The following is a 57,671-nucleotide window of genomic DNA, read 5'->3' on the forward strand; positions in this document are numbered from 1 at the left end:
CCACCCCCCTCCAAGAACGACCCTGGGGCGACGGCAGCCACACCCCCCTGCACTGCCCACCGGCAGCCCGCACCGACCCCGCCCTGGCCACCGAAGTCGACAACCGCCTCACCGCCTGGGCCGACCGCATCGGCCTGCACGCCGGCCACCTCGACGAATTCCACGCCACCGGCTTCGGCCGCCTCATCACCCTCGCCCACCCCGAATGCGACGACCCCGACCTACTGCTCCTGTCCGCCCAGATGAACGCCGCCTGGTGGGCCAGCGACGACTACTACGCCGACGAAACCGACCTCGGCGCCATCCCCGAAGCCCTCCCCGGCCGCCTCGCCCTCGTCTCCTCCGCCCTGGACCCCCCACCCCCCGCCGGACGATTCACCCCACCCCTGAACGACGCCGTCGTCTCCGACCCCGTCCTCATCTCCCTGCGCTCAGCCCTCGCCCACGTCACCCGCCACGCCAGCGCCGCCCAAGTCATGCGAGTCCGCCACACCACCCACCAGATGTACGTCTCCTGGAACGCCTACAACGCCTGGCGCCACGCCGGCACCACCCCCGAAACCTGGCGCTACCTCGCCGCCCGCCAACACGACAGCTTCTACACCTCCATGATCCTCATCGACATCGTCGGCGGCTACGAACTCCCCCCCGAACTCTTCGCCGACCCCCTCTTCCACCGCGCCCTCACCCAAGCCGGCACCGCCGCCGTCCTCGTCAACGACCTCACCTCCGCCGCCCGCGAAGCCGGCGACGACCCCGACTGCAACCTCGTCCTCCTGCTCGCCGCCGAACGCCGATGCAGCCTGCACGAAGCCACCGAAGAAGTCGTCGCCCTCCACAACGACATCATCGACGGATTCGAACAAACCCGGGCGGCACTGGCCGCCGTACCATCACCAGAACTGCAACGCTTCATCCTCGGAGCCCGAGCCTGGCTCGGAGGATGCCTGGAATGGCACGACACCTCATCACGCTACAAATGAGCGGTGACTACTACGCCGAGCTGCGCAAGCCGCTGGACCCGAAGCGGTTCGTCGCCGATTTACGCGGCGAGATGGAACGTGAGCTGGCGGCGTTGAACGACGGCCTGCCGCGTCTGGGCTGGCGGCCTACCAGGCGATGCTGGAGATCGGCAAGGCCCAGAGAACGATCTTCATATGTCGTTACCTGCGCGATCGTGATCTTCAGCGGCAGATCGAGGAGGGCCTGAACGTCGTCGAGGCCTGGAACCGTGCCAACGCCGTAATCGCCTACGGCAAGTCCGGAGAGATCTCCACCAACCACAAGGAGGAGGTCGAGATGACCGTGGCGTGCCTGCGGATTCTGCAAGCAGGCCTCGTGTACGTGAACACCCTGATGCTTCAGCACGTTCTGGCCGAGCCTGAGTGGGAGCAGCTGCTGGGCCCGGCCGACCGGCGCGGCTTGACCGCGCTGTTCTGGGAGCACATCCGCCCTTATGGGGAGATCAATCTCGACCTTGGTCGCCGCCTTGCTATCGGCGAGAGTCTGGCGGCGGGGTGATCACCGCCTATGCCTTCTCTCCACGCGCGGTGTCAGGGGCTCTACAGTCGAATCCAGGGAAAGCCGGTGATCAGGGAGGGGTAAACGGGTGATCGAGCTGGCCAGCGTGATCAGGGATCTGAGAGCGGAGCTGGAGCAGGCGATAGTTGCCGCCGACGGCGCGGCACTGCGGTTTGAACTTGGACCGATCGAACTGGAGGTGACGATCGCCCTCGCGCACGAAACCAGTACCGGGGGCAACTCGATACCCGAGCTACGAACGCAGGCTTCTATCCCGAGCGCTTCGCGCCTTACGGACGCGAACCAAACGGCAGACCATCTTCACCATGGACTTGGCGCAGCCTCATTCGGGACGCTGACCAGTTACCCCGTCGCGGCGTACCCGAACAGCTCAACTTTAGAGAATACTGATTCTCTAAAGTGACTCCTGACATGGGTTTAGAGAACACGCTCCGGAGGGTCCGCAGGGCCCGGATTCCGGTTTAGAGAATAGGGCGCGGCCTTCTTCAAGCCGACGGGGACGACGCCCGGCGCCGGTCCCGGACCGGTTCGCCGCGGTGCTCGACGACTACACCGGCCAGCTGGCCGAGGTGCCGCTGTCACAGGCGACCCGGCGCACCTAAGCCTCCAAGGTGCGCCAGTTCCTCATCTGGCTCGACACCTACGCGGCGACCGGCGACGGCGATCCGCTGGGCGAATAGCCGCCGCGGGACTGGGCGGTACGCGACTACCGCACCCACCTGCAGGCCGTGGCCAAACGCGAGCCGGCCACGGTGAACAACGCTCTGGCGGCCCTCGACGACTTCTACACCCGCCGCGGCCTGGGACCGGCCGACGTCAAGCGCGCTGAGCTGCCCGAAACGGCACCGCGGGCGCTGGAGCCCCGCGACCGGGTGGTGTTCCTGCGCGGCACCGGAGGCCGCAGGCTCAGCCGGCCTCGCCGACGGCGGCCTCCATCAGTCCGCGTTCCTGCGTTCCGCGCAGGACGACGCCGACCGGTACGACCGCCGCGACCAAGCCGATCAGCACACAGGCCCCGAACAGGCCGCCGAGCGCGGCCCACGGCACCACCGCCGGGGTGGCGCCGACCAGCCGGCTCAGCGCTGCCCAGGCGCCGCCGATGCTGATGGCGACCGCCAGCGCGCCGACCACCGCGCCGGCGGCGAGGCACATCAGCGTCTCGACGGCCACGACCCGGAGCACCTGGCCTTTGGTGGCGCCGACCAGCCGCAGCAGGACCAGTTCCCGCTTGCGGTCCGACACCGTCATCACCAGCGTGTTGGCCAGAGCGATCGCCGCGTACAACACGGACAGGCCCAGGATCATCTCCATGCCGGTCCACGACGCCTTCTCGTTGGCGTCCATCGCCTGGGTGGCCACCTGATCGGGGACCCGCACCTGCGCGCCGGCCCCGGCAACGGCGGATCGCAGCCCGGCCAGCACCTTGCCCAAGTCCGCGCCGGGAGCCACCTTGACCTGGACCCGGGACGCCATGGCCGACCCGGCCAGCGAGGAGTCCACATAGGCCTGCGCCGCAGAGGAGCCGCTGTGCTTCAGGACCGCGGCCACCATCAAGGTCCGGGCCGTCCCGTCGGGCAGCCAGACCGACACGGTCCGGCCCGCCTTCGGCGAGCCCGGCCAGGACGAGCCGACGACGATGGAGTCCGGGCCCAGGCCGGCCAGCGAGCCGCTCGCCACCGGGAGCCGGGTGACGACAGGCAGCGCCGCGGCGTCCACGGCCGAGGTGTGCACACCGGTCATCATGTTCTCGCCATGGCCCTCGGACTGCTCGGTGTAGACCACGATCGGGGTCACCACCAGCGCCGTGGTGTCCGGCACCGAGCGGATCCGCTGCACCACGGCCTGGCTCAGACCCGGCGTCCCCGCCGGGGAGACCACGTAGTCGCTGCCAGCGAGCTCCTCCCGGGTCGCGGTGACCTGGCCGGCGTTGATCGTGGCGACGGTGCCGAGCAGGCTGCCGGCCAGCGCGATGATGATGACCACCGGGGTCGTGGTGGCGGCGGTGCGGCCGAACGCGGTGGCCGCGGTCTGCCGCGCGATCTCCCAGGTCGCCCCGTCCGTTCCCGGCCGGGACCCGTCCGCCGCCGCACGGCGCCGCACCAGCAGGGCGTGCACCGCGCTCGGCACGGCCGTCAGCAGCCCGGTCACCGGCTTGGCGAGCACCCCGCCCAGCACCGCGAACGCCCCCACGTTGATCAGCACCAGCGCCAGGGCGGCGGCCGCGTCCGCCCCCGATTCCGGCCGGATGAACGCCGTGGTGCCCTCGGCGATGAGACCGCCGATCAGCACCGCGCCGCCGACCAGCCAGCGGAAGATCAGCACCGGCACTTGCCGGCGCTCGCTGGCGGCCTCGCGCAGCGCGTCGGCCGGGCTGACCACGCCGGCCCGGACGGCGGAGACCAGGACCCCGACCAGCGCCGTCGTCATCCCGGTCAGCGCCGCGACGAGCAGCCCCCACCAGATGACCGACACCGTGAAGCCGGCCGGGACCAGGTCGTGGTCGACCAGCCACCGGCCGCACAGCGGACCGGTGGCCACACTCACGGCGCAGCCGATGACCGACGCGAACAGCCCGACCAGCAACGCCTCGAACCTGACCAGCCGGCGCATCTGCCGGCGGGTCGCGCCGACCATCCGCAGCAGCGCCAGCTCCCGGCGCCGCTGCGCGATCGACAGGGCGAAGGTGCCGGCGACCACGAAGATCGCGACGAATCCGGCGACCCCGGCCGCCAGGCCCAGCGGATCCTCGACCTTCTGCAGCTGGCCGGCCACCGCCACGTGGTGCGGATCGGCGGCGGACCGGTCGGGCCCGGACAGGATCGTCACGGCGGACAGACCCGAGGACCACGGCGTGAGCGCCTGCCGGACGGCGGCCTCCGGCGCGTACACCCCGAGCGCGTCGACGTCCGGCGACAGCGCCGCGGCCTCGGCGTCGCTGAAGAACACCGCGTGCTCGAACGGCGCCGAGTCGGTCACCCCGGTGACGGTCACCGTGCGCGGACCGGCAGCCGTCGTCAGCGGGACCGACCGGCCGACCAGCGCCGGATCACCGCCGCCGACCACCACCTCGCCCGGGCCGGCCGGCGCCCGCCCGGCCAGCAGCCGGTAGCCGCCGGGCTCCGCCGCCGACCAGCCGCGCCCCACCTGGTCGGCCGGGCCGCCGGCGAGCTGCGCGTAGAAGGTGTGGTCCGCGACGACCCGCCCGGTGGCCGCGGCCGCGGCCACCAGGTCGGCCGGCAGGGTGTGCGGGTGCCCGAGGTGGAAGCTCTCGTCGTGCCCGCCGGCGCCGGCGAACTCCATCGCCGTGGCCGGCAGTACCACCACCGGCACCCCCGAGTAGCGCTGCCGCTGCTCGTCGGGCACGGTGCCGGTGGCGTGGATGACCAGGATCGCGGTCGCCATCAGCGCCACCCCGCAGGTCAGCGCGACCAGCGTGCCGACGAAGGAGACCCACCGGACGCGCACCGTGGACAGTGCGATGCTCAGCATGTCGGCGTCTCCAGGCTCGTCATCCGGGCCGCGATCTGGTCCACCGTCGGCTGCTCCAGCACGCTGACGATGCGGCCGTCGGTCAGGAACACCACCTGGTCGGCGTAGCCGGCGGCGGCCGGATCGTGGGTGACCATGACCACCGCCCGGCTGGTGTCGTCGGCCATCGCCCGCAGCAGCCGGAGCACCTCGCGCCCGTTCTTGCTGTCCAGGGCGCCGGTCGGCTCGTCGGCCAGCAGCACCGCCGGCCGGGTGATCAGGGCCCGGGCGATCGCCACCCGCTGCTGCTGCCCGCCGGACAGCTGGCTGGGCCGGTGCCCCTCACGTCCGGACAGGCCGACCGCGGCCAGAGCCTCACGCACCTCGGACTCGCCCACCCGCCGGCCAGCCAGCCGCAGCGGCAAGGCGACGTTCTGCGCCGCGGTCAGCGAGGGCAGCAGGTTGAACGACTGGAAGACGAAGCCGATCTTCTCCCGCCGCAGCACGGTCAGGGCCTTGTCGCCGAGCTTGGCCAGCTCGACGCCGCCCACCACGACCTGCCCGGAGTCCACCTGCTCCAGGCCGGCTGCGCATCTGAGGAACGTCGACTTGCCCGAGCCCGAGGGGCCCATGACGGCCGTGAACGTGCCCCGTCTGAAGGTCGCGCTCACCTCGCACAGCGCGGCCACCGGCTCGGGGCCGGTACGGAAGGTACGCGACACGGCCCGGAACTCGACGGCGTACTCCAGCGAACTCATGAATCAAAGCCCATCATCTCGGTCGACGACGCGATCGATGACCCCTGGGCCCCCTTCGACAGTGAGGCAGGCCTCACCCCGGGACCCGGGGCAGGTCGGTCCCCGGTCGCGTCGTCGAGCAGCGCCAGGATCCCCTTGGCCGAATCCACCAGGTACATGTGGCCGCCGTTCATCTCCGCCAGCCGCAAGGGCGCAACCGGTGCCTGTCGCGAACTTCAGCGCGGTCATGACGAGGATCACGTCCGGCAGCCGGCCGTCCGACACCAGCGCTGGAATGATTCCGAACGCGCTGGCCAGGTAGGTAGGCGAAACTAGGCGAAACCTGGAAAGAAGTTCATGTCCTGGTCGGCCTGTCAGCTGAACTGCAGCGAGCCGTGGCCGTGGACCACCCGGTTCAAATAGCCGTAGTACTGGACGTACTGGTCGCCCATGTCCGAGGTCGAAGATGCAATCGCACACCAGATATGCCTGATCGCACAGAATCCCCCGATCAAAGGTTGGCCCTGGAAGGCTCCACGCTATCAAAGGTCTGCGATGTTGAGGCACCGCCTCCAGGCGTTCGATTCACTCAGGGCGGGGACGGCAACTGGCATGGAATCAAACGATCGTTTGATGCACGATGGAGCCGACCGGGTGCGGTGTCTGGTTCAGGCCGACTCACCCGTGCAACAAAGCGTGCATCGACAAACTTCGGTCGATTGCTTTGATGCACGCCTTTGATGCACACTCGGAGGTGTGGCGCCGACGAAGAATCCTGCGAAGACCACACAACGTCAGATCGATCACAGCCGGTTCGGGTACGCCCGGGTCTCCACCCGCGGCCAGACGCTGGAGGTTCAGCTGTCCGCGCTGGAGGCAGCCGGCGTGGCGCCGGCCAACGCCTACGCCGAGAAGAAGTCCGGCAAGGCCGGCAGCGCCCGGCCGCAGTGGGAGGACGTGCGATCCCGGCTTCGCCCCGGAGACACCCTCGTGGTCAGCAAGCTCGACCGCATGGGCCGCGACATGCGCGAGATCATGGAGACCGCGTGGTCGCTGCAAGACCTCGGCGCGAAGCTGGAGATCCTGTCCGGACCGCTGGCCGGAGTCTACGACCCCAGAGGCATGGGCAAAATCTTCTTCGCCACGCTCGCCGGCTTCGCCGAGATGGAACGCGAAATGACGATCGAGCGGACCAACGACGGGCTCGCGCAGGCGGCAGCCGAGGGGCGGCACGGCGGACGGAGGCCGGTCATCTCCAAAGACATGATGCGCATCGCCCTCGGCCGACGCGCCGACGGTGAGTCCGTCACCAGCATCGCCAAAGGGCTGACGTACAAGACCGCGAGCGGCGAGGAGCGGACGGTGTCCCGCCGCGCCCTCTACAACGCGTTCAAAGCCCACGACGCCGAGCGAGCCGAGGCCGCGTAGCCGCGGCGTGGCACGTTTCGCTCGTATTCGGGTCTCACCCCTCCGACACCCTCTTCACCCAAGCAGGAATCGGACCCCTCCCCGCCGGACCCCCCTACCCGCAGATCCAAGCCGAACTGGCACACGCCACCGCAGTCCTGGTCGTCGGCGAGCCACCCGTAGGCTTCGCCCGCATCGAACTCCTCGACGACACACCCCACCTGGAACAACTGTCCGTACACCCCACCGCGACACGGCAAGGACTGGGCACCGCACTGATCCAGGCATGCTGCCACTGGGCCACCCAACACGGGTACGACCAAATCACCCTGACCACATTCGCCGAAGTCCCCTTCAACGCACCCACGTATCAGCGCCTGGGATTCACACCCATCCCACAAAACCAACTACCGCCGCACCTGGCCGCACGACGCCGCCACGAAACCGAAACCGGCCTCGACGCCCTCAGACCCCGCATCGCGATGCGACACCGCATCTAACCCTTGACCCCCACACCACCACGCAGCCAGATCATGTCGACATCCTCCACAACCGGACCGTCCGGCCGCCACAACGGCAACGGCACCACCCCCGGCTCCACCAACTCCAACCCCGCGAACAAACCAGAAGTCGGATCGTAGCCATGTCGTTCTGTGAGCCAAGGAGTTGGATGATCCTTTTGTCTTCCTAAGACCGCTTGGCCTCCGACTTGGCTGACCACCATCGGTCGCATGCGAAATCACCACCGCACCCCCCGGCGACAACTCCCGCACGAACCGCGCCACAATCCCCGGCGCATCCTCGTCCTCACCCACGAAATGCAACAACGCCACCATCAACACCGCCACCGGACGGCCGAAATCCAGAACCCCGCGCACCCGCTCATGCGCCAACAACGCCTCCGGCTCCCGCACATCAGCCCGCACCACCGCCGTCCGCTCCGGATCCGCCCCCGCCAGCAACGCCGTCGAATGCGCCACCACGATCGGGTCATAATCCACGTGCACCACCCGCGCCCCCGGATTGACGGCGCGCGCCGTCTCGCCGGTGCTGCCCGGGCCGGGGATGCCGGTGCCGATGTCCAGGAACTGGTCGATGCCGGATTCGGCGAGGTAGCGGACGGTGCGGCCGAGGAAGGCCCGGTTGGCGCGGGCCATCGCGCGCAGTTCCGGCAGGGCCGACAGCGCCACCTCGGCGGCTTCGCGGTCGGCCGGGAAGTGGTCCTTGCCGCCCAGCAGGTAGTCGTAGATGCGCGCCGGATGCGGGCGGGAGGTCTCGATCTGCGGCGGCGCCCACTGCGGGGCCAGCGCGTCCCGGCCCAGTGACGATCCGAGCTCCTCGGTCATGCCCACCCCACACTCCTCACCCCAGCCGCAGCGGTGCGGACCAGGGTAGCCGACGATCGGTGGGTCCTGACATCAGGACGCCGCCGTCGGCGGCGGCACGTACGGCTTGCGCCGCACCACCAGCAACGCCACGTCGTCGTCCAGGCGATTGCCGGCGTGCGTGGCCAGCCCGGTGAGGATCTGCGCCGTCAGGTCGGCCGGGCTGGTCGGCGGGCGGCCGGTCAGGAACCCCGCCAGGTCGAAGAACTCGCCCGCGTTGTCCCGGGCCTCGGTGGTGCCGTCGGTGTACAGCAGCAGGGTGTCGCCGGGCGCGAACCCCGCCCAGGCCGGAGCCGCCGCCGCCGGCGGATCGGCCAGATCGAACAGGCCCAGCGGCGGGCCCGGGGGCACCGGCGCCAGCACGTCGACGCGGCCGTCGCGCATCAGCAGCGGCGGCGGGTGGCCGCAGTTCACCACCTGCACCGTCGGCCGTGTCGGGTCGACCGACAGCAGCACCGCGGTGACGAACTCCTCGTCCCGCACCGGGCGGCGGGCCAGCATGGCGTGCATCCGGTCGGCGACCCGCGACAGGTCCGGCTCGGTGTGCGCGGCTTCCCGGAACACCCCCAGCACGTCGGCGGCCGCCTCCACCGCCGGCAGGCCCTTGCCTCGCACGTCGCCGATCAGCAGCCGGTCCCCGAACCGGGTCGACAAGGCCTCGTACAGGTCGCCGCCGATCCGCGCCTCGGCGGCCGCGGCCCGGTACGCCACCGCCGTGCGGACCTGGTCCAGCTCCGGCGGCACATCCCGCAGCACCACGTGCTGCGCCGCCTCCGCGACACTGCGGACGTTCGCCAGCATCCGCGACTGGCGGCCCACCAGGCCCACGCTCACACAGCTGACGACCGTCACCGCCAGGATCGCGCCGAGCGAGGCCACCTCCACGTCCCCGGCCAGGTCGTGCGCGTAGATGTACGAGGCGCCGCTGACCAGCGCCGCCACCAGCGCCGCGGTGATCGTCTGCCACAACGACCGCGTCAACAACGCCGCCAGCGCCGGGGCCACCGACAACGTCGAGGAGAACGTCACATCGCGGGGCGTCACCGTATCCACCAGCATGATCACCGCGATGAACACGTACGGCACCAGCCGCTGCGGCCACGACGGACGCCTCGGCGCCACCGCCACCGGCGGCAGAACGCGCCTGGGCGGCGGAGGACCAAGCCAAGCCATGCGTCACGGATCCCAGGGTCGAAAGGCGGCGGGCGGATGTGCGATCAACGGAACACGCCCCGGCCGATGGCGGCACCCGGGGCTGCGCCGAACGCGCGAACAGACGGCGGACGGACCTCACGCCGATCTCATGGATCTCACACGGTCAGGTCCACCACCACCGGGGCGTGATCGGACGCCCCCTTGCCCTTGCGCTCTTCGCGGTCCACGAACGCGTCCGACACCGCGCCGGCGAACGCCGGATTGGCGAACACCAGATCGATGCGCATGCCGTTGTTCTTCGGGAACGCCAACTGCCGATAATCCCAGTATGTGAAAGGCTTGTCATACTTCAAGGCGCGGGGGAGAACCTCAACCAGTCCGTGACCCTCCAGATCCGCCAACTTCGCCCGCTCCCCCGGCGTCACATGAGTCGACCCCGCGAACAACGAGATATCCCACACATCAGCATCCGTCGGCGCGATGTTGAAATCCCCCAACACCGCATAAGGCATCTCACCAGCCGCCGGCCCCGCAACAGCCGCCGCCAACGAGTCCAACCAACTCAGCTTGTAGTCATAGTGCACATGCCCGACCTCACGGCCGTTCGGAACATAAACACTGGTCACCCGCACCGGACCACACGTCGCCGTGATCGCCCGCGGCTCCAGCACCCCCTCGAACTCCGGCAGCCCCGGCCACCCCCGCTCCACATCCGCCAACCCCACCCGCGACAGGATCGCCACCCCGTTCCAACGCCCCGTCCCCCACGTCGCCGCCTCATACCCCAACGCCGCCACCTGCTCCGCAGGGAACTGTGCATCAGTCGACTTCAGCTCCTGCAGACACAACACATCCGGCTTGGCCGACCCCAACCACCCGACCAAACGCTCCACCCGCGCCGTCACCGAATTCACATTCCACGTCGCCACCCGCAGCACCATGGTCGCCAGCCTATGCGGTCACACCCCGAACCTCGCACCCCGCACCGCCGCCACCGCCTCCTCCGGACCCTCCACCTCCACCACCGCATGCCCCTGCCGCCCGGACAAGAACACCACCAACTCCCCCGGCTCCCCCGTCACCGTCGCCACCGGCGCCCCCTTCCGCACCACCACCGACTGCCCATCCGGCCGCCGCACCACCAACCCCACCGGCGACCGCCGCCCGACCAACTTCGCCATCCCCCCGACCCTCCGCCACAACGCCTCCACCACCCCGGACTCCAACCGCCGCGGCTCCCAACCACCCCTAGCCCGCCGCACATCCTCACAATGCACGAAGAACTCCACCAAATTCGCCAACTCATCCACCCCGGGGATGGAGAACACCGACTTCCGCGGCGGCCCCGCCACCACCAAACCCAGCAACTCATCCCACGGCAACGCCGCATACTCCGCCTGCACCCGCGCCAACCGCGGCGCCAACGACTTGATCACAATCCCCGCCGCATCAGCCCGCCGCTCCCGCGCCACCACATGCGCCGCGAGATCCCGCGCCGTCCACCCCTCACACAACGTCGGCGCGTCCGGACCCGCATCACGCAGGGCTTCGATCAGGGCAGCACGCTCCACACGGGCGAAATGAGTCATGAGGCCAGGGTAGACACACATCGCTCAGGTATGAACACCCCTGCTGCTGACAGCACACCGCCACGCACCACCACCCGGCACACATCACCACCGCGACACACCGCCACCCCGGCACAAGACACCGCTCACCCGCCTCACCCACCCTCCGGCCCACCTCAACACACCCCCACAGCCAAAAACGTGCAAGATAGTGACATGGGCACCAATACCTCCGTCGCATCCGTCTTCAAGCCCCTGCTCACGGTTGCACTCGGCGAGAACCCGGCCGTCCGCTTCGAATTCTGGGACGGCAGCTCGCTCACACCGGAGGGCGGGCACAGCGGCACCGTCGTCATCCGCGCCAAAGAAGCCCTCACCAACCTCGTGTGGGCACCCGGAGAACTCGGGCTGGCCCGCTCCTACGTCGCCGGACACCTCGACTTCCAAGGCGACATCTTCAACGTCCTGCGGGCCATGCGACAAACCGCCCCCCGCGACGCCCGGCTCGGCGCCGACGCCGCCGTACAAGCACTCAACGCCGCCCGGCGGCTCGGCGCCCTCGGATGGAAACCCGAACCGCCCGCCGAAGAAGCACACCAACACGGACGGCGCCACACCAAACGGCGCGACTCCGAAGCCATCACCCACCACTACGACGTCGGCAACGACTTCTACGAACTGGTGCTCGGCCCCTCCCTGACCTACTCCTGCGCCCGCTTCGTCAGCCCCGACGACGACGGCGCCCAAGGCCCCAACCCCGCCGTCACCCTCGAAGACGCCCAAGCCGCCAAACACGACCTCGTCTGCCGCAAACTCGGCCTGGACCGGCGCCCCCGCCAAGACCTGCTCGACGTCGGCTGCGGCTGGGGCTCCATGGCCATCCACGCCGCCACCCACTACGAGGCGCGCGTCGTCGGCATCACCATCAGCGCCGCCCAGGCCGACCTCGCCCGCAAGCGCGTCGCCCAGGCCGGCGTCAGCGACCGCGTCGAGATCCGGCTCCAGGACTACCGCGACCTCGGCGGCGAGCGGTTCGACGCCATCTCCTCCATCGGCATGTTCGAACACGTCGGCGCCGAACGCACCGCCGAGTACTTCGACACCCTCCGCAGCCTCCTGCGCCCCCAGGGCCGCCTGCTCAACCACGCCATCTCCAGCCCCGGCGGCTCCCGCATCAGCGCCCGCAGCTTCATCGGCCGCTACGTCTTCCCCGACGGCGAACTCCTCGACGTCGGCACCACCGCCCTGGCCATGCAGAAGTCCGGCTTCGAACTCCGCGACGTCGAAGCCCTCCGCGAGCACTACGCCCTGACCCTGCGCGCCTGGGTCGCGAACCTGCAGGCGAACTGGGACGAGGCCGTCAAGCTCGTCGGCATCGGACGCGCACGCGTGTGGCTGCTCTACATGGCAGCGTCCGCACTCGGGTTCGAAGACGGCGGGATCGGGATCCATCAGGTGCTGGGCGTGGTGCCCGAGGAGGGTGGAGCAGCCGCCATGCCCGGGAACCGGCGCAGCTGGACATAAGCACGACAAGCAGCTCTCCGCTGGAGAACGCCGACAGCGAAGGGGCCCGCAGGAACCTGTCCTGCGAGCCCCTTCCCGCGTCTCAGCGTTCGCGGACTACTCCGCCGACGCCGGCGGAGGCGGCGTGTCCCCCGGCTGGAGGTGCGGAATCGGGCTCGTCGGCTCGACGCCCATCTTCCCGGAGCGGAAGTCCAGCAGCGCCTGCCGGATCTCGTCCTCGGTGTTCATCACGAACGGGCCGTAGTGCACCACCGGCTCGCGGATCGGCTCACCGCCCAGAACGATCACGTCCATCGTCGGGTGCCGCGAGTCCTGCTGCTTGTCGGCGGCGATGACGATCGAGTCGCCGGCGCCGAAGACCGCGGTCTGCGCGGAGTGCACGGGACGGTTCTCCGCACCGACGGTGCCCCGGCCGTTGAGCACGTACACCAGCGCGTTGAAATCCTTGCGCCACGGCAGCTCGACGCGGGCGCCCGGGGTGATCGACAAGTGGGCCAGCGTGATCGGGGTGTGGGTGACGCCCGGCCCCTCGACGCCGTCGATCCCGCCGGCGATGACGCGGATCAGCGCGCCGCCGTCCGGGGACGAGGCCAGACCGACCTGGCCGGAGCGGATGTCCTGGTACCGCGGCGGCGACCACTTCTTCGCCTTCGGCAGGTTCACCCACAGCTGGATCCCGTGGAACCAGCCGCCGCTCTGCACCAGCTTCTCCGGCGGCGTCTCGATGTGCAGCAGCCCCGAGCCCGCGGTCATCCACTGCGTGTCGCCGTCGGTGATCACACCACCGCCGCCATGGGAGTCCTGGTGGATGAACATGCCGTCGATGATGTACGTCACGGTCTCGAAACCCCGGTGCGGATGCCACGGAGTGCCCTTCGGCTCCCCGGCGGCGTACTCCACCTCACCCATCTGATCCATCATGATGAACGGATCCAGGTACTCGGTCCGGATCCCGGCGAACGCCCGGTTCACCGGGAAACCCTCCCCTTCGAACCCCGACGGCGCGGTCGTCACCGCCAGCACCGGACGCGCCGCAGCGCCCTCGCCGGGCGCCGCCACACGGGGCAGGGCCAGCGGGTTCTCAACAGTCACAGCAGGCACGACGTCCTCCTCGGTTCCGGGGTCACGGCTTCTTGTTCCCCTCCAACGGTAGTTGAAATTTGAATATTCCACCTCTCGAGGAGCGGGCTCTCTTTAGGAGAGTGCCGCCGAAGGCGGCTCCGTTGTGGAGGTGAGCGGGTCGGGACTGTTGTATGGAGAAGGAGTTAGGGGCCCGTTATCTGTTTGAAGTCACGCACCTTCCCGCAGGTACAGGTCACGCAGCAGCCCGATCTCGCCGCCGTGATGAGCGACCTCGTCCAGGGCGTGCAATGCGAGCTTGAGATAGGTCTGACCGGAGACCTCGTCGGGGCCCAGGCCCATCGGTGCCAGCAGGCGATCGTCGCCGAGTGCCGCGATGCGGGAAACGAAGCGCTCCCAGTCCTCGGCGAGCGCCTGGATGCCCTCTTCGGCGGTGCCCGGCCACACATGGCGGTCGCCGAGGTCAGGGACGTCCTCGAAGAAGTAGATGACGTAGCCGCGCAGGCAGAGGGCCCCGATGTGCCAGATGCGCCAGGCGATCGTCGTGACGGGGGCCGGCACCTCCGGGGTCGACTCCGGGAACAACGTGGCGACCCGGAAGACTCCGTCGTCACCGGGCTCGATGGTGATGCAGTCATCGACCGGCTCCCAGCGGTACTCGGCGTCAGTCAGACCCTCGAGACGCTTGATGAGCCGGAACCGCACGTCTTCGATGGTCGCGAGCACGTCGCGGGTGACGGGGTCGGAAACGGTCGCTTCAGCCATGTCAGCTCCAGGGCTCAGTGGGTTCCAGGGAGATGCACGGATGCAGCAGTCCCCCGCCACAGATATCAGGGGTTGTCCATGCGGCGCACCGAGACCACGTGTTCGCCTGCCGAGCAAAGGGCCTGTTATTAATTCTTCAGCAGCCCGTCCACTTCCCCACCGATCTCCCGCGATCGCTCCGCCGACTTCTCCAACGCGGCCCGCAACATGTCCTGCCACCGCGTCTCCTGCAACAATGCAAACCCTTCCGCCGTCGTCCCCCCAGGCGTCAGCACCGGCTTGTACACGTCCGCCGGCGTCGCGTTGAGCCGCTCGACGAGCTCGGCCGTCCCCGTCAGCAGCCCCAGCGCGATGGTGCATGCCTGCGCGGAGCTGAACCCCGCGGCCATCGCGAACTCCGCCAGCGCGTCGGCGAAGTAGGCGACGAGCGCCGTCCCTCCCCCGACCACCGCGCTCGCCGCGTCCAGGGCGTCCTCGTCGGCCACCTTCACCACGCTGCCGACGCCCGCCAGGATCTTGTCGGCGAGCGCCACGCCCTGCGTGGTGACCGCGGGGTCCGGTGCCAGGACCGTGACGGCCTTGCCCACCTGCGCCGCGATGTTCGTCATGCCTCTGATCACCTGGCGGCTGCGCAGCCCGCCGGTGAGCGCGCCGAGCCGTACGCCGGCCATCAGCGACACCACCGTCACGCCGGCGACGGCGTGCGGGTCCTGGCCGGCGGCGAAGCCGGGGAACGCCTGCGGCGGCAGCGTGAGCAGTGTCAGGTCCCCCGGTGCCGGCTCGTACGCGGCGGCGGCCTCCGCGCGCAGCCGCTCCCGGGCGCGCTCGCGGCCCTCGGGCGTGGCGTCCACGAAGTGGAGTTCCACGTCCGGCACACCGCGCTTGATGCCGGATCCGATGACCATGCCCAGGCGCCCTGCGCCGACGATGACGACTCGTTGCACGTGTTCCATGCAACGCCAGCCAGGGCCGGCGCGCCGGGTGGGGCGGACCGAACCGGTGACGGCGTGACATTTACGGCATAGTCCGGCCTCGCTACTCTTCCCCCGAATCGGCTTCCTCGGGAAGGTGAGGGAACACCTTGATTCGCGAGCCATCAGCGGTGTGCTTCCGGCGTCCGCTCGCCGTCGTGACCTCCGCGGCCTTCGCTCTGGCGGCCACCGTCCTGACCGCGGCCCAGGCGCATGCGTTCGTCCCCGTCAGCAACATCTACCCCGACGTCCGCGACCCCGGCTGGGCCGCCGGCGACCGGAGCGCGGCGAGCACCTCGCAGTGGGGCCGGTCCATCGTCCTGCACGTCTCCGGCGCCGACGACATGGCGTGGGGCTCGATCGACGACGGCCAGGCCGGCGACGAGGTCTGGATGGACCGCTCCTACGACGGCGGCGCGACCTGGGGCTCCGACGCCAAGATCGGGGACACGAGCATCCCGGCGGGCCGGACCGGGTGGCGCACCATGATGGACAACTTCGACGACGCGGCCACCGGGCGCCACGGCGTGCTCCGCGCCTGCGGCAAGGCCGGGGACCGCCCCGAGATCGCCTGCACCCCCTGGCTGACGGCCTCCTCCCCCGCGCTGGACCGCTACCCGGACGGCCGCGACCCGGCCCTGGCGAGCGCCGACCGGAGCGCGGCGAGCGCCTCGCAGTGGTCCCGCAGCATTCTGCTGCACGTCTCCGATCCCGACGACATGGCGTGGGCGTCGATCGGCAACGGTCAGCCCGGCGACGAGGTGTGGCTGGATCGTTCGTTCGACGACGGCGCGACCTGGGGTTCGGGTTCGAAGCTCGGCGACACCACGGTCCCGGCCGGGCAGACCGGGTGGCGCACGATGATGGACGACTTCCACGACCGCCTGACCGAACAAGTCGGTGTGCTCCGCGCGTGCGGCAAGGCCGGCGACCGGCCGGAGATCGCCTGCACGGGGTGGGTGAGTCCGGCGCTGGGCGGCAGGGCGAACGGCGCGGCGGCGCTGATGCAGTACTGGAGCCCGCGCTCGGGTCTGTGGTCGGGTAGCTTCGGCTGGACCGACGCCAACGCGCTGACCACGATGATCGACTATGCGCAGAGGAGCGGGGACCACGGCTACGATTACGTCATCGGCCAGGTCTGGCGCCACAACCTGCGCAACGACGGCAGCCAGGTCAGCACGGACTTCGACACGTACGGCTTCAACGACGACGTCGGCTGGTGGGGTCTGGCGTGGCTGCGGGCGTACGACTACACCGGCGAGCAGTCCTACCTGCGGATGGCACAGACCGACGCGGACATCATGGCGAGCCACTGGGACGCGACCTGCGGCGGTGGGGTGTGGTGGAACACCAACACCGGTTCGGCCGGCTACAAGAACGCCATCACCAACGAGCTGTTCCTGAAGCTGGAGGCGGCGCTCTACAACCACACGAGGGACGCCGCGAACCTGAACTGGGCGAACGCGGAGTGGAACTGGTTCGCCGCCAGCGGCATGATCAACAGTTCGCACCTGGTCGACGACGGCCTCACCCAGGACGGCAGCTGCCGGAACAACGACGGCGGCACCTTCACCTACAACCAGGGTGTCATCCTCGACGGGCTGGCGCAGCTCTCGATCGCGCGCGGCGGTGACAGTGGTCTGCTCGGGACCGCGAAGTCGATCGCGCAGGCTGCCACCATGCGCCTGGTGACCAGCGGCGGCGTGCTGAGCGAACCGGTCGGCGACACGAACTGCACCGCGGACGACTCGGGGTTCAAGGGCATCTTCGTACGGAACCTGTTCGAGTACGCGCGCGACGCGAACGACGCGGGCTTCAACGGGTTCATGGCGACGCAGGCCGCGTCGCTGCTGGCGCACGACACGTTCGGGTTCGACCAGAACGGGATGGCGTGGCAGGGGACGGGCCAGACGCAGGCGACGAGCTTCGCGTGCACGGCGTCGGCTCAGGACGCGCTGAACGCGGGAACGTAGCGCCGGCTGCCGGTCCCGGGTGCGGGCCGGCCGTCACCCGGGGACGACGGCTCACATCTCCGCGGCCGCCGGAACGACCTCGCGTCCGATCAGCTCCAGCCGCTCGGTCTCCCACACCCGCGGGATCGAGACGTGCACCTCGGCGACGCCCAGTGCGGCCAGCCCGCGCAGCTGTTCCAGGAACGCCGGAATGTTCTCCCCCTTGTCGCCGGGGTCGAGCCGCGTCATCACGGTCTTCTCGACGTCGTCGTAGTCGCGCCCCTCGGCCTCGCAGTGGCCGCGCAGCACGGCGAGCTTGCGTCCGAGCTCGGGCGTGGCGAACAGGTTGCAGGCGCGGGCGTAGCGCGCGACCAGCCGCAGGGTCTTGCGTTCCCCGCCGCCGCCGATCAGGATCGGCGGCGTCCGCAGCGGCTGCGGGGAGTTCAGGGTGCGGGTCAGGTGGTAGTGCCGCCCCTCGTAGGGGCCTTCGTCGGCGCTCCACATCTGGCGGCAGATCTGCAGCGTCTCCTCCAGGCGTTCGAAGCGTTCGGCGGTGCCGGGGAACGGCAGTCCGAGACCGGCGGCCTCCTCGAAGTTCCAGCCGGCCCCGATGCCGAGCCATGCCCGGCCCTGGGACAGGACGTCGAGCGTGGAGACGAGTTTGGCCAGCATGCCGGGCTCGCGGTAGGTGGCCGCGGTGACCCAGGCCAGCAGCTGGACCTTGGACGTGCGCGCCGCCAGGTAGCCCAGGGTGGTGTAGGCCTCGAGCATGGCGTACTCCGGCGGGCCGACCACGCCGATCTGCCAGACGTGGTCCATCACGCTGAGGCGGGCGAGGCCGGCCTCCTCGGCGGCGGTCGCGATCCGCGTCAGGTCGTCGGCCAGGCCGGCGGGGCCGGAGGGGTAGGTGAAGTCCGGGATGTGCAGGCCGATTTCCATCGTCGCTCCTCGCTTGGCGGCAATCCCTCATGACGCTACCCGGCACCCGGCGATCGCGACATCGGGACCCGGGCGGACGACGGTCCTTGACATCTCAAGATCCGCACGTCACATTCCCTGACGCAGCGTCAGATATCTGGTTTCCGGGCCCGGCTCCCCCGCGATCACCCGTCTTCCGTGCACCGTGCCGAAGGAGCCGTCATGCCCGAGTACGCGCCGAGCACCCCTTCCCGCCGCGCCGTCCTGGCCGGCGCCGGCGCCGCCGCCCTCGCGGTGGGCGCCGCGCGCGCCGAGGCCGCTTCGGCCGCCGCTTCCCCGGTCCCCGTGCTGGGCGACTACGACGTGGTCGTGGTCGGGTCCGGCGCCTCCGGGATGACGGCGGCGCTGACCGCCGCGAAGCGCGGGCTGCGCACGGTGGTGGTGGAGAAGGCGCCGACGTTCGGCGGGTCGGCGGCGCGCAGCGGGGCCGGGGTGTGGATCCCGAACAACCCGGTGATCCTGGCCGCCGGGGTGCCGGACACGCCGGCGCTGGCGGCGCAGTACCTGGCCGCGGTGGTGGGGCCGGAGGTGCCGGCCGCGCGGCAGAACGCGTTCCTGGCCAACGGCCCGCAGATGATCGCGTTCGTGATGGCCAACAGCCCTCTGCGGTTCCGGTTCATGTCCGGCTACTCGGACTACTATCCGGAGCTGCCCGGCGGCATGCCGAACGGACGGTCCATCGAACCGGACCAGCTGGACGGCACCATCCTCGGCGCCGAGCTGGCGAACCTGAACCCGTCGTACCTGGCGGTCCCGGCGGGCATGGTGGTGTTCAGCGCGGACTACAAGTGGCTGAACCTCGCCGCGGTGAACGCGAAGGGCGCCGATGTGGCCGCGACGTGCCTGGCGCGCGGAACGGCGGCGACGCTGGCTGGGCAGAAGCCGCTGACGATGGGGCAGTCGCTGGCGGCGGGGCTGCGGGCGGGGTTGCAGCAGGCGAATGTGCCGGTGTTGCTGAACACTCCTCTGACCGACATCTACATGGCGAACGGTCGCGCGGCCGGGGTCTACGTGACGTCCAACGGGAGCCCGGGCTTGATCACGGCCTCCCGCGGCGTGATCGTCGGCTCCGGCGGCTTCGAGCACAATCTGGCGATGCGCGCGCAGTACCAGCAGGCGCCGATCGGCCAGTGGAGCGTCGGCGCGAAGGAGAACACCGGCGACGGGATCCTGGCCGGGCAGCGGGCCGGGGCGGCCCTCGGGCTGCTCGACGACGCGTGGTGGGGCCCGGCGATCCCGATCCCGGGCACGCCGTACTTCTGCCTGGCCGAGCGCACGCTCCCCGGCGGCCTGATGGTGAACCAGGCGGGCAAGCGGTTCGTGGACGAGGCCGCGCCGTACAGCGACGTGGTGCACGTGATGTACGCGAAGAACGCGTCGGCCCCCGACATCCCGGCGTGGCTGATCGTCGACCAGAACTACCGGAACCGGTATCTGTTCCGCGACATCGCGCCGACCCTGCCGTTCCCGGACTCGTGGTACCAGAACGGTTCGGTCTACAAGGCGTGGACGCTGGCCGATCTGGCCGGTCAGATCGGCGTGCCGTCCCAGGCGCTGGTCAACTCGGTGACGCGGTTCAACGAGGAGGCGTGGGCCGGCAAGGACAGCGACTTCCAGCGCGGCGACAGCGTGTACGACCACTACTACACCGACCCGGCGGTGCTCCCGAACTCGTGCCTGGGGGTGTTGTGGGAGGCGCCGTTCTACGCGCTGCGGATCGTGCCGGGAGATCTGGGGACGAAGGGCGGCATCCAGACGGACGAGCGGGCCCGGGCCCTGCGGCCGGACGGCAGTGTGATCCCGGGCCTGTACGCGGCGGGCAACGCTTCGGTGGCGGTGATGGGGCACAGCTACGCCGGTGCCGGATCGACGATCGGACCGGCGATGACGTTCGGGTACGTGGCGGCGAACGACATCGCCGATCACCCGTAGTCGGCGACCCGTGTGGGGACGCCGGCGGCGGCACCTCCGCGCCTCATGGCCATGACATCGCGGAGGTCCCGCCGCCGGACACGAGGCGTCAGGCGCCGGTCGCGCCTTCGTCGAAGTCGGTGGACAGGGACAGCTCCCGCCACGCGGCGAACTCCTGGTCCACCTGCGTGCGCGCTTCGCCGACCAACCGGACGGCGTCGCTGCCGAGCAGCAGGTGGCCGGGCGGGTTCGGGGCGTCGAGGACGGCCAGCAGGGCCCTGCCGGCCTGGGCGGGGTCGCCGGGCTGCCGGCCGCTGCCGGCCTGCCGACGCTCGCGCATGGGGCCGAAGACCTCGTCGTAGTCGGGGATGCTGCGCTGCACGCGGGCCATCGAGCGGCCGGCCCAGTCGGTCCGGAAGCCTCCGGGCTCGATGCTCGTCACGCGGATCCCGAAGGACTCCACCTCCTGGCGCAGGCTGTCGGCGATGCCTTCGACCGCGTACTTGCTGCCGTGGTAGAGAGACAGGCCGCTGAAGGCACGCAGGCCGCCCATCGAGGTGATGAAGAAGATGTGCCCGCTGCGGCGGGCGCGCATCGAGGGCAGCACGGCCTTGGTGACGGCGACGACGCCGAACACGTTGACCTCGAACTGTGCCCGCATGTCGGCCATGGACACCTCCTCCAGCGGGCCCTCGACGCCGTAGCCGGCGTTGTTCACCAGCACGTCGATCGGCCCGACGGTCTGCGCGACCTCTGCGACCACGGCGTCGACCCGGTCGTGGTCGGTCACGTCGAGGACGCGGCCGTGGGCGCGGCCCGGGGCGATCTCCTCGAACTCCTTGATCTGGCCGGGGTCGCGCAGCGTGCCCACGACGGTGTGGCCGGCCGCCAGCGCTTCGGTGGCTATGGCACGGCCCAGACCGGTGCTGACACCGGTGATGAGGAAGATTTTCGACATGGCAAGTTCCTTATAGATCAGTGCTGGGGTCGGCTCGCGTCCGGGAGCAGGCCGCGCAACGCGGTGGCGACCAGGGTGCGGGCGTGCTCGTCGGTGAGTTCACGATGACCGGTGAGGCGCCGGAAGATCAACGGCCCGAACAGGATGTCGATGACGTCGTCCACCACGATGCCGGCATCGGCCTCGCCGCGGTCCACGGCCCGCTGCCACAGCTCGGTGACGGCCCGGCGACGCCCGGCCAGGAAGTACTCGCGGAAGTAGGCCGCACCGGCCGGATCGTCGACGCACGCGGCCGTCAACTGGGCGAACACCTCGCCGAGTGGGCTGGCGTAGAACGCGCTGACCCGGACGACCTGCTCGGTGAGGTCGCCGACGGCCGTCCCGGTGTCCGGCAGCGGCAGGGCCCGCGCCATCAGCTCGCCGAAGGCTTTGGCGGCCACCGCGGCACGCGAGGGCCAGTGCTTGTAGATGGTGGCTTTGCTGACGCCGGAGCGGGCGGCGATCGCGTCGACGGTCGCGGCGGGATAGCCGCCCTCGGTGAGCAGTTCTTTCGTAGCGGTCAGGACGGCTTGGTGGACGCGCTGGCTGCGTGGTCCGGTGGGGTGCGGCACGATGCCGTCGGCGGTGTCGGTGTCGTCAGCGCTGCCGGGGCCGTCGGGGCCCTCTGTCGATCGCATCACGTCACACGTGCCGGGTCAGGGCTTCGAACGTCTCGTCGGCGAGCTCCGAAACCCGACCGCGTGATCGTCCGGTCGCCGAGAGCGGAGACGCCACCGGCTCCGGCGGGAGAGGTGTTCATCGGACCTCCTCGATCTGAAGTGAACTATACGTTCAGTTTAGATGAGGGGACGTCGTTCCTCAACTCCCGGCGGTCTCAACTCCCGGTGTGCGGGTCGCCGCGGCGGCGATGGCGACCCGCCTGAGGTCGCCGAACCACCGCAGCGTCTACATCCGGCTCAACGCGATCTGCGCGACGGCGGCGGCGATCTGCTCGCTCTGGTGGCCTTTGGCGCCCGTGAGGTCGACTTCGAGGGCGTCGTCGCCGACCGCGATGTCGAGCATGGCGCCGTACCAGACCGCCTTGTGGCCGGGGAAGTCGACGAATTTTCCGTAGGTATCCTTCACCAGGGCGGCGCCGCCGGACTTCCGCATGACGCTGACGCCGAGGGTCAGGCCGCTGGCCTTCGTCACGCCGTACAGGCAGGTGTCCTCGTCGCCGTAGGTCTTGTGCTCCATGCTGATCAGCTGGACCCCCACGGTCTGCTGGATCTCCTGCGGGGTGACCAGCTTGCAGGACCCGGTGGCGGCCGGGAAGGTCGCCGGCGCGGCTGCGGGCGCCGACGTGGCGGCCGCCGCTGCGGAGGTGGCTGGCGAAGAAGTGGCGGGCACAGAGGACGCCGAGGTCGGTTGCTGGGAAGCGGAAGCAGCTGGGCTCGTAGAGCTCGTCGAGCTGCCACACGCGCTAAGAGCCGCCACACAGGCAGCAGCCGTACTAAGCACTACGAACGGATTCGGTATTCGCATGCTCTCATCGAACTCGCCGCGTCCGGCACAGTCTTGAGTACCGGCTACTCAAGGACGCTGAAGAAGATCTCGGCGGCAGTGTCGGATCGCGTCGGATCGCGTCGAGTCCGTTCGCACGTCACCGCACTCTGCGTCCCGGTCGTCACCCTGATGCCACGCAAGGCTCCGCAGGAACTTGGTGTGACGGGCGGGTAGACAGGCCCTCGTAGGTATGCGAATGTCGAGTCGTTCCTGACGCGCACGGACGACGCAGGCAAGGAAGCTTGCGAAGGAGGGACCGTGTCCAGCCAGTGGGAATCCACGATGCTGCTGCGAGTGCCCGGGCAGGCGTACATCAGAAGTGACCGTCTCAGCAGTGGCCGGCAGGCCCAGGATCTGATCGAGTGCGCCTCCTGCCGTCGAAGCGCCGACTGGCTCATCGCCGTCGCGGATGACGCCGTCTCGGACGACGCCGTCGAGGTCGCGTGCCGCTGCGGATGCCAGTGGCAGCTCGCCGTCGCGCTGGGCAGCGTCGTCGGGCTCGCCGAGCACCAGCCGATCGAGCCCCGGTGGCAGTGCCTGGACGACGCTCGCCTCGCGCTCGGGTTCGGCCGGCAACGTGAGAGGACCGACGCCGGCGGCACCCGCCGTCGCCGCCGGCCCTCCATGATCGTGCCGCGCTGAGGCGGGACGCCGTCAGCCGGTACCGGCGGCGGCCAACCGCAGCCGCCCATCGGCGTCCGTCGCCGCCATCGCCAGGGACGACTGCAGGCGGCGCACCGCCTCCAAGTGGTCGCCGGTCCAGATGATCCGCACTCCGGTGGCCGTGGCGTTGCCGTCCTCGTCCTGCAAGTCGTGCCGGACCGCCTCGACCAGGCGGCCGGTGCTCTGCCGGTCGGCCGGCGCCGGCTCGGGCACCGGACCACGGTCGTCCAGGCCGTCGGCGAGGCTCTGGTACCACCGCTGCACCCGCTCGGCCATGATCAGCAGCTCCCGCTGGGCCGCCGCACGGTCCTGCGACGGCCGGTCGTCCACCGAACGCCGCCACAGCTCCAGCACCGCGTCGGCGGCCAGACGCAGCCCCACGACACCGGTGACCAGCGTCGTGAGCTCACCCAGCGGGACGGTCTTGGGGCCGCGCTCGGCCAGGTAGGTCCGGAAGGCGTCGTCGAGCCGGCGGGCGGCGGCCGCGGCCTGGCGGCTCTCCGGCGGCACCTCGGTCGCGCTACGGCCGAACGTGCAGCACGAGACCGCGAAGTCCACCGCGCCGACGAGGTAGCGCGCGCTGTCGGTGTAGGCCTCGGCCAGCGCCTTGCTCACCGCGGCCGCCGCGCCGCGGGGCCAGAAGAACAGGCCCACGACCAGGCTCACCGCGCAGCCCAGGGCGATGTCCTCGATGCGGAACAGGATCACCGACAGTCCGGCCGGCTGGGCGATGTTGAACAGGATCACGAGGGTCACGGTGAAGGCCGCCTGCCCGGCGGCGAACGAGATCGCCGACGGGATGATGCCCGCCAGCAGCACCGCGAACGGGAGCAGCGCCCACAGCAGGGCCCTGTCCTGACCGGTGATCTCCAGCAGGCCGGCGCCGAGGATCGAGCCCGCGATCGTGCCGCCGAGCGCCCGGAACGCGTTCTGTCCGGTGTTGAGGGCGTTGGAGCGCAGCACGGACAGGGTGCCGAGCATCACCCAGAACGCGTGCTGGACCCCGGTCACGTTCGCCACCACCACGGCGATGCCGAGGCCGACGGCGCCGCGGATGCTGTTGTGCAGCCAGACCGAGTGCCGTTCGACGTGGGCCGCGGCCCGTTCGCGGGCGCTGGCGAACGCGCCGGCGGACGAGCCGGGGTCGCGGCCCAGCAGCCGGTCCGGCCAGCTGCGGCGGTCGGCGCTGCGGGCCAGGTCGACGGCGTCGGCGAGCTGCAGCACGACGAACGCCACTTCCTGGGCGCGGAAGGACACGTCCAGGGTGCCGAGGAAACAGGCCACCTCGGCGTCGACGGTACCGTCGTGCTCGTGCCCGCGGTGACCGGCACGTCCCCCGTGATCGTGCCCGGCGAGCCCGGCTCCGCCGACGACCGGCAGCAAGCTGACAGCGCCGTCCTCCAGTTTCGCCAGCGACTGCCGCAGGTCCGCGGTCTCGGCCCGCAACCGCTCCGGCCCGACGCCGGGGTTCTCCAGCATGTCCGCCGCGAGGTCCAGCACTCTGGCGGCGGCATCGCGCACCGCCGACGACTCCGGCTGTCCGGCTTCGCCGTCCTGCTCCGCCGGAACGGCCTCCACCAGGATCGCGCTGAGCCACGTCAACTGGTCCACCATGCGGACCAGGGCCCGGGAGCCGGTCGACAGCCCGGTCGGCCGATAAGGGGTGGCCGTGAACGCCTGCTGCAACCGCCGGGTGGCCGCGTCGGTCTCGTCCGCACAGGACAGACACTGCGCAAACGTCGGCGCGGCGGTCCGTCCCGAGTAGTGGTCCGCGTCGGCCCGCAACTGCCGCGCGGCGGCCCGGCACACCGCGGCCGCCGGCGCGGTGAGCGGATGGACCGGCGTCCGCGGCCACAGCACCGAGACCGCGAGCATGGACGCCCCGGTCGCCATCAGGACCCCGGTCAGCCGGTCCGGGAGCTGGGACAGCGGGGCCGCCGCCGACACCGGCAGGATGAACCCCAGCAGCAGCGCCGTGGTCGCACCGGCCAGCACCGAGCTGACCACCCCGGAGAAGAGCACTGCGAACCCGATCACCACGGTCAGCACGGCCGCCGACCAGACCGTCTGCGCCGCCACCGTTCCGAGCGTGACCAGCACCAGCCAGGCCACGCCGAGCGCGGCGTGCGCCCGCAGCCGCTGCCCGCGCGGCCCGGCGAAGTCGACCAGCAGCAGCATCGCGAAGGATCCGAACGCGGCGAAGGTGCCGGTCACCGGGGCGTGGAGCACCTGAGCGCACAACGCGAACAGGGACGGCATCACCAACGCGGTCCGGGCCGCGCGCCGGGTCGCGGCCAGCTGCGGGTCACGCCTCCGCAGCCACGCGACCGAGCGACCGATCGGGTTTTCAGACATGGTCCCCTCTGAGCGATCTTCGTGCGAAGACGTGCCGACGTTGTCGATGTTCGAACGCCACCGCAGATCGTCACCCGCGGGTTCCCGCTCTGTCTAGGGTCGTCCACGGTCACCCCGCTCCGATTCCCGAAGATCCATGCTCTGCCATGCCCGCCGACCGCACCCGCTGTGACACGTTCGGCCTCGCATCCGGGCCCGACATGGGGAATCGCCATGGGCTCCGTCCCGCTCGGCCCGGCGAGCCCGCCCACCCCGACGAGGCGATCCGCGCGCTCCACCGCCTGGTCGACCTCGCGACCGAGCATCGAGCCAAGGCGGTCCAAGCCGGGGCGGCAGCTTTCGAATCAGAACCGCGTGACGCTGTTCACCTTTTATTGGTTAGATCGTCTCGCCTCAATGCCTTAGAATCATAGGTGTAACGGAGATGGATCCGACGGATCAGCCCTAGGAGTCAACGATGAACACCGAAGTCCTCACCGCTCGACTGCAGATCGCCGCCGCCCGCCGCGAGGCCGAGGCCGAGCGCAAGGCGCAGCTGGCGAAGGCCGCCACGAAGAAGTGACGGTCCCGCGCCCCTCGGCGCGCGCCCCCAAGCACCATCGCCCCTGGCGGCCGAGATCGGCCGACCGGGGGCGATGCGCTTTCCCGCCGCGTCACAACCACCCTCGCGGGGTAGGGCGTGCAGCGTGGCCCGCAGCAGGGGGCCGCCGAGGCAGTCGACGAAGATCGACACGCCCGCGCCGCCGGTGGCCTCGCGGGCCAGGTTCGCGGGAGTGCTTCTCCGAGGCCTGATAGCGCTGTGCGTAGTCCGCTTCGCGGGAGCGCCGCTCCAGGAACTCCTCGCGCGGCGACCAGTCGCTATACGGCCGGGTCGGGTGAGGCGTAGAACATCGTGGCCGGCAGGTCACGGCGGAGGTGCGCCGCGAGGTCGTCAGGCCCCGCGACCGTCGATCGCCGTCGTGGTCGGCTGCGAGGCCGTCGGGCAGGGTGTCGCACGCGATCCACCGCAGGCCCGCCTGGCCGGGCGGGAAGTCGGCGGGCCGACCGTCCCCCGTCCCGGCTGGACCGCGGGGTCGCGGCATCCGTGAGCGCTGCTGACGCCGCACAGTCCGCGGCGATCCGCGCGAGCCCGGGCACCGTGGATCGAAGCGCGCGACGTCGGGCATGCTCGCAGGTACGGCCACCATCCCGGCGCTCAGGCAGCCGAGGAAGGCGGCCGTGATATCCGGACCCGCCGGATACGGCAGCACTATTCGATCGCCTGGAGAATAAGCTGCCGAAAGTGCGGCGGCCACCCTTCCCGCGCGCCGCTCCAGCCGCTCATAACTCCACGTCAAAGGCGATTCGTCAGAGGCACCGGGGAGATGCCGGTAAGCGATTTTCACCGGACTCTGCGACGGGAAGAGGGCGCATGTCACCCTCCCCGACACTTCAGACGGCGAACCCGCCTCAGCCCCCGCAATGAGTCTCAGGGTTCTGCGCCACTCGCTCTGGCGCGCCGGGTGGCGCCAGGCCCGCACCAGGCCCGGGGGCCGATCGGCGACTCTCGCGGGCGGCTCCGAACACCTTCGCAAGATTCTTAGTCACACTTCCGGATCAGACGAGGCTTCGCTGGACCGATATCCGCGTCCGGTCAAAGGGCTGTGATGGTTCATGAGCAGTCAGAGGCCCATGCCATTCTTTCTCGCTCACATGATGCGGCATCTTGAGTTGATTTCACGACCGGCGCGCGGTGCATCTGCGCGCGCCGGTCGTGCACCTTGCGCGCCCCTTCGTGCGCACGGCGAATCGGGCCGCCGAAAGCGAATTCAGCATGCTCTTGACAGGCACTCGATATGAGCCTGCGAATGACAGAGCCACACATCACCGAGCAGTCTTCGAATAAAAGCACGACCGTACTCGATAAAGCCTTCGCCGGCGAGGCCGCACGCGGACTCGGGAACCCGATCGCCAGCCCTCGAAGATCTTGAAACTTCTGTTGACAGGCGACTTGCCCTCGTTACCTTTTAGAAGGGGGATCCGCGATGGACCTGCTTCGCAGGAATAATGCCGAGGGGAGGGATCCGGAATGGACATGCTCTACGAGACTTATTCCTATGCGGATAAGGTGTTCTATGATTCGCCGACGCGCTGGGGATCCGTCGAGGACTTCGCCATGGCCGGCGAGCCGTTACCCGCGGAATGGGTGCGCGAGGTCCGCGAGGTGTGGATCGTGGTGCAGCCCCAGGACCAGCGCCTGCCTGAACAGGGCTGGAAGATCCACGTCTCCGCGTGTCTGGACAACGCCGAGCGGATTCTGGCCGTCGTGCATTCCTACTGCCTGGAACATGGGCTGGCTTTCAAATACCTGCGCAGCGCCGCGATACTGCACACCCAGAACGCCAAGTATGCCGCACGCGGATCCAGCGGAAAGTTCATGACGCTCTATCCGTTGGACGACCACGCACTGGAGCAATGTCTCACCGACCTCCAGCGGCTTCTGGAAGGCCAGCAGGGACCATATATTCTCAGCGATCTCCGGTGGGGAGAGGGCCCCCTTTATCTGCGGTACGGGGCATTCGCCGAGCAGTACTGCCGCTCCGAGACGGGCGAGCTCGTGCTCGCGCTGCGGGAGCCTTCGGGACGGTTGCGGCCCGACGTGCGCGGCGCGGTGTTCGACCTGCCCGAGTGGGCCCCGTCCCCCGACGTACTGCGCGAGGTGCTGGCCCGGCACGGCACGCAGAGCGTCGCGGACTTTCCGTTCGCCGTTGAGCGCGCGCTGCACTTCTCCAACGGCGGCGGCATCTACCTCGCCACGCCGGCGGACGGCGGCGGCCAGGTCGTCCTGAAGGAGGCGCGTCCGCACGCCGGCCTCGACCAGCGCGGCGAGGACGCGGTGCAGCGGCTGGGCCACGAGCGGGACATCCTGCGCCGGCTGGCCGGCCTGGACGCCGTCCCGGCCGAGCTCGGCTACTTCACGGCGTGGGAGCACCACTTCCTAGTCCAGGAGTACATCGGGGGTGAGCCGCTCAACCTCTGGTTCGGTAAGCGATTCCCGCTCATCCGCCCCGACGCCGACCGGCAGGCGGTGGCCGGGTACCGGGCCGAGGCCCTCAAGGTGCTGGCGGGTATCCGGCACGGGCTCAGCGCCATCCACGACCGCGGTGTCGTGTTCGGAGACCTGCATCCTCGCAATCTCATCGTCCGTCCGGACGGCGGCGTCGTCTTCGTCGACTTCGAACTCTCCTCACCCATCGACGCCTACGTGCGACCGGCCCTCGGCGCCGCCGGCTTCGCGGCACCCGCCACGGCCGCCGGTTTCGACGTCGACGAGTACGCCTTCGCCGCACTGACGCTCTGGTGCTTCCTTCCGCTGTCGCCGCTGACGGCCCTGGACCCGGACAAGGTCGACGAACTCGCCCAGGCCGCGCAGGAGCGTTTCGACCTGCCGGCGGAGCTGATGGCGACGGTGCGCGCCCGCATGGCGGCGGCGCCCGACATACCCTCGCCCCGAGATACCTCGGAGGCGATGTACCTCGAGGTTGAGGGTTCTCCGGGCCGGCTCCTGGACGGAGAGGACGCGACCTGGCCCGCTCTGCGCGACTCGCTCGCCGCGGCCATCAACGCCAGCGCCACCCCCGAGCGCGCCGACCGGCTGTTCCCCGGCGATCCGGCGCAGTTCACCCACGACGCCCTCGGCCTGGCCTTCGGCGCGGCGGGCGTCCTCCACGCGCTGAACGTCTCAGGCGCCGACGTCGAGCCCGGCCACGTGCAGTGGCTCCTGGACGCGGTCCAGCGGAACCGCGCGACCCCCGGCTTGTACATCGGGTCGCACGGTGTCGCCTACGTCCTCGACCAGCTGGGCCGGACGAAGGAGGCGGCGCAGCTCCTCGACCGGCTCCTGACCGGGCCCGCCGACGCGCCCGGCACCGATCTGTTCGCGGGGCTGCCCGGCATCGCCCTGACACTGCTGCACTTCTCCTCGGCCCTCGATGACCGCGGGCTGCACGACGCGGCGGTGAACGCCGCCGACCGGCTGGCCGACACGTTGCGCCTGCCCTCCGCAACGAGGTCGGCCGCCGTCCCGGGAACCGCCGACGAGCGGCGGGGCACGGACAAGGCCGGCCTGATGCACGGCGCGAGCGGTGCGGCACTGCTCTTCCTCCGCCTCTACCAGAGCACTGCCGACACCGGCATGCTCGACCTGGCACGGGAGGCCATCGAGCGCGACCTCGCCCGCTGCCTGCTCGGCGAGGACGGCACGCTCCAGGTCGACGAGGGCTCGCGCGTCCTGCCGTACCTGGAGTCGGGCAGCGCCGGGATCGGACTGGTCCTGCACGAGTACCTGGCCCACCGGCCGGACGCCTCGCTGCAGGAGCGCCAGGACCTGATCCGGCGCGCCGCGGAACCCGAGTTCATCGTCCAGTCAGGGCTGTTCAACGGCCGCGCCGGGCTCATCGCCTATCTCGCCCGCCTGCGCGGGACGACGAAGCGGCACGAGGACGTCATCCGCCGTCACATCCGGCTGCTCAAATGGCACCTGGTGCCCTATCAGGGCCATGTCGCCTTCCCCGGCGACCAGTTGCTGCGGCTGTCGATGGACGTGGCGACCGGTTCGGCCGGCGTGCTCCTCGGCGTGGGCTCGGCCCTGGCCGGGATCCCGGCCCTGCCGTTCTGGACACCGGAGAGCGCCCCCGCGGACCACGTTCCGCAGGTCGACGCCGGCACCGGCGCCGACACCGGCGCCGCCCCCCACCGCGACGGCCACGCCCGTCGCCCACGAGTTCCGGCAATCCCGCCGGAAGGCATCACCCAGTAGAAGGAGAGAATCATGGCGATCCTCAACCTGCAGGCCCTGTCGGCGCCCGAGACCGACGCCGCCATGCGCTCGGTGCTGAGCTCCCTCAGCGTCGTCAACTGCACCAACAGCACCGTCAGCACCCTGCTCTGCGTCTGAGCCCCGGGCTCACGGTCGCGTCGCGACCACGGCGCGCGTGACTGAGTGAACAGAGCCGGTCCGGGCGGTGTCAGCCCGCCCGGGCCGGCGTCTCTGTCGCGACATCCGCGGTGCTCTCACCGACGTTCGTCCCCCGCTACCCGCATAGGACAAAGGTACACCGATGCGCACAACCGCGGCCGACCGTCGGGCCACCGCCCCATCCCATGACTTCCGTTCCGCCGACCGCCTTCTGCGGCACGTCGTCAGAAGCGCGCCGCGCTGGCCCGTGGTCCTCACGTTCGCAGTACTCGCCAGCAGCGTCGCCTCACTGCTCCTCCCAGCCACCCTCGCCGGCGCTGTGAACAGCGCCCTGGCCGGTCGGGGCGGCGGAGCATACGTCCCCTGTCTGGCCGCTCTCGCGCTGCTGGTCTCCGCCGAGGCGCTCACCCAGCTCGCCGACCCGTACGCGACGGCCGACGCCACGGCGCTGCTGCGCGGCGACTTCCTCCGGCACGCGACCGCGGCCGGCCGCGTACCGGACTCGGCCACGCCCGGCGACCTCGTCGCCCGGCTGACCGGCAGCGCCGCGGAAGCCGGCACCGCCGTGACGTCGGTGATCTACACCGCCGCGCAGATCGCCATGTCGCTGGGCGCCGTCGTCGCGCTCACGGCGCTCTACCCGCCCCTCGCGTTGACGTTCCTGGTGACCGCGCCCACGTCGTTCTTCCTCGTCCAGCGCCACCTGCGCCGCACCACCGGTCTGGTCGTCGGGTACCAGGAGGGTCAGGGCTCGGTGGCCGCACTCCTGCTGGACGCGCTCGCCGGCATCCGCACCATCGCCGCCTCCGGGACGATCGAGCGCGAGATCGAACGGGTCCTGCGACCGGTGCCGGAGCTCTCCCTGCGCGGCCGCGCGCTGTGGCAGAGCCAGCGGCGCATCGCCTGGTACAGCGCGCTGCTGGCTCCCGGCACGCAGATCGCGATCCTCGTGACGGCCGGCTACGCCGTCGCCACCGGAGCCCTGAGTCCCGGCGGCCTGCTCGCCGCTCTCGGTTACAGCACCGTCGGCCTGAGCTTCTTCGGCACGGCGCAGAGCTTGCTCGGCCTGGCCCGAGCCCGGGGCGGGGCCGCACGGCTGGCCGCTGTGCTCGACCAACCCGTTCCGGCGCCCGGAACCCTTCCGCTGCCACCCGGCGGCGGACAGCTCGAGTTCCGCTCGGTTCGGGTGACCCGGGGCGACACCGCGGTCTTGGACAGGCTCGACCTCACCGTCCCCGCAGGCTCCTGCGTCGCGCTCGTCGGCCGCTCGGGCTCGGGCAAGTCGCTCCTCGCCGCTCTCGCCGGCCGGCTGACCGAGCCCCAGGCGGGCGCGGTCCTGCTCGACGGCGTCCCCGTCGACCGGATCCGGCCCGAGGAGCTGCGCGCCGCCGTCGCCTACGCGTTCGCCGACCCGTCCCTGCCCGGCGACACGCTCCGCGACGCCATCGCCCTGGCGCCGTGGCCCATCCCCGACGACCGGGTCCGCGAAGCGGCATGCGCGGCCCAGGCCGACGCCTTCATCAGACGGCTGCCCGACGGCTACCGGACCGCGCCGTCCCGAGCGCCGTTCTCCGGAGGCGAGCGCCAACGCGTCGGCCTGGCGCGCGCCGTCGCCCACGGCGGCCGGCTCACCGTGCTCGACGACGCGACCTCCAGCCTGGACACCGTCACCGAGGCCGTCCTCGACCGGGCCCTGGACCGGGCGCTGAGCGGCCGGACCCGGCTCGTGGTCACCCACCGCGCGGCCGTCGCGGCCCGCGCCGACCAGGTCGCCTGGCTGCACGACGGGCGCATCCGCGCGCTGGCGCCGCACGCCGAGCTCTGGCGGGACCCTGATTATCAGGCCGTCTTCCGCTCGTCGCCGGAATGAGGGGGCGAACACCGATGACCGTCCGCGAGACCTCCGTCCCGGCCCGCACCGGACCGCGTGTCCTCCAGCCCGCGCCGACGCGTCCCTCGGCCAGGCGGCCGGGCGTCGGCCTGCTCGCCGAGAGCCTGCGATACAGCCGGCGCCCCGTGCTGGTGCTGTCCTGGTGGTCGCTGTTGGCCGCGGCACCGGCGCTGTTCTCGGGGAAGGCGCTGGCCGGTGCGGTCGACCGCGGGTTCCTCGCGCACCGGCCTGCCGTGGCCGCGTTCTGGCTGGCCCTGTTCGCCGCGGCCACGCTGCTGGGCGCGTGGGCGGGCCGGCAGACGTATCCCCCGCTGGCCGACATCGTCGAGCCCTTGCGGGATCGGCTGCTGCGCGGCGTCGTCACCGGAACGCTGCGGCGCGCCGCCGAACCGGCCACGCCCGGCCCTGACAACTCCGCGGTCGCCGTCGCCCAGATCACCCGCCAGGTCGAGGCCGTACGCGACGCGACCTCCGGTCAGCTGCTGATCGTCTGGCAGTTCGCGGTGACCGCCGTCGCCGTCATCGTCGGCACCACCGCCCTGGCCCCGGCCGCCGCGCTGCTCGTCGCCCTGCCGCTGGTGCTGGCCCTGTGCTTGTTCGTCCTGCTGGTGCCGAACATGATCCGCCGTCAGCGGGCCGCGTTCCTCGCCGAGGAGCGCCTCGCCCGGGTGTCGGTCGACACGCTGGGGGCGATGCGCGATCTCGTCGCGTGCGGCGCGCTGGAGGCGGGGATGGCGGGTGCCCACGAAGCCGTCCGGGCCCAGGCCGCCACCGCACGGGCGCTGGCCCGGGTCGCCGCGCTGCGGCGCTTGATCGTGGCGTTGGGCGCCCATGTGCCGATCGTGCTGGTCCTGCTGGCCGCCCCGGCCCTGGTGCGAGGGGGGATGACGCCGGGCGGCATCGTCGGCGTGCTCATGTATCTGGTGGGCGTGCTGGAACCGGCGTTGCGGCTGCTGGTGCAGGGAGTGGGCGGCTCGTTCCTCCGGCTGGAGATCGCCGCCGAACGCCTCGCTGAGGCTTCGCGTCTGCCGGAGTCACGGCCCGCTGCCGAGGCCGCCGCTCGGCCCGCTCGGAGTTCGGTGGAACTCCGGCACGTGACGTTCGCCTACGGCCCCGGAGCCGAGCCGATCCTGCGTGATCTGAGTCTGGTCGTCGCGCCGGGCGAACACGTGGCCGTCGTGGGACCCTCCGGGATCGGGAAGTCCACCCTCGCCGACATCCTGGCCGGGACCACCGTCCCGGACGAAGGCACGGTCGTCCTGGGCGACAGCCCGCTGCCTCGCATATCCGTGGCCGATCTGTACCGTGCCCGCGTTCTCCTCCCCCAGGACGCTTATGTCTTCGCCGGGACGCTCCGCGAGAACCTCGGCTATCTCGCCGACCGCCCGGCGGAGACCGAGGACCAGGACCTGCTGGACGCACTGGCGCGTCTCGGGGCGGACGAGTTGCTCGCCCGCCTCGGCGGACTCGATGCCGAGCTCCACCCCGCGCAGCTGTCCCTGGGTGAGAAGCAACAGATCGCGCTGGCCAGGGCCTACGTGTCGCCCGCGGGGCTGGTCATCCTGGACGAGGCGACGTCGCACCTGGACGCCGTTGCCGAGGCGCGCGCCGAGGAGGCCTTCCGCGACCGTCCGGGCACCGTGATCGTCATCGCCCACCGGATCAGCTCCGCCCGGCGCGCGGACCGCATTCTGCTGCTGGACGGATCGCGTCCCCTGATCGGCACGCACGCGCAGATGCTCGCCGCCTCGCCGCTGTACGCGGATCTGGTCGGGCACTGGGATCCCGATCCTCAGTAGCATCGCCGGATGCTCATTCTGGTCCGTCACGCCATGCCGGCTTTCGGCCCGCGGACAGAGCCGCGCGAGTGGCCGCTGGGCGAGAACGGACGAGCGGCGGCACGTCTGCTGGCGCTCAGCTTCCCGAAGGACGCCTACCTGGTGGCCAGCACCGAGACCAAGGCTTGGCAGACGCTGGAAGCCGCGGGGCGGGTGGTGGTGCGCGATCGGCGGTTCGACGAGATCCGGCGGATCGAGCCCTGGGAGGGCGAGTACCGAGAGCTGCGCCGACGGTACGTCGACGGCGACGACCACCCCGAGTGGGAACCACGCTCCGAGGTCGCCGAGCGCTTCGGCGACGCGATCGACGACCACCGCGCCGCCGCTCGGGAACGACCGCTGATCGTCGCCACGCACGGCATGGCGATGACCGTCTGGCTGACCGCCCGCATCGGCCTGCCGGACCCCGGCGTGTTCTGGGCCGGTCTCCGTTTTCCGGACGCCCTCCACGTCGACCTCGCGGCCGGGACGATCACGCGCTTCCTTTGGCCGGATGTGACGCCCGGATGATCTCGAACGCGGAGGCGATGTGCGGTGATGTTACGAAGACCGCTCCCGCTCGACCTTCGCCATGAACTCCTCGCGCACGAACTTCGGCACGGTCCCCCACCACGCGTCGACGATCAGCTCCCACAACTCGTCGCGCTCCACCTCCGCCAACCGCAGGCGCAGCCAGTTGTAACGCATGTCCGAGGCGATCGGCATCAGGAACTTGTGCGGCTCGGCCGCGACCTGCGCCTCCCGCATCTCCTTCGGGAACCCGAACCCCAGGAGAGTCTCGTCCGGCGACAGGGACAGGAACACGATGCGTCCGACGCGGAACTTCACACGATCGCGGACCCACACCTCGTAGGCGCGCGGAAGGGTCAGCGCGATCTCTCGGACATCTTCCGCGGTCGCCATGCGGCCGGCACCTCCCGTTCCCGTGCCGTCATCGTAGCGTCGGCCAGGCCGAGCGAGTCTTGGACCGGACTGGCTGCGCCGCGCCACCGCAGGTCTCCCATCCGGTGGCGCGGCGCATCCGTCAGCTCAGCGAGGCAGGGTCCAGAGCTGGTTGGCGTTGGCGGTGCAGGTCCAGATGATCAGCGGTGTGCCGTCGGTGCTCCGGCCGCCGCTCGCGTCGAGGCACAGGTTCGACTTGGTGTTCTTCAACGTCCCGTTCGACTGCGCGGCCCAGCTCTGCGCCGGGGTGCCGTTGCACGTGTACAACTGCACGACGGTCCCGGCGGTGGTGGCGCCGTTGCGGACGTCCATGCACTTGCCGTCGGCCTGCAACGTGCCGTCGGGCTCCACGGTCCAGCTCTGCGCGGCGGTGCCGTTGCAGGTGTAGAGCTGCAAGGGCGTCCCGTCGGCGCTGTTGCCGTTGGTGATGTCGACGCACTTGCCGGCGATGCCGGTGATCGGGCCGGTCGGCGGTGCCGCGGGGAGGGAGTTCAGGACGGCGGTCGCCTGGGACACCGGGTCGCCGGTGGGGGTGGCCGGGTAGGTGGTGGCCGACTGGGCCCAGTTCTGGTCCATGGCGAAGAAGTCGACGGGGGCGGGGGTGGTGTTGGTGGACAGGGCGGTGTCCAGGGAGGCGAAGTAGGCCGACCAGCGTTTGGCGTAGAGGTCGTTGATCAGGCCGGAGTAGTCGCGGGCGGCGTAGTCGTGCAGCCCGTTGGCCTCGGCCTCGCTGCTGGTGTCGCCCCAGCCGGTGATGAGGGAGCGGGCGTCGTACTGGAGCTGGTTCTTCTCCGCGGTGGTCGCGCCCCAGGAGCTGACGTTCGCCAGCCAGGTGCCGACCAGGAAGGAGCCGGTGGTGGCGGTGAGCTTGTCCAGGTCGGCCTCGTCGGTGTTCCACTCGGCGACCAGGCTACGGAACGTGGACAGGTTCTTGCCGGTGTAGGCGGTGTCGATCTGTGGCAGCAGGACCCGGGCGCGGTTGGCCAGCGCCTGGCGGGCCAGGTCGACCACGTCGTAGCGGTAGGCGGAGCTCGCTTGCAGGGCCGGGGACGCCTTCAGCAGATCGGCCAGCGCGTCCGTCACGCTCGCGGCGTCGTATCGCATCGAGGTCGGCGACCAGCTGGCCGCGGAGCCGGTGGTCAGCGACGGCTGGGCGGTGAACAGGTCGTCTTGAGGTTCGGCCCACGTCCCGGACGCCATGCTGTACGGGCCCTGGCTCAACAGGCTCCACGCGGCCTCGGCGTCGGCGTCGGCTCCGCCGTAGCGGGCGTCGGCGTAGGCCTTGAACCACGCGCCCTGATCGATCGCGGCCGGGGCGGACGGTGTCGCGGACCAGGCCAGGTCGCCGAACAGCGCCAGAGCGGCCGGGTTCCCGCCGGTGCCCTCGGGCATGTAGGCGATGCCCTTCATCGCGCTGCCGCTCTTGGTCAGCCACTGGTTGAACAGCGAGACCCACGTCGGACCGTTGGCGCCCAGCGTGGTCTTGCCGCCCATGTCCGGGATCGTGCCGAAGGCGTAGGGCGTGTTCGACCACGTCGACTCGCGGTCGAGGCCGCTGTACCGGTCGGACAGTCCGTCGACGATGAGCATCCTGGTCTTGTCGACGCCGTTGAGCTCCGCCGCCGTGGGATTGCTCTGCCAGCCCAGGATGACCCAGGTCGAGCCGGGGTGGGCGGCGAGCATCGCCTTCTGGATCGCGGTCGCCGCCTTGGTGACGTCGATGCCGCCGGCGCTGCCGCCTTCCTGCAGCGGGTCCATCTTGAACATCGTGGTCGCGCCGAGCGCCGTGCTCTGCGCCGCGTAGTACGCGGCGGCGACCTTCGCGTAGACCGGGTCGCTCGGGTCCAGCCACGACGGGCGCGTGAAGCCCACCCAGGAGCCCGTGGCCACGACGTTCGTGCCGGGGTTGCGGGTGGCGAAGTCGGCCGGGACCGTGCCGAAGTAGCCGGGCAGCACCGGGGTCATGCCCAGCGCGCGCAACTGGTCGCACACCTGTCTGCCGACCGCGGCGCGGGCCGTGATCAGCTGGGCGGAGACCGGCCCGCCGAAGCCGTAGAGGTTCTGCATCAGCCACCACGGCTGATGGCCGGGCTCGGGGATCCAGGACTGGAGATCGGCTTGGGAGTAGCCGAACTGCTGCAACGCCGCGTAGTACGGCTCCTCGGCCCCGACGGTGACGTAGACCTCGTTGAAGCCGTGCAGCGCCAGTACGTCGACCTCGTGCTGGTAGTCGGCGAAGGACCGGTAGGCGCCGGAGTAGCCGTTGTCGGTGTCGTTGAGCGCGTACCGGTGGGGCACGACCGCGGTGTCGGTGAACGGCGTGGCCACCGCCGGGAGGATGCCGGAAAGCTGCGAGACGCTGTCGCCCTGCAGCTCGATGTCGACGTGCGCGACGTTGCGCAGATAGGCGCCGACGCCGGCCAGCAGGGTCGCCGGGGAGGTGCCTTGCACCGTGATGGCACCGGCTGTGCCGGAGTAGGAGTACCAGTCGACGCCGGCCGTGTGCTGAGCTGCGGCGACGAGGGTGAACTGCGCCGCCTGGCCGGGCAGCAGGCGCTGGAGACTGTCCCTCGCCGCAGTGGTGTCGAAGACCGTTGTCGTATTCGCGGCGGCGTAGGACGTGAAGACTGGAACGATCCCGGGGGTCAGCACCCCTAGGATCAGACTGAGAACGATGGCTGCGTTCCTTCGCAGCCGGGATGTGCGCATGTGGTGCCTCCAAGCGAGAGGTCGCCGTGCGTCATTAGTAACGAACCGTTTGATAGTTTGGTCGAGGTCTGAGACCTGTCAAGGTGTCGCGGAAAGGGGAGGGCTGCGCGCGCATGACCGCCGAGGCCGCGGCCACCGGGCCGCATGTGCTCAGGCGCATCAACGTCGCCGGAGTGCTGCAGGCCCTGCGCGACAGCCCTGACCTGACCGCGAGGGTGTCTGACCTGACGGCGGCGACCGGTCTGTCCCGCCCCGCGGTCACCCGGGCCCTGGCCCACCTCGCCGACGCCGGCCTCGTCGCCTCGCTCGGCGTCGAGCCGCACCAGGCCGGACGGCCCGCGGTCCGCGTGCGCTTCCGCGCCGAGGCCGGACACGTCGCGGGCATCGACATCGGGCCGCACACCATGGCCCTGGTCATCGCCGACCTCGCCGGGGCGCCGCAGGCCGAGCGCAGGGTCCCCATCGCGCCCGCCCCCACCGGCCCGGACCTCGTCCGCATCCTGCGCACCGAACTCGCGGACCTGGCCGGAGGGGCGGGTGTCCCGGCCTCCGGGCTGTGGGCCGTCGCCGTCGGCACGCCCGGCGTCGTCGACCACGGCCGCGGCGAGGTCGTGCTGGCCCCCAGCATCCCCGGCTGGACCGGCCTGCCGATGCTGGCCGGACTGCGCGAGTGGCTGGACTGCCCGGTCCTGCTCGACAACGACGTCAACCTGGCCGTCCTGGCCGAGCAGCGCACCGGCGACGCCGCGCCGACCCTGCTGTACGTGCACTGGGGCGAGCGCATCGGCACCGGGCTGGTGATCGACGGCAGGCCGCACCGCGGCGCCGGGTCGGCCGCCGGCGAACTGGGCTTCGTCGACCTGGCCACCCCGATCGACCGCACGCCCGAACCGGCCGCCGACGGACTCGGGGCGTTCGAGCGGCTGGCCGGCGCCGAGGCGATCCGCCGGCTGGCGGTCGAGTCCTGCGACGCCTCCCTGGCCGCGGCGCTCCGGTCCGACCCGGACCTCAGGCCCCTGTTCCAGGCGGCGGCCGACGGCGACCCGGCGGCCCCCCCCGTCGTCGAGACGGCCGCGGCCCGCTTCGCCCGCGGACTGGCCGTCCATCTGCTGCTGGTCGATCCCGGGGTGGTGGTGGTCGGCGGCGGCCTGGCCCACGGCGGCGACCTGCTGCTGGACGCCGTGCGACGGCACCTGGAACCGCTGGTGCTCGCGCCCTTCGAGATGCGGATCTCCGGATTGCAGGAGAACGCGGTCGTCACCGGCGCTGTGTGGATGGCGCTCGATCACGCCGAGAAACGGCTCGCCACCCTGCTCGGATGAACGCGGGGGGCACTCCCCCGCCCTTGATGGTTGCTGATCGTCGAATCCTGTTCAATACTGCTCGATTGCGGGCCAATGCGATCCCTTCTGTTCGTCCAGGCGAAAGGAATCCCATGAGACGTCGCCACTTCCTGGCCGCCGGCGTGATCACCCCGCTGGCCGTCCAGTGGCCGATGACCCCGGCCCGCGCGGCCGCGACGAACAGCTTCACCTTCGCGTCCGACGGATCGGCGTTCCTGCTCAACGGGCAGCCGTTCCAGATCCGCAGCGGGGAGATGCATCCGGCGCGGATCCCCGTCGAGTACTGGCAGCACCGCATCCAGATGGCCAAGGCCATGGGCCTGAACACCATCTCCATCTACCTGATGTGGAACTACCTGGAGGAGAAGCAGGGCACGTTCGACCTGACCACGGACCGGCGGGACTTCGCGAAGTTCATCGGGCTGTGCCAGCAGGAGGGTATGTGGGTGCTGCTGCGCCCGGGCCCGTACGTCTGCGGCGAGTGGGATCTCGGCGGGCTGCCGTCGTACCTGCTGGCCAACAACCCCATCGCCCTTCGCGTGAACTCCAGCTCCGACCCGCACTACATGGCCGCCGTCACCCGGTACGTCAACGCCGTCGCGCCGGTCATCAAGCCTCTGATGATCGCCGACGGCGGGCCGATCTTGATGGTCCAGGTCGAGAACGAGTACGCCTCCTACGGCTCGGACGCCACCTACATGGCACAAATCCAGCAGTTGTGGATCAACGCCGGCATCACCGGCCCCTTCTACACGGAGGACGGCCTGTCCCAGGTGGAGTCCACCCACACCAACGTCAGCGGCGGCGCGATCGCCCTGTCCGGCGGCGACGCCTCAGGGATCAGCAGCTGCCGAACGGCCTTCCCGAAGGTGCCCGCGATGGCGGGCGAGGTGTACCCGGGCTGGCTCACCCACTGGGGCGAGTCGTCGATGGCCGGGCCGAGCGACCTGTCCGGCACCCTGACCGGCCTGATGAACGCCAAGGACTCCTTCAACCTCTACATGGTCCACGGCGGCACCAGCTTCGGATACTGGGCCGGCGCCAACGCCAACAACGACGGCAGCGGCTACCAGGCGGACGTCACCAGCTACGACTACTCGGCGCCGATCACCGAACAGGGAAGGCCCACCGCCGCCTACACCACCTATCGCAACCTGCTGGCCGGCTACGTCGGCGCGCTCCCCGCGATACCCGCGCCGAAACCCACGCTCACCTTGACCGGCTCCCAGGCGCCGACCCCGACGGTGTACGCCTCCCTGTGGGACAACCTGCCCGCGCCACTGCCTTCGTCCCAGACGGTGAACCCACAGCCGATGGAGATGTACGGCCAGAACAGCGGCTTCATGCTATACCGCAAGAGCGTGACCGGAAGCGGGGCACTCGTCGTCACCTCAGTCCACGACTACGCCACCGTGTTCCTGGGCGGCAAATACCAGGGCGGATACTCACGACCGAGCGTCTCCTCCTCCTACGCGACACCGCTGAAGGTCACCACCGGCAGCTCCTTGACCCTGCCGACCGGCGGCGGAACCCTCGACATCCTCGTCGAGGGGATGGGCCGCACCAACTTCGGCCACGGCCTGGTCGATCGCAAGGGCATCACGCAGCAGGTCACCCTCGGCGGCACCACTTTGCAGAACTGGCAGACCTACGCGCTGCCGGTCGACGAGAGCTACGTCGCCGGGCTCAGGACCACGATCACCGACGCGAGCCGCCCCGGCCTGTTCTTCCGCGCCGCCTTCACGCTCACCAGCGTCGGCGACACCTACCTGGACATGTCCGGCTGGACCAAGGGCCTGGTCTGGGTCAACGGCCACCACCTCGGCCGGTACTGGAGCATCGGCCCGCAGCACGCGCTGTTCTGCCCCGCCACCTGGCTCACCACCGGCACCAACGAGGTCCTCGTCCTGGACCTGCACCAGACCGCCGGCGCGGCGATCCCCTTCCACGCCACCCTGAACAACGCCTACACCCTGACCAACCGCGCCAGCGGCAAGGTCCTGGACGACGCCAACGCCTCCACCACGCCGGGCAACCAGCTCATCCAGTGGACCGCCAACGGCGGCACCAACCAGCAATGGCGCCTCACCGACCTCGGCAACGGCGTCACCACCCTCACCAACGTCCTGTCCGGCCTGCTCGCCGACGACGCGAACGTCTCGACGGCCGACGGCAACCCGATCATCCAGTGGCCCGCCAACGGCGGCACCAACCAGCAGTGGAAACCGGTCGCGACGGACAGCGGCTACGTGAAGCTCGTCAACATGCTGAGCGGCAAGGTCATGGGCGTCACCGGCGACAGCACCGCCGACGGCGCCGCCATCGTGCAGCAGACCGACACCGGAAGCAGCAGCCAGCAGTGGATCCTCACACCGGTGTGAACCTGGTCGACTTCTCCACGACCTCTTCCCGCGGCAGAGACACCGTGCCTTCGCTGGAAAGCGTGCCCGCCGCCCGTTTTCGTCCGATAGCATCGCAGCGCCCAGACTCGGATCGGGATCAGGGGGACACTGTGACCGGCGCCGACACGTACCACATCGTCGCACTCGGCTCGCCGGGCTCCGGGAAGACCGTCTACCTCTCGGCGCTCCACCACGTGCTCGGCGCCGACTCCGAGGCGCTCGGACGCTGGATCACCGCGACGGTGGCGGAGCCCGAGAAGCGGTCGCTGCTCACCCGGACCTACAACCAGGCGGTGGAGCCCACCGACGAGTGGCCGATCGGCACGCACTCCGGCGAGCGGATGCGCGAGTTCGAGTTCGCCCTACGGGTGTCGTGGACTCAGCAGTCGGTGTTCGGCAAGCTGAAGCGGCACACCTTTCGTCCGATGAACGTCTCCTATGTGGACTACGCGGGGGAATGGATCCCCGACGGCGACCAGCAGTCCGCCGAGGTGCTCGACCCGTTCAAGCAGCGCGTCCGGGAGGCGCACGCGCTGCTGGGCATCATCGACGGCCTCAAGCTCCTGCAGTTCATGCTGGACCACCCGCTCGGCGCCTCGTTCATGGAGGACCAGGTGCGGCCGATCGTGGCCTTCATGGAGGGCACCGACATCCCCCTGCACTTCATCATCACGAAATGGGATCTGCTGGAGAGCCGCGACTTCACGCTCGCCTCGGTGCGGAACAAGCTGCTCGGCTCCGACGCCGCCGGGTTCCGCAAACTCGTCGAGTCCCGGACCGGCCACGGCCGCCTGATCCGCCGTCCACAAGGCACGATCCGGCTGGTCCCGGTCACCGCGGTGGGCGGGCTGGCCGTCCTGCGGGACGACTGGACGATCACCAAGAACGCCGCCGGCCGCGCCACGCAGCGGAACGTCGAGACCCCCTTGGCCGCGGCCGTCCACGACATCTGCGACCTGGCGGTCCGGCGGCTCCGCGGCACGCGGGAGGACGACGAGGAGATCGGCGCCGCGGCCGGGGCGGTCGGAGCCGACGTCGAGCGCGCCGGCCTGCTCGCCCAGAGGCAGTTGGACGGACCCCACGGCTTCGACGCCAGGATCGGCCCGAGCGGCATCACCGTCAGCCTCCACCAGATCGCCGCGTTCGTCGCGGACAGCGGGCAGGAGGTGGTGAAGGTGCTGGGCAAGCCGGCCGTGAAGACCGGCCGGGCGGTGCGCCGCGGCGTGCGCCGGGTCAAGGCCCGGGACGTCCACGGCGTCACCAGCCCGGAAGCCGCGCTGTACTACGTGATGCGTACCCTTAGACGGAAGCTGCAGGACTTCGAACAGGAGCAGCCTGGTTCCATGCTGGACGCCTGACCCCTGGAGGTGTGAGATGGCCGCCGCTCCGCCGCCCGCCGACGCGTGGCCCTTCCTCATCGCCCGGGGACGCACCGTGGGTCAGCGCGTGATCCTCGCCCCGGAGTTCCTCGTCTCGACCGGGCGGCACGTCGACCTGCAGCCGACCGTCGCGCGGCCGGACGGCTCGCCGGAGAGCGCCTCCGCCGACGGCCTCAGCCGGTCCCGGTTCGAGGATTCCGGGACCGAATACACACTCTTCTTCAGGCGGACGATCGCCACCGCCGACCTGATCGGCCGCCAGGGCGGCGATCTGCGGGACGAGAGTTCGCGCAGGGTCGAGGTCACCGAAGGGGTCATGATCGCGGGCAGTCCCGAAGGGGTCGACCGCCGGCTGCTCGACGACGCGCTGAAGATCACCAAGAAGACGTTCCGCGCCTTCTGGCTCGCCGACGACCGGAACGCCCGGCCGGTTCTGGCCCCGAGACTGGCTCAGGGTGAGCCGGCTCCGGTCGACCTGTCCGATTTCGTTCGCCGGGACCGCACCGAGCGGCATTTCGCGCCCCCGCCGCGGCCTCCCGCGGAAGGCGTCGCCGCGCCCCGTGGCCGACGCGCTGGTCCGGGCGGTCTGGGCGATCTGCGCTCGCCTGCGCCGAGCCCTTCGCGATCGCCGTGGCAGCTCGCCGCCGTCGTCGTGCTCATCGTGCTGATCGCGGTGCTCGTCCTCGCTCTGGCCTCCGGTTGAGCCGTCAGGTCACAGGCCCGCCTCGACCGCCGCGGCGCCGAGGACGTCTCGGAGCATGGCCGGTGTCAGCTTGCCGGTGAAGGTGTTCTGCTGGCTGACGTGGTAGCAGCCGAAGACGGTCAGGTCCGGTCCGCCGTCGGCGGCCGCCAGCACGGCGCGCGCCCCGTGGCCGAAGGCCGGCCGGGGCTTCGGCACGGTCCAGCAGCCGGAGGCGGCGACAGCCGGGAAGAGGGCCTGCCAGCCGAACGCGCCGAGGACCACCAGCGAGCGGACCGTGGGGCGGGTCAGCTGGAGTTCGCGGACCAGCCAGGGGCGGCAGGTGTCGCGTTCGGCCGGGGTGGGTTTGTTGTCCGGCGGCGCGCAGTGGACCGGCGCGGTGAAGCGGACGCCGCGCAGTTCGAGGCCGTCGTCGGCGGCGGTCGACGTGGCCTGGTTCGCCAGGCCGAGGTCGTGGAGGGCGGCGACCAGGATGTCGCCGGAGCGGTCGCCGGTGAACATGCGGCCGGTGCGGTTGCCGCCGTGGGCGGCCGGGGCGAGGCCGACGATGAGGACGGCGGCGTCGGCCGCGCCGAAGCCGGGGACGGGACGGGCCCAGTAGGTCTGGTCGGCGAACGACTTCCGCTTCACCGTCGCGACCTCCTCACGCCAGGCCACGAGGCGTGGGCAGGCGCGGCAGCCGGTCAGGACGCGGTCGAGGGCGGCGAGGGTGGTGGCGGCCGGGGCCAGTTCGCTCGGGGGTTCCACACCGGCAACCTATCCGCGGCGCCGCCGGAGCGCGCGCCCAGCACCTCATGACCACTCGCGCGGCGGCAGCTGCTCCCGGATCGGCGTCACCGGCGGCATCACGAAGTCGCGCCGCAGGTGGTTGCCGCCGTCGACGATCAGGGTGTGGCCGGTGAGGAACGCGGCGAACGGCGAACACAGGTAGGTCGCGGCCCACCCGATCTCGTGGCGGCGGCCGGTGCGCAGCGCGGGCTGACGGCGGGCGTCCTCCGAGGCGTCGGTACGCAGGGCCTTGAGGTCGGTGCGCATCTCCTCGTGCGGGAACAGGCCGGGGGCCAGGGCGTTCACGCGGACGCCGTCCGGCGCCCACTCGACGGCCAGCGATTTGGTGAGGTTGCCGACCCCGGCCTTGGCCGCGGCGGCGTGCGCCATGCCGGGACCCCCGGTGATGGCCTGGGTGGCGAGGATGTTCAGGATCGCGCCGGGCGCGCGGCGGGCGGTACAGCGCCGGTGCAGTTCGCGCGAGCACAGGAAGGTGCCGTCCAGGACGATGTCGGTCACCGCGCGCCAGCCGTTGGGCGACAGGTCGGCGGCGGCCACCGGGAAGTTGGCGGCGGCGTTGTTGACCAGCACGCCGACCGGGCCGAGGACGCGCTCGACGGCGTCGAACGCGTCCCGGACCGCGTCGGCGTCGCGGACGTCGCAGGCCACGCCGACCGCCTCGCCCCCGGCGTCCCGCACCGCCTGGACGCCGCGGTCGCGGTGGCCGGGGCCGCGGCCGGCGACGCCGACGGCGACGGCGAAGCGGGCGAACTCGGCCGCCATCGCCCGGCCCAGCCCGGTGGTGCCGCCGGTGACGAGGACGGTGACGCCGGCGAACGTGCCCGGCGGGAGCATCGGGGTGCCGGGCGGCGGGGGTTCGGGCAGGCCGGGGGGCATGGCTACTCCTCTACTCGGGCGGTTGCTCCTGGCGGCCGGGACGCACGGCGCGCTCGACGAACCACTCGCGGCCGGCGAGCGCGGCGTAGAGCGGCACGGGCAGGCTGATCATGATGCGGTGCAGCCGGCTGCCGCGGCGGCCGCCCATCTGGGTCTGGTGCCGCGCGAGCGCGGTCCGCTTGGCGGCGGCGTAGCGGCGGACGTCGACACGATGGGTGATGCTGGCGCGCGGGCTGCCGAACCATGAGGAATCGGAGAAATCGTAGCGTCGCAGGACCCCGACGGCTTGCAGCGCCTTCCCCAGCCGCACGGCCGGCTCCCGCGGCACGGTCGCCTCCAGCACCCGCACCCCGGTCAGCTCGGCGGCGCGCGCCCCGACCTCGTGGACGCGGATGTGGTCGCGGTGGCCGTAGCCGCCGTTGGGGTCGTAGCTGAGCAGCAGGTCGGCGTCCTCTTCGCGGATGACGGCGGCGAGGCGCCCGGCGGCTTCCTCCAGCGGCGCCCGGACGAAGCGCACGCGGTCCGGCGGGTCGGGGAAGAGCAGCGGGCCGTGGCCGCTGTCGGCGTAGCCGAGGTGCACGACGCGTGCGACGCCGAGGACCCCGGCGCTGGCCCGCAGCTCGTCCAGCCGTACCGTCCCCCCGGGTTCGCGCGCGTCGCCCATCACTCCGTCGCAGGCCACGACGACGACGGTGCGATGGCCCTCCGCGGCGAGGCGGGCGAGGGTGCCGCCGGTGACGAGGACTTCGTCGTCGGGGTGGGCGTGGAAGGCGATGACGGTTTTGGCGGTCATGCCGGGAGGACGTCGAGGGAGCCGGCGGCGGTTCCTCACTTGCCCTCGAACTCCGCCGCGCGGCGTTCCGCCTTCGCCGCGTAGCCGAGCGGCGCGTCCTCGGAGATGAACGTCGTCGCGGCGAACAGGGCCGCCTGGTTCATCGCCTCGGTCAGGCCACGGTCGGCGAAGGCGTCCACGGACCGTTTGATCGCCTGCACCGCCAACGGGGCGTTCGCCGCGATCTCGGCGGCCAGCGCGTAGGCGGTCGGCAGCAGTTCCTCCGGCGGCGTCACCTCCTGCACCACGCCGATCCGCGCCGCCGTCGCCGCGTCGATGCGGCGGCCGGTCAGCGCCAGCAGCTTCGCCCAGCCGCTGCCGGCGTCGCGGGCCAGGCGCATCTCGCCGCCGGCGTCGACCGCCATCCCGATCTGCGCCTCCGGCAGCGCGAACACCGCGTCGGCCGAGGCCACCCGCAGGTCGCACATCAGCGCCAGCTCGAAGCCGAAACCCAGGCAGTAGCCGTGGACCGCGGCGATGATCGGCTGCGGCAGCGCGGCGAAGGCGCGGAACTGCTCGTGCACCCAGCGCAGCCCCTCGGCGAAGTTGCGCGCCCGCTCCGCGGCCGACCGGCCGGTGATCCGGTCCTCGGGCAGCCCGAGGTCCACGCCCGCGCAGAAGGCCCGACCGGTCCCCCGCACGACCAGCACCCGGATCCGTTCGTCGAAACGGATCCGGGGTGCCAGCCGGGCCAGCTGGCGCGAGGCCTCCCAGCTCCAGGCGTTGAGTTTCTCCGGACGGTCCAGGACCAGGGTGGCGACGCCGTCGTCGCCGACCTCCAGCCGCAGCTGCCACTCCGCCTCGGCCACCGCCGGCCCGGTCCGGAACATCCCGCCCCCCAATCTGACGCTTCGTCAGATTATTGGGCCCGGGACGCTACAAAGCCAGAGCCGCCAGCGCCGCGTTGACGATCGCCCCCGGCACCAGGTCGTGCTGCGCGTACAGGTCCGCGACCGTGCCGGACTGCCCGAAGGAGTCCACGCCCAGCGGCACCGCCGGCACCCCGACCGCCGACCCCAGCCAGGCCATCGCGTGCGAGGCCGCGTCGTGCACCGTCACGATCGGCGCGCGCCCCGGGAACAGCTCCTTGAGGATCGAGGGCCGCCGCGGCCCGGAGGCGCTGCGGTAGTCCTGCTGCAGCGCGCGCCGCCACCCGGTGTAGAGCCGGTCCAGCGAGGTCACGTCGACCACGTGCGCGGCCACGCCCTCGTCGGCCAGCTCCGCGGCGGCGGCGAGCACCTCCGGCATCACGGCCCCGGAGGCGGCCAGGTGCACCACCGGCGCCCCGGCGTTCTCCAGCTCGGAGGCGACGTGCAGCCGGTAGCCGCCGGCCAGCACCTGCTCGCGCAGCCGCTCCTCCCCCACGCGGGCCAGCGCCGCCTCGAACGGCGCCTGGTCCAGCGGCCGCGTGGTCAGCCGCAGGTACGCCGACGATCCGGCCTCCCCGCGCCCCATCCGCGCCAGCGCGTCGCAGAGCACCCAGTCCAGGGTCCGGGTGTACGCGGGCTCGGAGAACACCACGTTCGGCAGCTCCAGGCCGATCGAGGCGGTGATCGTCGACTGGTGCGCGCCGCCCTCGGGAGCCAGCGTGACGCCGGAGGGCGTGCCGGCGATCAGGAACCGGGCGCCGGAGTAGGTGCCGTAGATGAAGGCGTCCAGCCCGCGGCAGACGAAGGGGTCGTACACCGTCCCGATCGGCAGCAGCGGCTGGTCCGAAAGGTCCCAGGTCAGGCCGAGCTGGCCGAGCAGCAGGAACAGGTTCATCTCGGAGATGCCGAGCTCGATGTGCTGGCCGGACGGGGACTCGTTCCAGCGCACCGGGGAGTCGGCGGCGGTGTAGTTCTGCACCTCCTGCGGGGCGAACACGCCGAACTTGTTGATGAACCCGGCCAGGTTCGTCGAGGTCGCCACGTCCGGGGCGGTGGTCACCAGGTGCCGCGCCACCTCCGGGGTGCGCGCCAGCCCGGACACCAGGCGCCCGAACGCCTCCTGGGTGGAGGTCGCCTTGTTCGGGGAGCGGGTCTCGACCTGGGCCGGCACCGGGATCGGCGCGTGCGCGGTGGGCTGCGGCCGCTTCAGGACCGCGGCGCGCGCGGCCACCAGGCGGCCGGCGGCGGTGTCCGGGTCGATCCGGTCCCACTCGCCGGCCTCGGTCAGGCCGTGCGCGGCCCGCAGTTCGGCGATCTGCTCGGTGCTCAGCAGCGCCGAGTGGTTGCGCGGGTTGCCGGCGATCGGCAGGCCCCAGCCCTTGACGGTGTACGCGAACACCACCGACGGCCGGTCGGCCACGCGGTCGCACTCGGCGTAGGCGGCCAGCATCGCCTCCAGGTCGTGGCCGCCGAGGTCGGTGAGCAGCGCGCCGAGGTCGTCGTCCGGGACCACCGCCAGCACCGAGCCGACCTCGGCCGGGGCGCCCTCCAGGAACCGGGTGCGCAGCTCGGCGCCGCCGAGGCCGAACAGCGACTGGTAACGCTCGTTCGACATGCCGTCGATCCACGCCTTCAGCGCCGCGCCTCCGGGCCGGGCGAACACCGCCTGCAGCCGGCGGCCGTACTTGACCTCGACGACGTGCCAGCCGGCGGCCTCGAACTGCAGCCGCAGCTGGCCCTCGCGGATCCCGGGCACCACGCGGTCCAGGGACTGGCGGTTGAAGTCGACGATCCACATGACCTCGCCGAGGCCGGTGCACGCCGGGTCGGCGATGGCCTCCCAGACGTTGCCCTCATCCAGTTCGGCGTCGCCGAGCAGCGCGACGAAGCGGGAGCGGGGCCGGGCGCCGAAGTGGGCGTCGACGTACCGGCGCGCGGCGGCGGCGAACAGGGGCGCGGCCGGGCCCAGGCCCACCGAGCCGGTGGAGAAGTCGACGCGGTCGGGGTCCTTGGTGCGGCTCGGGTAGGACTGCAGGCCGCCGAAGGCGCGCAGCTGGGTGAGGTAGGAGCGGTCCAGTTCGCCGAGCAGGTACTGGATGGCGTGGAACACCGGCGAGGCGTGCGGCTTGACCGACACCTTGTCGTCCGGGCCCAGGTGGCTGAAGTAGAGCGCGGTCATCGCGGTGACCAGCGAGGCCGAGGAGGCCTGGTGGCCGCCGACCTTGACGCCGTCGCCGGTGGCGCGGTCGTGGTTGGCGGCGTCGACGATCCGGGTGGCCAGCCACAGGACCCGGCGCTGGATCTCGTCGAGGGCTGCGGTGTCGGCGGTGTCGGAGGTGTCGGCGGTGGTGCGGACTGCGGTGCCGACGGCGTCGTCGGCGGAGGTCGGCGCGCCGGTGGGCGCGCTGGTCGGGTCGGTCGTGAAGTCGGCGGCGGGCATGGCGCATCCCTCGCGGTTCAGGGGCGGACGTCGTTGTCGCGCGCCGGGCTCTGCGGGGTCACCGCGCCAGGCTCGTGGTCTCATTATCGGCTGAGTCCCCGGCCCCGGAAAACGCCGAGGTCGCGGCCGGGATCTTGATCCACGGATCGAGGCGGTGCCGCCGGGCCCGGTCGGTCCTGGTCAGCGGGTACAGCAGTAGGCCGATGGCGAAGGCGACCAGGTGTCCCAGCGAGGTGTAGTCGACCGCGGCGTCGAAGTCGGTGAGCGAGGCCTGGTACAGCAGGTAGGCCAGCAGCAGCGCCCACACCGAGAGCCGGAACGGCCAGCGCAGCCGGTAGGCCAGCAGCGCCGCGCAGCAGTAGGCGCCGTAGCTGATGCCGACGTCGATGGTGCGCGCGTAGACCCGGTCCTGCTCCGGGGTGATCAGCACCGTCTCCTCGATCCACAGCGCGATCAGCACGGTGGCCCCGATGTGCCCGGCCAGGAACGCCAGCACCGTGCGCCAGGTGCCGAGCCAGCGCTCCAGCGGCGCCAGGTAGATCACCGCGGTGAAGGTCATGAACAGCAGCTCGTCGACGTCGGTCCAGATCGCCGAGCCGAACAGCACGGTCAGCGGCTCGTGCTTGAGGTGGGCCAGCGTCGTGGAGTGGGTGAGCAGCACGGCGTCGCGCAGCCGGGGCGACAGGCCGATGAGCATCCAGGCGTGCACCGCGACCAGCAGCCACAGCACGGTGGTGAACGGGGCCAGCCGGGCCCATTCCTTGAGCCAGGCCCAGGCCCTGCGGGCGTGGTCGCTGGCCCAGCCGTTCGTGCGCAGGAGATACACGACCAGCAACGCAGCCGGGATGGCGGCGAGCTCGATCCAGCCGGTCCTCAATGCGCTCTCCTGTCGGTGTCCCGCTCTTCTGTATGCCCACGACTGTGTGGTCATTCTCTGAGGAAGCGATGAAATACGCCTGGCGAGAGTGAGACGAGTGGACGTGGATCCGGACATGACGACGCCGGGGCGTGGACCGAAGGTTCGGATCCACGCCCCGGCCGGGGAGAGCTCAGTGAGAGCTCTCCGGCTTGAACTTGCGGTACAGGAACGCGCCGCCGCCGATCAGCGCCGCACCGACCGGGGCCAGCATCAGCCCGTCCGCGCCGGTGTGGGCCAGCGCGCCGGTCGCACCGGGCGGCGGCGTCTGGCTGCCGAGGCTGCCGGGGGTCTCGCCGCCGGGGATGCGCGGCTTGGTGCCGCCGGGCCAGTTCGGGCCGGGAGGCGGGGTGGTGGGCGGCGTCGACGGGGGCGGCGCGGCGACGGCGCCGCCGTGGTTCGCGCACCCGTTGTGCAGCGCCGAGTCGCCGACGCCGACCACGTCGACGCTGTCCCCGCAGACGTTGACCGGGATGTCGATCGGGATCTGGATGCTGTTGCCGGACAGGATCCCCGGCGAGCCGCCCGCGGTGGTGCCCTGGCCCGAGCCGCCGATCGCCACGGCGCCGCCGTGGTTGGCGCAGTGGTTGTGCGCGGCGGTGTTGCCGACGCCGACGACGTCGACCGTGTCGCCGCAGACGTTGACCGGGATGTGCACGGGGACCTGCACGTTGTTCCCGGACAGGATGCCGGGCGAGCCGCCGGCGCTCCCGGTCCCCGAGCCGCCGGTCGCGGTGGCGCCGCCGTGGTTGGCGCAATGGTTGTGCGCGGCCGTGTTCCCGACGCCGACGACGTCGACGCTGTCGCCGCACGCGTTGACCGGGATGTCGACCGGGACCTGCACGTTGTTGCCGGACAGGATGCCCGGGGAGCCGTGCGCGCCGCCGGTGGCGGTCGTGCCGCCGGCCGCGGTGGAGCCGGCGTCGGCGGGAGCGCCGCCGGTGTTCGAGCACCCGTTGTGGGCGGCCGGGTTCAGCAGGCCCACCACGTTCGCCGTCACGCCGCAGACGTTGATCGGGATGTCGACCGGGATCTGGACGCTGTTGCCCGAGAGGATCCCGGGCGAGCCGCCGGCGGTGCCGGAGGCCCCGGAGCCCGGGCCGGCCGCGTCGGCGTGCGCGAACCCGAGTCCGCCGCCGGCGAGCAGCCCGCCGGTGGTGAGCCCGAACGCGATCCGCCGCTTCACTTGCGATTGCATGAAAGCCCCTGCCTTGTTCCGCCTGTCGATTTGTCAGACGAGCCGATTGACCTATCCGGCTAACGAGGGCTCCGGCGGGAGGTTTTTCCGCCCAAACCCGGAATCGTTCGTACGAGTGAAAGCCGGGAAGAAGGGGGCGGCCCCGAGAACCCGCCAGGGATCCTCGGAACCGCCCCGGAAGCGCGGCCGCGCCGGGCGTCAGTCCTCGTTCTCGCAGTGGTTGCCGAGAGCCTGGTCCAGGATGCCGATGATGTTCACGGTGTCGCCGCAGACGTTCAGCGGGATGTGCACCGGGATCTGCACGTTGTTGCCCGACACCACCCCGGGAGAGTCCTGCGCGGAGCCGTGGGCGGTCGAATCGGCACTGGCCATACCGGCCCCGGCCATCACCAGACCACCGGTGGTCGCGACGAGCGCGGCGATCTTCTTGGTGTTCAGCACTGGTAGTTCCTCCTGTGTAGCGGCGGCACCGATCACGTGCCGCTCGTCCGGAGAAACGACGAGTGCTCGCCGGGCGAAACGCTCCAGCCGCCCCGATCAACCGATCTAGTGAAGGTACGACCTCGGAACTGTCGGGTTCCCGCGCTGGTCGGCGAGGGTTCGGAGGCGGGTGGTCCGCTCAGCGACACGAGGACGTCGGATCAGAACCTCATCGCCGCGGCGACCAGTCCGGAGCGCCCGGCAGGGCGAGCTCGGCCTCGTGCGCGGTGGGCACGAACTCGCCGACGCCCTCCGGGCAGGCAGCGGACCCGTCAGAGCCCCAGCGCCGCCGGGTCGGTCGCGACCGCCGCCAGCGCCGCGGCCGGGTCCGGCACCAGCTTGCGCGCCTTCAGGTCGAGCACGCCGCCGACCAGCACGATCTCGGCGCAGACCGTGCCGTCCTTCTTGATGATCTGCTGCTTGAACTGGAACACCTTGCCCTGGCTCCAGCCGGGCTCGCAGGTGACGTCGACTTCATCGCCGCCGCGCAGCTCGCGGAAGTACTTGATGTTCACTTCCAGCACCACCGGGCCGATGCCGCTCGCGACCAGCTCGTTCTGCTGGATGCCGGCCGCCCGCAGCAGCTCCCAGCGGGCGTGCTCCGAGTACTGGAGGTAGACGGCCTGGTTGAGGTGGCCCTGGGTGTCGAGTTCGTAGCCGCGGACGGTGACCGGGACCGAGAAGACCATGGTCGTCTCCTTGTTGTGCCGAAGGAAGGTTCAGGGGCGGCCCTGAGGGCCGCCCCTGACATGTTACCCATCGGTAGCTTAGAAGGGCTTCCGGAGCCCCTCGACCACCGCGACCGGCACGTCCAGCGCGATCGAGTGGTACTGCTCGATCGGCCCCACGATCGCCTCCCGCGGCCCGTTCAGCCACGCGTCGGAGGCGTAGAACGCGTCCTCCTGCTCGGCCAGCTGGTCCAGCGAGGCGAAGGCCCGCATCAGCACCGCCTCCTCGTTCCCGTCCTCGGCGTACAGCGACGGCCCGGCCGCCACCACGTCGATGCCCGCCTTCAGCAGCAGGGGGATCGTTTCCTCGGCCATCGCGCGCAGGAACTCCTCGCGCGTGCCGGGGCGCAGGCGGTAAGTGCGGATCTCGAGAATCATCGGCATCCCGTCGTCAGGTCTTGAGTCACGTAACCGTGGTCGGCGGCGATGAAGTGCCCGTAGCACCTCCCCCCGTCGACGCCGACGTACCGCTCCGAGTCGGAGCCGTCCGCCGCCACGACAACTCCGGCGTCCCGCTCCAGAGTTCCCCACGCCCGCACCGCGTCGTCGACCCTGGACAGGGCCTTGAAGGCGTCGCCGTGGTCGGCCCGCGTCGTGGCCAGGTGCCGCGCCACGCTCACCTGCCCGGTGACCGTGTACGAGTCCGACGTCGCGCCGGGCACGAAGGTGCTCTTCGCGTCGATCGGGTAGGACCAGCTGTCGTGCCGCACCTGGCGGTGCCCGAGGCCCGGCCCGTCGGTCGTGGTGGTCTCGGTCCAGCCCGCGTCACGCTGCGAGGTGGTCTGCACCGTGCCGGCCGAGGCGACGTCGTCGGAGTTCGAGTAGTCGCTGTGGCGCACCACGCGGGTGTAGACGCGGCCGTGCGAGGTGTCGACGTAGCCCGCGACCGCCCAGTCCCGGCTGAGCGAGGCGGTGATCAGGTCGCTGCCGTCGGCCTGCGCGGCGACGTTGTAGGCGACCGCCGGGGACGGCGTGACCGTGTCCTCGGTGACGGCGCCGGACGTCTGCGCCGAACCGCGGTCGGTGTCCACGAACAGACTGCCGTCCATCAGCCACGTGTCGGTGATCCCGGACGGCGGCACCAGCGTCACGGTATGCGGCGCGCCGTCGGCCAGGACACCGGCGAACGGCGTCAGGTCGATCTCGTAGGGCTGCGTCCGGAAGGCGTCGACGCTCGGGATCGGCCGCCACATGAGAGGGCTGATACCGCCGGTGTAGATCACCGGGAACGGCTGCGCGGTCCCGGCGGGTTTGCCGTCGACCAGCACCCCGACCTCGCGGTACGTCCCACCGGCGCACAACCCGTAGTCTGGATGCGCCGCGGCGTAGGAGTCCGGCACGTTCGAGTACCAGAACTCCTCGCACCCGCCGCCCCGCGCGTACACCTGCATCCGCGCGTCGACGGTGTTGCGCGGCAGCGTCACGCTGGCACCGGCCGTCTGCCCGTCGGTCAGGCCCCACCAGCCCGGCGCCGACGTGCTCTGCGACACCGGCACCACCACGTCGCTGTGCGCCGCCTCCGGGTTGTGTTCGTCGGCCTGGTAGTACGTCACGGTCATCGTCATGTGGTAGATGCCGGTGTACGTACCGTTGACGATGTTCCCGAGGTCGACGACCAGCGGCTGAGGCGTCCGCAGCAACGGTGTGTAGGCCGACAGGTCCTGGTCGACGTGCCAGCTGATCCCCGCCGGATCCGGCTCCGGCGTACTCGTGCGGAACACCTCCGCCCCGCCGATCCACACCCCGGCCAACCGGTCGTACTGCCGCCCGGCCACACTCCCCGACCAGTCCAGCACCACCTTCGACCACGGCCCCGGACAGTCCTTCGGCGGGGTCAGCGTCCCGACGAACGGCTGCCCGTAACTGTTCGCGAAGTCGTGCCGCATCGCCGTCACGACACAGCTGTGCGTCGCCGGCCGCGCGATCGACGGCAGCGCCGTCACCGGATCCTGATAGTTGATCTCAACCGTCGGACCGGCCGCCGCGGCGGTACCCGCGAGCGTCCCGGCCACGAACATCGCCGCGGCAGCGGCTAGAGCGAGGGGTCTCCACATGGCTGACACCCTGGACCGAGATCAACCCCCGCACAAGGGCCCGGCGGGACTAAAGAACTAAAGCGCTGGAGTCGCCAGCGATCCGGCCAGCGCCAGGCCACACCTGAGCCCGCGGCCGGCTCACTCGTCCGAAACGCCGCCCAGCCGCAGGGCCTCCTCGATCTGGCCGAGCATGGCCGCAGGCAGCGTCCGGTCCTCGGCCAGGAACCGGCGTCCGGCCAGCTGGATCAGCACCGCGGCGCCCACGCCGGCCACCGCCGTCACCGCCGCCGTGCCCAGTCCCGCGTGGTCCACCACGAACCCGGTGATCGCCGAGCCGGTCGCCGCCCCCACGCTGAACAGCGTGATCAGCCACGCGAACGCCTCGGTGGCGGTCCCGGCCGGCGCCAGCTCCCCGGTGAGCATGAACAGCACCGTCAGCGACGGCGCGAAGCACAGTCCGGACGCCACCATGACCGCCACCATCAGCGGCGGCGCGGGCACGAACAGCAGCAGCGCGTACGACAGCCCGAGCCCGAGCCGCAGCGCCAGCAGCTGGTTCGGACCCGAGCCGCGCCACCGGCGCGCGCCGTAGGCCAGCGCCCCGAGCAGCGAGCCGAAGGCGTTGATCGCCATCATGCTGCCGGCGCCGCCGGGGAACGGGTGGTGCTCGGCGTAGTCGACCAGGAACACGTTCAGCGTGCCGATCGCGACGCCGAGCCCGATCAGCGACGTCAGCAGCACCACCAGCCCGGGACTGCGCAGCGGCCCGAGCCAGTGCGCCTCGCGCGGCTCCGGGCGCCAGTGCCGCACCGGCCGCGCCGTGGCCACCACCAGCACGCCGACCGCCCCCAGCCCGGCTCCGAGCCACAGCGCCGCCGCCGGCGAGGCCCACGCCACGCACCCGGCCACCACCAGCGGCCCGGACACGAAGATCAGCTCCTGGGCGGCCGAGTCCAGCGCGTACGCCGACGGCAGCCGGTCGGTCGGCACCAGCGAGGGCCACAGGATGCGGATGCACGGCTCCAGCGGCGGCGCGGCGGCCCCGGCGAGGACGACGCCCACCAGCACCGCGGCCCGGTCGCCGGGCGCCGACGCGAGGATCACGAACCCGAGCCCGGAGGCCGCGGCCGCCGGGACCAGCACCGTGACCTGCCCGACCCGGTCCACGAGCCGCCCCAGCACCGGTCCCCCGACCGCGGCGGAGACCGCCAGCGCCCCGGAGGCCAGGCCGACGAAGCCGTAGTCCAGGCCGGAGCGGCGCAGCGCGAGCGGGATCATCAGGATCGACATGCCGCCGGGCAGCCGGCCGACGAGCGACCCGGCGAGGAGCCGCGTGATGAACGGGAGGCGGAGCAAAGCGAGATAGCCCAAGGGAGTTCTGACTTCCTTGTCGAAACGGCCGAACGAATCCTCTAGCCGCGTCCGGGGCAGGCGTCGCCTACGCCTGGCATGCTCTCACATCGGCGGGTAGGGAGCGCCAGCGGGTTTCAGGTGTGACCAGGCCGCGGTATGGCTTGCTGTGGCACGGCTTGCTCGCGGCACGGCGGTCGCGGCCGGGGCGCCGGGCACACTGGTACACCCTGGTACACACTGGTCGGAGCGGCGGCGCACTCCCCGCCTGAGATCTGCGGCTTCTACTCGCCCCCGCTGTCGGCCTTCGCATGGATCGCATGCCAGGCGCGCCCCGCGCCGCCGTCGGCCCATGCGTCGAGCACCGCGCGCGCCGACGGCTCGTCCGGCGCCGCCAGCAGCACGTCCCGCGTTCCGGCCACCGTCGTCCGGTCGGTCTCGATCGAGCCCTCGCTACAGCACTTGCAGTGGAAGGTGATGCTGTCCACCGGTTCCATGGCCAGGTCGCGGTCGGTGAACGCCTCGCTCAGGGCCCGCATGTCGGCCTCGTCCGGGGCCGTCACCTGCGCGCGCCAGGTCGCCGTCTCCGAGGGCTGCCACAGCGCCAGCTCGTCGAACACCGGGTAGGCGTGCTCGCCGACGCGGCGCTCGCCGTTCGGGGCGCCGTCGTGGACGACGATCTCGCCGAAGCGCCGGTCGGTGAACGGCACGGACAGCACCCGGCCGCGGGTGGGGCAGACCCGCTGCACCCACACCACCTCGGCCTCGCCGTCCGGGTCCAGACGCACGCAGGCGATGCCGAAGCCGTCCCGGATCTCGCCCTCGCCGGGCGCCAGGGTGATGCCGAACCTGGTCCAGGCGCGGCGCGCGGTGGCCCAGTCGCGGACCATCGTCGCGGCGATGCCGAGGTTCCAGTACGCGGGCTCGCCGGCGCCGTCCCCGGCCCGGGCGGCCGCCTGCTTGCCGAGCTCGTAGGCCTTGTCCCAGTTCCGCAGGAACTTGTGATAGAGCGCGACGTCGAACCAGAGTTCG

At 71.2% G+C, this 57,671-nt stretch carries 47 protein-coding genes (1 of these 47 running past the window's edge); 18 read left to right on the top strand and 29 right to left on the bottom strand.

The genetic code is table 11. The features are described 5' to 3' along the window. The 3 genes from ABD466_RS19865 to ABD466_RS19875 all read left to right on the top strand — a co-directional run. Window positions 1–983: family 2 encapsulin nanocompartment cargo protein terpene cyclase (locus ABD466_RS19865; RefSeq protein WP_344658598.1), on the top strand; the 983-nt coding region annotated here is incomplete at its 5' end. Between the two features lie 136 nt (window positions 984–1,119). Then, window positions 1,120–1,521, top strand: a complete 402-nt coding sequence (locus tag ABD466_RS19870) for a Tn3 family transposase (protein WP_344658599.1) — start codon at window positions 1,120–1,122, stop codon at window positions 1,519–1,521. An 88-nt stretch (window positions 1,522–1,609) separates the two neighbouring features. Continuing rightward, window positions 1,610–1,945, top strand: a complete 336-nt coding sequence (locus ABD466_RS19875) for a trypco2 family protein (protein ID WP_344658600.1) — start codon at window positions 1,610–1,612, stop codon at window positions 1,943–1,945. 503 nt (window positions 1,946–2,448) lie between these two features. Here the strand turns inward: ABD466_RS19875 and ABD466_RS19880 are convergent. Further along, on the bottom strand, window positions 2,449–5,031 hold the full coding sequence (locus ABD466_RS19880) for an FtsX-like permease family protein (RefSeq protein WP_344658601.1): 2,583 nt from the start codon (window positions 5,029–5,031) through the stop codon (window positions 2,449–2,451). Then, entirely contained in the window at window positions 5,025–5,768 is a 744-nt protein-coding gene (locus ABD466_RS19885) for an ABC transporter ATP-binding protein (RefSeq protein ID WP_344658602.1), read from the bottom strand. The genes ABD466_RS19880 and ABD466_RS19885 overlap by 7 nt, the downstream gene beginning before the upstream one ends. Window positions 5,769–6,503: 735 nt before the next feature. Here ABD466_RS19885 and ABD466_RS19890 point away from each other — a divergent pair. Both ABD466_RS19890 and ABD466_RS44435 read left to right on the top strand, forming a co-directional pair. Further along, window positions 6,504–7,175, top strand: coding sequence for a recombinase family protein (locus ABD466_RS19890; protein WP_344658603.1), 672 nt, complete (start codon window positions 6,504–6,506; stop codon window positions 7,173–7,175). A gap of 137 nt (window positions 7,176–7,312) precedes the next feature. Continuing rightward, on the top strand, window positions 7,313–7,654 hold the full coding sequence (locus ABD466_RS44435) for a GNAT family N-acetyltransferase (RefSeq protein WP_425558690.1): 342 nt from the start codon (window positions 7,313–7,315) through the stop codon (window positions 7,652–7,654). A gap of 918 nt (window positions 7,655–8,572) precedes the next feature. Here ABD466_RS44435 and ABD466_RS19905 read toward each other — a convergent pair. The 3 genes from ABD466_RS19905 to ABD466_RS19915 all read right to left on the bottom strand — a co-directional run bounded on the left by ABD466_RS19905 (window position 8,573) and on the right by ABD466_RS19915 (window position 11,283). Further along, on the bottom strand, window positions 8,573–9,712 hold the full coding sequence (locus tag ABD466_RS19905; protein ID WP_344658604.1) for a PP2C family protein-serine/threonine phosphatase: 1,140 nt from the start codon (window positions 9,710–9,712) through the stop codon (window positions 8,573–8,575). A 137-nt stretch (window positions 9,713–9,849) separates the two neighbouring features. Beyond that, entirely contained in the window at window positions 9,850–10,629 is a 780-nt protein-coding gene (locus ABD466_RS19910) for an exodeoxyribonuclease III (protein ID WP_344658715.1), read from the bottom strand. Between the two features lie 24 nt (window positions 10,630–10,653). Then, entirely contained in the window at window positions 10,654–11,283 is a 630-nt protein-coding gene (locus ABD466_RS19915) for a TIGR03085 family metal-binding protein (protein ID WP_344658605.1), read from the bottom strand. Between the two features lie 195 nt (window positions 11,284–11,478). Between ABD466_RS19915 and ABD466_RS19920 the strand changes: the two genes are divergently transcribed. Then, complete coding sequence (locus tag ABD466_RS19920) at window positions 11,479–12,786, top strand: class I SAM-dependent methyltransferase (protein ID WP_344658606.1); 1,308 nt, start codon at window positions 11,479–11,481, stop codon at window positions 12,784–12,786. Window positions 12,787–12,882: 96 nt separating this feature from the next. Here the strand turns inward: ABD466_RS19920 and ABD466_RS19925 are convergent, their stop codons facing one another. From ABD466_RS19925 to ABD466_RS19935, 3 genes are all read right to left on the bottom strand, one after another. Further along, entirely contained in the window at window positions 12,883–13,887 is a 1,005-nt protein-coding gene (locus ABD466_RS19925) for a pirin family protein (protein WP_344658607.1), read from the bottom strand. A 189-nt stretch (window positions 13,888–14,076) separates the two neighbouring features. Next, window positions 14,077–14,631: a DinB family protein gene (locus ABD466_RS19930; protein WP_344658608.1), complete on the bottom strand. Its 555-nt coding sequence runs from the start codon at window positions 14,629–14,631 to the stop codon at window positions 14,077–14,079. 128 nt (window positions 14,632–14,759) lie between these two features. Continuing rightward, on the bottom strand, window positions 14,760–15,575 hold the full coding sequence (locus tag ABD466_RS19935; protein ID WP_344658609.1) for a pyrroline-5-carboxylate reductase family protein: 816 nt from the start codon (window positions 15,573–15,575) through the stop codon (window positions 14,760–14,762). A gap of 185 nt (window positions 15,576–15,760) precedes the next feature. On the opposite strand from ABD466_RS19935, the gene ABD466_RS19940 reads away from it, so the two are divergent. Beyond that, window positions 15,761–17,575 (top strand): glycoside hydrolase family 76 protein, encoded by a 1,815-nt coding sequence (locus ABD466_RS19940; RefSeq protein WP_344658610.1) that lies wholly within the window; start codon window positions 15,761–15,763, stop codon window positions 17,573–17,575. 51 nt (window positions 17,576–17,626) lie between these two features. Here ABD466_RS19940 and ABD466_RS19945 read toward each other — a convergent pair whose 3' ends face one another. After that, window positions 17,627–18,493 (bottom strand): LLM class F420-dependent oxidoreductase, encoded by an 867-nt coding sequence (locus ABD466_RS19945; protein WP_344658611.1) that lies wholly within the window; start codon window positions 18,491–18,493, stop codon window positions 17,627–17,629. A gap of 201 nt (window positions 18,494–18,694) precedes the next feature. Between ABD466_RS19945 and kstD the strand changes: the two genes are divergently transcribed. Continuing rightward, the gene (kstD, locus tag ABD466_RS19950) at window positions 18,695–20,464 is read left to right on the top strand and encodes a 3-oxosteroid 1-dehydrogenase (RefSeq protein WP_344658612.1); all 1,770 of its coding nucleotides are present in this window, start codon (window positions 18,695–18,697) and stop codon (window positions 20,462–20,464) included. Window positions 20,465–20,552: 88 nt separating this feature from the next. Here the strand turns inward: kstD and ABD466_RS19955 are convergent, their stop codons facing one another. From ABD466_RS19955 to ABD466_RS19965, 3 genes are all read right to left on the bottom strand, one after another. Then, complete coding sequence (locus ABD466_RS19955) at window positions 20,553–21,401, bottom strand: oxidoreductase (RefSeq protein ID WP_344658613.1); 849 nt, start codon at window positions 21,399–21,401, stop codon at window positions 20,553–20,555. A 17-nt stretch (window positions 21,402–21,418) separates the two neighbouring features. After that, window positions 21,419–22,078, bottom strand: coding sequence for a TetR/AcrR family transcriptional regulator (locus ABD466_RS19960; protein WP_344658614.1), 660 nt, complete (start codon window positions 22,076–22,078; stop codon window positions 21,419–21,421). A gap of 268 nt (window positions 22,079–22,346) precedes the next feature. Continuing rightward, complete coding sequence (locus ABD466_RS19965; RefSeq protein WP_344658615.1) at window positions 22,347–22,790, bottom strand: hypothetical protein; 444 nt, start codon at window positions 22,788–22,790, stop codon at window positions 22,347–22,349. 414 nt (window positions 22,791–23,204) lie between these two features. Between ABD466_RS19965 and ABD466_RS19970 the strand changes: the two genes are divergently transcribed. Continuing rightward, complete coding sequence (locus ABD466_RS19970; RefSeq protein ID WP_344658616.1) at window positions 23,205–23,588, top strand: hypothetical protein; 384 nt, start codon at window positions 23,205–23,207, stop codon at window positions 23,586–23,588. 12 nt (window positions 23,589–23,600) lie between these two features. Here ABD466_RS19970 and ABD466_RS19975 read toward each other — a convergent pair whose 3' ends face one another. Both ABD466_RS19975 and ABD466_RS44440 read right to left on the bottom strand, forming a co-directional pair. After that, window positions 23,601–25,964 carry an FUSC family protein gene (locus ABD466_RS19975; RefSeq protein WP_344658617.1) on the bottom strand — a complete coding sequence of 788 codons (2,364 nt, stop codon included), beginning with the start codon at window positions 25,962–25,964 and terminating at the stop codon, window positions 23,601–23,603. 653 nt (window positions 25,965–26,617) lie between these two features. After that, window positions 26,618–27,484, bottom strand: coding sequence for an AMP-binding protein (locus tag ABD466_RS44440; protein ID WP_425558686.1), 867 nt, complete (start codon window positions 27,482–27,484; stop codon window positions 26,618–26,620). A gap of 554 nt (window positions 27,485–28,038) precedes the next feature. On the opposite strand from ABD466_RS44440, the gene lanKC reads away from it, so the two are divergent. From lanKC to ABD466_RS20000, 5 genes are all read left to right on the top strand, one after another. After that, window positions 28,039–30,762: a class III lanthionine synthetase LanKC gene (lanKC, locus tag ABD466_RS19980; protein WP_344658618.1), complete on the top strand. Its 2,724-nt coding sequence runs from the start codon at window positions 28,039–28,041 to the stop codon at window positions 30,760–30,762. Window positions 30,763–30,774: 12 nt separating this feature from the next. After that, window positions 30,775–30,900: a SapB/AmfS family lanthipeptide gene (locus ABD466_RS19985; protein ID WP_344658619.1), complete on the top strand. Its 126-nt coding sequence runs from the start codon at window positions 30,775–30,777 to the stop codon at window positions 30,898–30,900. 163 nt (window positions 30,901–31,063) lie between these two features. After that, on the top strand, window positions 31,064–32,791 hold the full coding sequence (locus tag ABD466_RS19990) for an ABC transporter ATP-binding protein (RefSeq protein WP_344658620.1): 1,728 nt from the start codon (window positions 31,064–31,066) through the stop codon (window positions 32,789–32,791). Window positions 32,792–32,805: 14 nt separating this feature from the next. Further along, entirely contained in the window at window positions 32,806–34,611 is a 1,806-nt protein-coding gene (locus ABD466_RS19995) for an ATP-binding cassette domain-containing protein (RefSeq protein WP_344658621.1), read from the top strand. Between the two features lie 9 nt (window positions 34,612–34,620). Further along, window positions 34,621–35,160: a histidine phosphatase family protein gene (locus ABD466_RS20000; protein ID WP_344658622.1), complete on the top strand. Its 540-nt coding sequence runs from the start codon at window positions 34,621–34,623 to the stop codon at window positions 35,158–35,160. Window positions 35,161–35,190: 30 nt separating this feature from the next. Here the strand turns inward: ABD466_RS20000 and ABD466_RS20005 are convergent, their stop codons facing one another. Continuing rightward, on the bottom strand, window positions 35,191–35,553 hold the full coding sequence (locus ABD466_RS20005; RefSeq protein ID WP_344658623.1) for an MmcQ/YjbR family DNA-binding protein: 363 nt from the start codon (window positions 35,551–35,553) through the stop codon (window positions 35,191–35,193). Between the two features lie 126 nt (window positions 35,554–35,679). Then, complete coding sequence (locus ABD466_RS20010; RefSeq protein ID WP_344658624.1) at window positions 35,680–38,244, bottom strand: alpha-N-acetylglucosaminidase; 2,565 nt, start codon at window positions 38,242–38,244, stop codon at window positions 35,680–35,682. 170 nt (window positions 38,245–38,414) lie between these two features. Between ABD466_RS20010 and ABD466_RS20015 the strand changes: the two genes are divergently transcribed. From ABD466_RS20015 to ABD466_RS20030, 4 genes are all read left to right on the top strand, one after another. Next, entirely contained in the window at window positions 38,415–39,623 is a 1,209-nt protein-coding gene (locus ABD466_RS20015) for an ROK family transcriptional regulator (protein WP_344658625.1), read from the top strand. Between the two features lie 173 nt (window positions 39,624–39,796). Further along, window positions 39,797–42,025: a beta-galactosidase gene (locus ABD466_RS20020; RefSeq protein WP_344658716.1), complete on the top strand. Its 2,229-nt coding sequence runs from the start codon at window positions 39,797–39,799 to the stop codon at window positions 42,023–42,025. A 131-nt stretch (window positions 42,026–42,156) separates the two neighbouring features. After that, window positions 42,157–43,404 carry a hypothetical protein gene (locus ABD466_RS20025; protein ID WP_344658626.1) on the top strand — a complete coding sequence of 416 codons (1,248 nt, stop codon included), beginning with the start codon at window positions 42,157–42,159 and terminating at the stop codon, window positions 43,402–43,404. A gap of 16 nt (window positions 43,405–43,420) precedes the next feature. Continuing rightward, window positions 43,421–44,128, top strand: coding sequence for a hypothetical protein (locus ABD466_RS20030; RefSeq protein ID WP_344658627.1), 708 nt, complete (start codon window positions 43,421–43,423; stop codon window positions 44,126–44,128). A gap of 9 nt (window positions 44,129–44,137) precedes the next feature. Here ABD466_RS20030 and ABD466_RS20035 read toward each other — a convergent pair whose 3' ends face one another. The 13 genes from ABD466_RS20035 to ABD466_RS20095 all read right to left on the bottom strand — a co-directional run. Beyond that, on the bottom strand, window positions 44,138–44,872 hold the full coding sequence (locus ABD466_RS20035; protein WP_344658628.1) for a uracil-DNA glycosylase: 735 nt from the start codon (window positions 44,870–44,872) through the stop codon (window positions 44,138–44,140). 45 nt (window positions 44,873–44,917) lie between these two features. Beyond that, complete coding sequence (locus ABD466_RS20040; RefSeq protein ID WP_344658629.1) at window positions 44,918–45,790, bottom strand: SDR family oxidoreductase; 873 nt, start codon at window positions 45,788–45,790, stop codon at window positions 44,918–44,920. A gap of 10 nt (window positions 45,791–45,800) precedes the next feature. Continuing rightward, window positions 45,801–46,583 (bottom strand): PIG-L deacetylase family protein, encoded by a 783-nt coding sequence (locus tag ABD466_RS20045; RefSeq protein WP_344658630.1) that lies wholly within the window; start codon window positions 46,581–46,583, stop codon window positions 45,801–45,803. A 35-nt stretch (window positions 46,584–46,618) separates the two neighbouring features. Then, window positions 46,619–47,452: an enoyl-CoA hydratase/isomerase family protein gene (locus ABD466_RS20050; RefSeq protein ID WP_344658631.1), complete on the bottom strand. Its 834-nt coding sequence runs from the start codon at window positions 47,450–47,452 to the stop codon at window positions 46,619–46,621. A 46-nt stretch (window positions 47,453–47,498) separates the two neighbouring features. After that, window positions 47,499–49,931, bottom strand: a complete 2,433-nt coding sequence (locus ABD466_RS20055) for a transketolase-like TK C-terminal-containing protein (RefSeq protein ID WP_344658632.1) — start codon at window positions 49,929–49,931, stop codon at window positions 47,499–47,501. 58 nt (window positions 49,932–49,989) lie between these two features. Continuing rightward, window positions 49,990–50,808, bottom strand: coding sequence for a rhomboid-like protein (locus ABD466_RS20060; protein WP_344658633.1), 819 nt, complete (start codon window positions 50,806–50,808; stop codon window positions 49,990–49,992). Between the two features lie 172 nt (window positions 50,809–50,980). After that, window positions 50,981–52,045 (bottom strand): chaplin, encoded by a 1,065-nt coding sequence (locus tag ABD466_RS20065; RefSeq protein ID WP_344658634.1) that lies wholly within the window; start codon window positions 52,043–52,045, stop codon window positions 50,981–50,983. A 198-nt stretch (window positions 52,046–52,243) separates the two neighbouring features. Then, complete coding sequence (locus ABD466_RS20070; protein ID WP_344658717.1) at window positions 52,244–52,432, bottom strand: chaplin; 189 nt, start codon at window positions 52,430–52,432, stop codon at window positions 52,244–52,246. 365 nt (window positions 52,433–52,797) lie between these two features. Beyond that, window positions 52,798–53,214 carry an acyl-CoA thioesterase gene (locus ABD466_RS20075; protein WP_344658635.1) on the bottom strand — a complete coding sequence of 139 codons (417 nt, stop codon included), beginning with the start codon at window positions 53,212–53,214 and terminating at the stop codon, window positions 52,798–52,800. Window positions 53,215–53,292: 78 nt separating this feature from the next. Beyond that, window positions 53,293–53,631: an NIPSNAP family protein gene (locus ABD466_RS20080; protein ID WP_344658636.1), complete on the bottom strand. Its 339-nt coding sequence runs from the start codon at window positions 53,629–53,631 to the stop codon at window positions 53,293–53,295. Then, entirely contained in the window at window positions 53,628–55,307 is a 1,680-nt protein-coding gene (locus ABD466_RS20085) for a peptide-N4-asparagine amidase (RefSeq protein ID WP_344658637.1), read from the bottom strand. The genes ABD466_RS20080 and ABD466_RS20085 overlap by 4 nt, the downstream gene beginning before the upstream one ends. 120 nt (window positions 55,308–55,427) lie before the next feature. Then, the gene (locus ABD466_RS20090; protein ID WP_344658638.1) at window positions 55,428–56,660 is read right to left on the bottom strand and encodes an MFS transporter; all 1,233 of its coding nucleotides are present in this window, start codon (window positions 56,658–56,660) and stop codon (window positions 55,428–55,430) included. A gap of 263 nt (window positions 56,661–56,923) precedes the next feature. After that, window positions 56,924–57,671 carry the 3' portion of a tetratricopeptide repeat protein gene (locus ABD466_RS20095; protein ID WP_344658639.1) on the bottom strand. The gene runs 143 nt beyond the window's last position, so only the last 748 of its 891 coding nucleotides appear in the window; its start codon lies off the right edge, out of view — the gene reads right to left on this strand; its stop codon occupies window positions 56,924–56,926.

Origin of the sequence: Catenulispora subtropica, from assembly GCF_039531675.1 — a bacterium.
GTDB classification, from domain to species: domain Bacteria; phylum Actinomycetota; class Actinomycetes; order Streptomycetales; family Catenulisporaceae; genus Catenulispora; species Catenulispora subtropica.

Excerpts from the sequence above, each read along its gene's own strand:
- ABD466_RS20040 (WP_344658629.1), bottom strand. The coding sequence starts at position 45,790 with ATGCCCCCCGGCCTGCCCGAACCCCCGCCGCCCGGCACCCCGATGCTC.
- ABD466_RS19920 (WP_344658606.1), top strand. The coding sequence starts at position 11,479 with ATGGGCACCAATACCTCCGTCGCATCCGTCTTCAAGCCCCTGCTCACG.
- ABD466_RS19990 (WP_344658620.1), top strand. The coding sequence starts at position 31,064 with ATGCGCACAACCGCGGCCGACCGTCGGGCCACCGCCCCATCCCATGAC.
- ABD466_RS19905 (WP_344658604.1), bottom strand. The coding sequence starts at position 9,712 with ATGGCTTGGCTTGGTCCTCCGCCGCCCAGGCGCGTTCTGCCGCCGGTG.
- ABD466_RS20065 (WP_344658634.1), bottom strand. The coding sequence starts at position 52,045 with ATGCAATCGCAAGTGAAGCGGCGGATCGCGTTCGGGCTCACCACCGGC.
- ABD466_RS20055 (WP_344658632.1), bottom strand. The coding sequence starts at position 49,931 with ATGCCCGCCGCCGACTTCACGACCGACCCGACCAGCGCGCCCACCGGC.
- lanKC (WP_344658618.1), top strand. The coding sequence starts at position 28,039 with ATGCTCTACGAGACTTATTCCTATGCGGATAAGGTGTTCTATGATTCG.
- ABD466_RS19915 (WP_344658605.1), bottom strand. The coding sequence starts at position 11,283 with ATGACTCATTTCGCCCGTGTGGAGCGTGCTGCCCTGATCGAAGCCCTG.
- ABD466_RS19880 (WP_344658601.1), bottom strand. The coding sequence starts at position 5,031 with ATGCTGAGCATCGCACTGTCCACGGTGCGCGTCCGGTGGGTCTCCTTC.
- ABD466_RS20030 (WP_344658627.1), top strand. The coding sequence starts at position 43,421 with ATGGCCGCCGCTCCGCCGCCCGCCGACGCGTGGCCCTTCCTCATCGCC.
- ABD466_RS20005 (WP_344658623.1), bottom strand. The coding sequence starts at position 35,553 with ATGGCGACCGCGGAAGATGTCCGAGAGATCGCGCTGACCCTTCCGCGC.
- ABD466_RS20000 (WP_344658622.1), top strand. The coding sequence starts at position 34,621 with ATGCTCATTCTGGTCCGTCACGCCATGCCGGCTTTCGGCCCGCGGACA.
- ABD466_RS19870 (WP_344658599.1), top strand. The coding sequence starts at position 1,120 with ATGCTGGAGATCGGCAAGGCCCAGAGAACGATCTTCATATGTCGTTAC.
- ABD466_RS20070 (WP_344658717.1), bottom strand. The coding sequence starts at position 52,432 with ATGGCCGGGGCCGGTATGGCCAGTGCCGATTCGACCGCCCACGGCTCC.
- ABD466_RS20045 (WP_344658630.1), bottom strand. The coding sequence starts at position 46,583 with ATGACCGCCAAAACCGTCATCGCCTTCCACGCCCACCCCGACGACGAA.
- ABD466_RS19985 (WP_344658619.1), top strand. The coding sequence starts at position 30,775 with ATGGCGATCCTCAACCTGCAGGCCCTGTCGGCGCCCGAGACCGACGCC.
- kstD (WP_344658612.1), top strand. The coding sequence starts at position 18,695 with ATGCCCGAGTACGCGCCGAGCACCCCTTCCCGCCGCGCCGTCCTGGCC.
- ABD466_RS20050 (WP_344658631.1), bottom strand. The coding sequence starts at position 47,452 with ATGTTCCGGACCGGGCCGGCGGTGGCCGAGGCGGAGTGGCAGCTGCGG.
- ABD466_RS20075 (WP_344658635.1), bottom strand. The coding sequence starts at position 53,214 with ATGGTCTTCTCGGTCCCGGTCACCGTCCGCGGCTACGAACTCGACACC.
- ABD466_RS19975 (WP_344658617.1), bottom strand. The coding sequence starts at position 25,964 with ATGTCTGAAAACCCGATCGGTCGCTCGGTCGCGTGGCTGCGGAGGCGT.
- ABD466_RS19930 (WP_344658608.1), bottom strand. The coding sequence starts at position 14,631 with ATGGCTGAAGCGACCGTTTCCGACCCCGTCACCCGCGACGTGCTCGCG.
- ABD466_RS19945 (WP_344658611.1), bottom strand. The coding sequence starts at position 18,493 with ATGGAAATCGGCCTGCACATCCCGGACTTCACCTACCCCTCCGGCCCC.
- ABD466_RS20015 (WP_344658625.1), top strand. The coding sequence starts at position 38,415 with ATGACCGCCGAGGCCGCGGCCACCGGGCCGCATGTGCTCAGGCGCATC.
- ABD466_RS20085 (WP_344658637.1), bottom strand. The coding sequence starts at position 55,307 with ATGTGGAGACCCCTCGCTCTAGCCGCTGCCGCGGCGATGTTCGTGGCC.
- ABD466_RS19955 (WP_344658613.1), bottom strand. The coding sequence starts at position 21,401 with ATGTCGAAAATCTTCCTCATCACCGGTGTCAGCACCGGTCTGGGCCGT.
- ABD466_RS19885 (WP_344658602.1), bottom strand. The coding sequence starts at position 5,768 with ATGAGTTCGCTGGAGTACGCCGTCGAGTTCCGGGCCGTGTCGCGTACC.
- ABD466_RS19995 (WP_344658621.1), top strand. The coding sequence starts at position 32,806 with ATGACCGTCCGCGAGACCTCCGTCCCGGCCCGCACCGGACCGCGTGTC.
- ABD466_RS20020 (WP_344658716.1), top strand. The coding sequence starts at position 39,797 with ATGACCCCGGCCCGCGCGGCCGCGACGAACAGCTTCACCTTCGCGTCC.
- ABD466_RS19960 (WP_344658614.1), bottom strand. The coding sequence starts at position 22,078 with ATGCGATCGACAGAGGGCCCCGACGGCCCCGGCAGCGCTGACGACACC.
- ABD466_RS20080 (WP_344658636.1), bottom strand. The coding sequence starts at position 53,631 with ATGATTCTCGAGATCCGCACTTACCGCCTGCGCCCCGGCACGCGCGAG.